Source organism: Oceanobacillus polygoni, from assembly GCF_008304605.1.
Taxonomy (GTDB): Bacteria; Bacillota; Bacilli; order Bacillales; family Amphibacillaceae; genus Oceanobacillus; species Oceanobacillus polygoni.
Genome location: NZ_PIJY01000026.1, coordinates 346,029 through 403,699, shown reverse-complemented (window position 1 = coordinate 403,699; position 57,671 = coordinate 346,029). Strand labels below are relative to the sequence as shown.

The window sequence follows — 57,671 nt, the reverse complement described above, 5'->3', positions numbered from 1 at the left end:
CCCGGTTTAATGTTGTGTATATACGAAACCCGCCGGCACGAACTTCATCTGCACTTAAATCTAATAATAAAGCAGCTTCCTGTAAAACTGTATCTTGAAAATGGGGTGCTGTTTCTACAGGCTCTGGTGTAATCGAATAATTCAGCTCTTCTTCAATAGCCTCAACATATGCTGCCTCAGAAATATACTTCTCATCCAGTAGATGTTTCAAGATTTGCTGCTGGCGCCGATTTGCATTCTCTTCATTGTTTAAAGGAGAGTAGTAAGTCGGCCCCTTTGGAATTCCAACGAGCATAGTTGCTTCAGCTAAAGATAATGCTTTCGCTTCTTTATCAAAGAAATAATGGCTTGCCGCCTCAATTCCATATGCTCCATGCCCATAATAAATCGTATTTAAATAGCCCTCGAGAATCTCCTCCTTGGAATAAAACATTTCCAGACGTATGGTATAGAATGCTTCCGTTAGCTTTCGTGTCCATGTTTTTTCAGGGGATAAATAAAGGTTGCGCGCATATTGCTGGGAAATGGTGCTCGCGCCTTCTTTTAACGAGCTATTACGGATATTTTTCATAATAGCACCAGCAATTCGTTTCAAATCAAACCCTTGATGTTCAAAAAAATGCTGGTCCTCCGTTTGTAATGTAGCATCAATAATCGCAGGAGATATCTCATCTAAGCTAATCCAGTGTTTTGTAAGGCCACCGTGTTGTTCACTAATCACTTCTTCCTCGCGATCATAAATAATGGTCGCTTGATCATTTGCCAGTTTGGGCGGACCTAAAAGGAAGGCCGCTAAATAAATTGCAGCAATTGTAAAGACACCTATAGAAATTAGTGTAAGTATGATTTTATAGAGAAATTTTTTCGGGAAAAATCGCATGCTCGTAATCTCCAATGTAAAAGCTTTGTTCTCACCATTATGGGAAAAGAGACATGGAAATAAACTTGGCACAGAAAAAATGTAGCTTTCTTGCAATGATAAGGAAGCGTAATTGCATCTTTTTATTGCTTATCACACTATTTTATCGCTATAATAGGGACATTATATGAATCAAGAGGCGATAGTATGGATGCACCCCAAAAAAGGTTAACTATTACATTGGAAACAACCATTAATGATGATGGACAACTGGAGCGTACGAAGCAGAGCCACCAGGGAGATTTTTTTCAGAAAAACAATATGGATGTATTGATTTTTGAAGAAACCTTGGAAGATGGTTCTACGATTAAAAACTTGCTTACCATCCATCCACACAAGGTTAGTATCAATCGTTCTGGGGCAGTTAAAATGAATCAAAAATTTCAGGCTGACCAGATAACGGAGAATATATATCACCATCCCCATGGTAAAATACATATGGAAACATATACCGAAGTCATTGTGTATAAAAAAGCGAGCAATGGAACAGAAGGTACATTGACGATACATTATACGGTAAAATTAAATGGGCAGGATAAACGAAAACATACATTGAAATTGGCATATCAAGAGGAGGAAAATCAATGAACGTTTTGGAACAAACAGAAAGTACATTGAAGCAGGAAATCGCTGCAGCTGTTATACAAGCAAAGCTAGCGACAGAAGAAGAGCTTCCTGCAATTATATTGGAAAAACCAAAGGATAAGGCACATGGTGATTTTGCCTCAAATATTGCGATGCAACTGGCACGAATCGCTAAAAAAGCACCGCGTCAAATTGCTGATGATATTGTAGCAACTCTAGATCAGTCAAAAGCGTCGATTGACAAGGTCGAAATTGCTGGACCTGGATTTATTAATTTCTTTATGAAAAATGATTTTCTTGGCGAAATCATTCCAACGATTTTAGAAGCTGGAGAAGATTATGGGAAAACAAATACTGGAAATGGCGAACGTGTACAGGTTGAATTCGTTTCGGTAAATCCAACAGGGGACTTGCATTTAGGACATGCCCGTAATGCGGCATTTGGGGATGTGCTTTGTAATGTACTTACTGCTTCAGGGTATAAAGTGGAGCGCGAATATTATATCAATGATGCAGGAAATCAAATTGATAATCTTGGATATTCCGTGGAAGCACGTTATTTGCAAGAGCTTGGTGAACAAGTTGATATGCCAGAAGATGGCTACCATGGACAAGCAATCATTGAGATTGCAAAGAAGCTTGTTGCTGAATATGGCAATGAATTTGCTTCTAAGGATAAAGCAGAGCGACTCGCTTTCTTTAAAGAATATGGATTGAAAGCATCCCTTGAAAATATTGAAAAAGACTTAAAAGCGTTCCGTGTTGAATTTGATAATTGGTTCTCAGAGCGTTCCCTTTATCAGGATAATAAAATTCCTGTTGCGCTTGATAAGCTTGAGGAAGGGAATTACACGTATGAAAAAGATGGTGCGATGTGGTTCCGCACAACAGATTTCGGTGATGATAAGGACCGTGTTCTTATTAAGCAAGACGGTAGCTATACGTACTTAACACCGGATATCGCTTATCACAAGGACAAGCTCGATCGCGGATTTGATTCCATTATTAACGTATGGGGAGCCGACCATCATGGATACATTCCAAGAATGCGCGCAGCAATTCAAGCACTCGGCTATCCGGTTGAGAAATTCGATGTAAAAATCATTCAAATGGTAAACCTATTTGAAGACGGCGAAAAAGTTAAAATGAGTAAGCGAACAGGAAAAGCTGTTTCATTGAGAGAGTTAATGGAAGAGGTTGGCATTGACGCAGTTCGCTATTACTTCGTTACCCGTTCTAATGATTCGCAGCTTGATTTTGATATGGATTTAGCACGTTCCCAGTCCAATGACAACCCAATTTTCTACGTTCAATACGCACATGCCCGTATTTGCACGATGCTAGAACAAGCGAAAAATAAAGGCTTTGCAGTAGATGGGGACATTGATGTAACCTTACTAACAGCAGAAAAGGAAGTAGATCTACTGAAAAAATTAGGTCAACTCCCACAAGTTGTTGCAGATGCTGCTGAAAAACATACACCACATAAAGTTACACAGTTTGTTTTTGATTTATCCTCCGCACTGCACAGCTTTTACAATGCTGAGAAAGTATTAGATGCGGATCATAAAGAAAGAACACAGGCACGAATTGCTCTTATGAAAGCTGTTCGTATTACACTTGCAAATGCAATGACACTGATTGGCGTATCGGCGCCGGAGAAAATGTAAATGATTCTCTTAAGGTGCTAACAATAAAGACACACGTTATTTCACATTCAAAATAGCGTGTGTCTTTTAATGTTTGATCCCAAGTGTTAAATAAAACCCTTACCTTTTTAACCCGTTCAAAACAGTAGTTGTGAAAGTTGTCATTTCCTGTACAACATCAAATTCTTCCCCAAAAATAATCCAATCATAGATAGTACCCCTCATACACCTAGTAATTAATGCTGATGCTTCCTCAGTTGTTAATCCTCCCTTAAACTCATTATTCTCAATTCCTTCCTGAACAAAGGAATTAATTACTTTGTATAGGTTTCTATCTGGATCAGCTAAATAATGATTTTTGTTAATTGTTAGCGACATAGCGTTCATATATACAGTTCTAATTAAATCTTTCCCCAATTCATCACGTAAATAGATCATTTGAGCTTCGTAAAACATAAGGATTTTTTCGCTTGCTTTAATATTTTTGGGGATTCCTTGTTGAAATGTGGAATAAAAATTATCAATATCCTTAAATTTCTCATTAAAAATGTCATATTTTGTATTAAAATGCACATAAAATGCACCTTTAGATACATGACAACTTTTTACTATTTCATCTACTGTTACATTATCAAAACCCTTTTTGTGAAACAGCTCCAGTCCTGTTTCTAAAAGTGCTTTCTTAGTCTCTAGGGCTTTTAATTTTCTTGCTGTCATACGTGACATAATATACTCCCCCTTTTTTAATAATAGCATAATATCTTTGAAATAAAGAATTCAACAGAAAAGTGTTGACTATTTTAAATTTTACGTTTATTATTCTAATTAATAAATTTAAGTGACCGCAGTATTTGACTTTGGTATGTGAAAAATCATTAAAATGAAAGGAGATCAATAATTATAGAATAATCAATATGCATTTTCTAAAAAGGGGTAGTTTCAATCGAAATAGAAACGCATAAAACAAACTATAAAATGATAGCGCTTTCTGCGTCGTTGGAAATTTTAAAGGAGAGATCTGAATGGAAACAAAGAAAGTAGGTTTTATTGGATTAGGGAATATGGGTTTTCCGATGGCTAACAATTTACTGAGAGCAGGTTACACTGTTTACGGAGTAGATGTAAACAAAGAAAATGAAAAACGATTTGCAGAAATTGGCGGAATAGTTGGGTTTACTACTGCCACGTTGGCAAATGAAGTAACTATCATTTTTACTAGTCTACCAACACCAAAGGTTGTAGAAGATGTTTATTTAGGAATCGAGGGACTAGTGGAGAATGGAAAATCAAATTTAACTATAATTGACTTAAGTACAATCTCTCCAGAACTAAATAAAAAAGTAGCAAAAGCTGCATTGGAAAAGGGGATTCAATACCTAGGATCTCCAGTTAGTGGAAGTGTATCTGGAGCAGAGGCAGCAACTCTGAGTGTGATGGTCGGAGGGGATAAAAAAACATATAGTTTCGCATTACCATACCTTAAAACAATCGGAAAAAATATATTCCATGTTGGGGAAGATCATGGATTAGGAACTATTGTTAAATTAATTAATAATCTAATGGCCGGAATTCATACACAGGCCGTCGCAGAAGCTCTATCTATCGCGGACGCAGCAGGTTTGGACCATGATACTGTTTATAGAATTGTAAATGTCAGTACAGGTCAAAGCGGTATTTTTACTAGAAACTACAAAAACTTTATTGCTCAGGATGAATATTATGAAGGGGCTTTTACTACAGCACTACTATTAAAAGACTTAAAACTAGCAAACTATGTTTCGAATTCATTTGAGGGCAAATTACCATTGGGTGAAGGGTTAGTAAATTACCTTGAATCAAATATTGAGGACTATGCGGATAAGGACATTTCTTCAGCCTATCTTATGTTAACAGAAGAAAAGGTGAAATTGGGTGAATAAATAAAACTTTATTTAAAACAAATTTTTTATATCCAAAATGGGAGGTTTTTAGATGGCGACATTAAAGTTAGATACAGTAACACACTATATTAATGGGGAAAAAGTAAAAGGAAATAACGATAAATATGGTTATGTATACAGTCCATCCACTGGCCAGAGAATAGCTGCTGTTCCTTATGCTTCTGCTGAAGAAGTGGATGAGACCGTACAATTAGCGAAAAAAGCGGCTGTGAAGTGGGCAAAAACTTCTGTAGGAAAAAGAGTTGAAGTCCTTTTTAAATTCCGCCAATTATTGGTAGAGAATACGGATGAATTGGCACAGTTAATTGGGAAGGAAAACGGGAAAACAATTTCTGATGCAAAAGGGGAGATAAGTAGAGGAATAGAATCTGTGGATTTAGCAATAGGGGCACCACAAATACTGAAAGGAGAACATTCTGTAAATGTTGGTGGGGATATAAACGCTTATTCAATGAAACAGCCGCTTGGCGTTGTAACATGTATATCACCATTTAATTTCCCAGTTATGGTACCGCTTGCAATGAGTGCAATGGCAGTGGCCGTGGGGAATGCAATGATATTGAAACCATCTGAAAAAGTTCCATATTCTGCTCAATTAATTTCAGAACTTTGGGAGAAGGCTGGTTTACCTGCTGGAGTTTGGAACGTATTGAACGGTGATAAGGACACGGTTAATGCCATCATTACACATAACGACATACAAGCGGTAAGCTTTGTAGGCTCTACGAAAGTAGCGGAAATTATCTATGAAGTAGGAACGAAGCATCATAAACGAGTAAATGCATTTGGTGGAGGGAAAAACCATCTGGTCATTATGCCGGATGCGGATATTGATAAAGCAGTTGACTCCTTCTTAGGTTCTGCATATGGTTCAGCTTCACAGCGTTGTATGGCTGTTTCCGTAGCAATGCCAGTCGGGCAAAAGACAGCAGATGTATTCACCGCAAAATTAAAAGAAAAAGTTGAAAATCTTAGACCTGGTTCTTATGACGATGAATCAGCTGATTTCGGGGCCGTTATAAGCGCAGAAGCGAAACAAAGCATCTTAAATTCGATTGATGAAGCAGTAAGAGATGGAGCTAATGTTGTTGTCGATGGTAGAAACCCTGATGTGAAGTTTAAGGAAGGTTTTTATCTGGGGGCTACGCTATTAGATAATGTTACTCCTGAAATGAATGTATACAAAGAAGAAGTGTTTGGACCAGCACGTACAATCGTTTCAGTAGATTCAATTGGTGAAGCAATACAGCTAATCAATAACCATCAATATGGAAATGGGGTGGCTATATTCACCAATAGTGGTCGTGACGCTCGCAAATTCACGCAAGAAATAGAAGTAGGTATGGTTGGAGTAAATGTACCTATTCCAATACCTGTGGGGTACCATAACTTTGGGGGCTGGAAAGGTTCACGATTGGGTGAAGGGCAAATGTTCGGACCGGATACCGCTCGTTTCTTTACAAAAACAAAGACGGTTTCGGAAAGGTGGTTTGACCAATCTCGTTCAGATGAAATTAATTTTGATTTTCCTAGCAGCTAATGAGGCGGGGCCATTAGATGGCCCCAATTTTTTTCTAGGTTTCAATATGGGTAGATTTCAAAAGCTTAACCCTTATACTGACGATTACATAAGGGTATTCCTGTAAACAAGAGGTGATCAAATGCTAGGAATTGTGTTAGGGCTAGTTTTACTAATCATCTTAGCCTATCGTGGATGGTCGATTATCTGGATTGCACCGATTTGTGCTGGTGTTGTAGCGATATTTGGTGGGCTTGACTTACTTGATGCATATACAAATACCTATATGCAAGGGTTTGTCGACTTCACGAAGAGTTGGTTCCCTGTATTTATGTTAGGGGCAATCTTTGGTAAATTAATGGAATACAGTGGTATGGCTCAGTCCGTAGCACAAGGCATAATTAAACTATTTGGTGAAAATCAAGCAATTATTGGTGTTATTATAGCTTCAGCGGTTTTGGCTTACGGTGGTATTAGTGTGTTCGTTGTTGTATTTGCCGTCTATCCAATTGCGGTAAGTATGTTTAGACAAGCGAACATTCCAAGAAAACTTATGCCAGCTACAATTACAGCAGGGATGATGACGTTCGCAATGACAGCACTTCCCGGAACTCCGCAAATTCAAAACCTAATTCCAATGGATTATTTTAATACAGCAGCGACTGCAGCACCAATTATGGGTCTTGCTGCTTCTTTAGTAATGGGTGGGGGCTCTATTCTCTATTTGAAGAAGAGAGAATATAATCTGAAGAAAGCTGGGCATGGATTTAAAGCGTTAGAAAAAGATTCGGAAACAAAAGAGAAATTAAGCGGAAATTTGCCAAATATCTTTATATCTTTACTACCTTTAATATCTGTAATTGTTACGCTTAACATTCTTAAATGGGATATTGTCGTTTGTTTATTAATAGCGATTTTATTAATTATCCTATTCTCATTAAACAAAATTAAAAGTTTGATTCCGTCACTAAATCAAGGAGCATCTGATTCCGTCATGGCGATGATTAATACTTCTGCAGCGGTTGGTTTTGGAACTGTAGTACGCGTAGTTCCAGGGTTCCAAAAATTAAGTGATTATATTCTAGGCATTGATGCAAATCCGCTTATTTCCATGTCTATTGCTGCAAATGTATTATCAGGAGCAACTGGTTCAGCATCAGGAGGGTTAGGAATCACAATGGAAGCTTTGGGTCAAAAATATAATGAATTAGCTGAATCAACTGGAATAGCACCAGAAGCATTTCACCGTATCGCATCTATTGCTTCAGGTGGTTTAGATGCACTTCCACATAATGGAGCAGTTATAACCATACTGATTGTAACCGGTTTAACACATAAGGAGTCGTACAGAGATATTGCAGTTGTAGCAATAGTCTTTCCGATATTATCACTAATTCCAGCTATTTTACTAGCGAGTATCGGTATTTATTAATATTATAGACAACTTAACGATGTTCGGTCAAACAACCGAGTATAAGTGGTTGTTTTAGTATTAACAGAATGAGAATCTTAAAAAGGTTCTTTTATATTTAGGCTGATGCAAGGTTTTATCACGATCATGTCGTATGGTATCTAGTTAAGTATTGGGAAAAAATGTGATACAACAATCATTTTAGTTAAGGAAAGTGTTGAAATTATTTATAAATCAAGATAGTTAAAGCCTACCATGACTTAAAAAATTTGTGATGTTTTAGTTGTAATTTTTCACCTGAATTCAAGGCTATTATTTCATAGATATTCAAAATATAGCAGGCTATCTTCTTTTATTGTATAATAAATTACGAATTTATTATCTTTTACCAAAAATCTGTTGACTGAATGCTCATTCACGTTTAAAGTAGAAGTATAGATTTATAAAAAATTATATACCCAAAAATGTAATCGCTATCATTATGCCATAACGAAAAAAAGGGGGATCGGACAGTGAATACATTTATGCTTATTAACTGGATTGCATTTCTAATCATCACGTTTTATGCACTGTATTTATTCGTAAAAGTCGTCTCAACACGGATTGCTTATATTAAGCTTGGAAAAAAATCCGAGTTTGATGGCGAAATCAAGTTACGCTTGCAGCGAGTATGGACCATTGTATTTGGACAATCCAAATTATTGAAGGATAAGAAATCCGGTATCATACATGTCATGATGTTTTACGGGTTTATCCTCGTCCAATTTGGTGCGATTGACATGTTCGTGAAAGGATTGTCACCAGGAAACCACTTACCATTTGGTGTGCTTTATCCGGGATTTGTGTTCTTCCAGGAATTGGTGACATTAATGATTCTTGTAGCGGTTGTTTGGGCGTTTTATCGTCGCTATATGGAAAAGCTCGTCCGGCTAAAGCGGGGGTTTAAAGCTGGTCTCGTTCTTATTTTTATTGGAACATTAATGCTTTCTGTATTATTCGGAAATGGGATGGCGCTTCTTTGGCATGGACATGATGTAACGTGGACAGAGCCTGTTCCAAGTGTTATTGCGCTAGCACTAGGATGGCTCTCACAAGACGTTGCAATGGTATTGTTTTATATTGCTTGGTGGGTACATACTGTAACATTGCTTTCGTTCCTTGTTTATGTACCGCAATCCAAACATGCACATCTTCTTGCAGCACCGATTAACGTATTTTTGAGTAAACAGGTTCCGGGGAAATTGGAGAAAATAGACTTTGATATTGATGAAGATAGTGAAGAGAATGAAGAAGAAATCTCTTTTGGTGTTGGAAAAGTAGAAGATTTTGAACAATATCAAATGCTTGATTTCTATGCTTGTGTAGAATGTGGACGCTGCACAGACGTATGTCCTGCTGCGGGAACTGGTAAAATGCTGTCGCCGATGGATATTATGGTCAAAGTACGGGATCATTTAACGGAAAAAGGAGCGGCAATTACTGGGAAATCCGCATGGGTTCCATCCTATGCTTTTACCAATACAGTAGGAAATCAGGCAAGTGCACAGAACGAAGCGGCAGCTACAGTTCAAAGTGCAAGTCTAATTGGCGATGTGATTACAGAAGAAGAGCTTTCTGGATGTACGACATGCCGAAATTGCGAGGATGCCTGCCCGGTAAATAATGAACATGTTGGGACAATTATTGATATGCGCCGCTATCTCGTCATGACAGAAGGAAAAATGGATTCGGATATCCAGCGAGCGGTCACGAACATTGAGCGGCAAGGAAATCCGTGGGGGCTTTCTAAAAAAGACCGTATTAAATGGCGTGATGAAGATGAATCTGCATACATTCCTACTGTGAAAGAGCTGAAAAAGGAAGGAAAAGAATTCGAATATCTTTTCTGGGTAAGCTCGATGGGAGCCTTTGATAGCCGTAGTCAAAAAATTGCAATTGCATTTGCTAAATTGATGAATCAAGCAGGGGTTAGCTTTGCGATTCTAGGAAATACCGAAGCAAACTCTGGAGATACAGCACGTCGGATTGGAAATGAGTTTTTATTTCAAGAAATTGCAGAGAAAAACATTAAAACATTTGAGAAAAACGGTGTAATGAAAATCGTAACGATTGATCCGCATGCCTATAATATATTTAAAAATGAATATCCAGATTTCGGCTATACAGCAGAAGTGTATCATCATACGCAAATGCTTTTTGATTTGGTGAAATCAGGAAAATTAAAGCCTGAACGTGCCATTAATGAAAAGCTAACCTATCACGATTCCTGCTATTTAGGCAGATACAATGGTGTGTATGATCCACCTAGAGAAATATTAACATCCATCCCAGGTCTTGAACTGGTCGAGATGGACCGCTCTCGAGAAAATGGAATGTGCTGTGGAGCAGGTGGCGGCTTAATGTGGACAGAGGAAACAACAGGAAACCGAATTAATGTAGCGCGTACAGAACAAGCACTAGCTGTACAGCCATCGATGATTTCTAGTGCCTGCCCGTATTGTTTAACCATGCTAAGTGATGGAACAAAGGCAAAAGAGGTTGACGAGGATATTAGTACAATGGACGTAGCTGAAATTCTAGCATTATCTGTAAATTTTGATGACCAAGAGAGAACAGCATCCTAAACAATGCTAGACTGATAGAGGGGAGTCCCCCTCTATCCATTGAATAAACAAGATGAGCGAGCGTTCAATCAAAGTATTTTTGCATACATAATAAAGAGAGGATGAAAATGAATGAGAAAAACAGTGATTGTTTCAGGAGCAAGAACCCCTTTCGGAAAATTTGGTGGAGGTTTGAAGCCTTTTACAGCATCGGAGCTTGGAGGCAAGGCAATTAAAGAAGCATTACATCGTGCTGGAATAGAAGGTTCAGAAGTTGATGAAGTGATTATGGGAACCGTTTTGCAAGGTGGGCAAGGACAAATACCTTCTCGGCAAGCAGCTCGTGAGGCTGGTATCCCATGGGAAGTAAAATCAGAAACAATTAATAAAGTATGTGCATCAGGGCTACGCAGTGTGACACTGGCTGACCAATTGATTCGTCTTGGAGATGAGGATGTCATTGTAGCAGGTGGAATGGAAAGCATGAGCAATGCACCATATTTTCTGCCAGATAGCCGATGGGGCAGTCGGATGGGCGATAAAAAAGTGGTCGATATGATGGTTCACGATGGACTGACATGTACATTTACAGGTGCTCATATGGGGAGTTACGGTAATTCAACCGCAGAAGAATTAGAATTAACAAGAGAAGCACAGGATGAATGGTCCTATCGCAGTCATAAACGCGCAATTGAAGCGATTGAAGTAGGGAAATTTGCTGAAGAAATCATTCCAGTGGAAGTCCCGGTACGTAAAGGTGAGCCAATCATCGTAGATACAGATGAAGCACCAAGAAAAGATACAACGGTTGAAAAGCTAGCGGGCTTGCGTCCTGCTTTTGATAAAAACGGAACAATTACAGCAGGAAATGCTCCGGGTGTAAATGATGGGGCATGTGCTTTTGTCGTGATGGGTGATGACAAGGCAAAAGAGCTAGGAAAAACACCATTGGCAACGATTCTAGGGCATGAAGAAGTTGCTGTCGAAGCAAAAAAATTCCCACAAACGCCAGGACTAGTCATTAATAAATTGCTTGAAAAAACAGGGTGTTCAAAGGATGATATTGATCTATTTGAGATTAATGAAGCCTTTGCTGCCGTGTCGCTAGCTAGTGGGAAAATCGCTGGAATTGACGCTGAAAAGATTAATGTTAATGGTGGTGCTGTTGCATTAGGTCATCCAATTGGGGCAAGTGGTGCCCGAATTATTTTAACCTTAATCCATGAATTAAAGCGTCGTGGTGGTGGCCTTGGAATTGCTGCTATTTGCAGTGGCAGTGGTCAAGGGGATGCTGTACTAATTGAAGTTCCTAAAGTCTAATACGAAGGGGAAACGAAAAGATGGCAATTAAAAAAGTAATGGTTATTGGTGCAGGACAAATGGGGGCAGGCATTGCTCAAGTCTGTGCACAGTCGGGGTTTGAAGTACTGCTAAATGACCGGGACAAAGATGCACTACAAGCAGGAATAAACGGCATCGAAAAATTACTTACACGCAATGTGGAAAAAGATAGACTAACAGAAGAAGAGAAAGCGGCAACCCTCGGCCGCTTATCTCTTTCCAATACATTGAAGGATGCAGCGTCCTGTGATTTGGTTATTGAAGCAGTTGTGGAAAATATGGACGTAAAAACAGCGGTATTTCGTGAGTTGGATATGTATACACCGAAACATACAATCCTTGCTTCGAATACATCTTCCTTACCGATTACAGAAATCGCAGCAGAGACAAAGCGTCCAGATCAGGTTATCGGCATGCATTTTATGAACCCTGTACCAGTTATGAAGCTTATAGAAATCATTCGCGGCTTACAAACAAGTGATGAAACGTATGAAGCAATTCAAGCGATGAGCCTTCAGTTATCGAAAATCCCAGTAGAAGTAAAGGATTTTCCTGGATTTGTCTCAAATCGAATTCTGATGCCAATGATTAATGAAGCGATTTATACCGTTTACGAAGGTGTGGCAACACCAAAGGATGTTGACCAAGTTATGAAGCTTGGAATGAATCATCCAATGGGGCCGCTTACGTTAGCAGACTTCATTGGTCTAGATACATGCTTATACATTATGGAAGTACTTCACGAAGGGTTTGGAGATAGTAAATATCGCCCGTGTCCATTGCTAAGACAGTATGTGAAAGCAGGATGGCTTGGCAAAAAAACGGGAAAAGGCTTCTATGAATATCGTTAACTACATTTCACCAAGAGAGGTGCGGGCGGTATGATTTTAAATGTTACAGAAGAACAAGAGATGTTACGTAAGCTTGTCCGAGATTTTGCGCAGAAGGAAGTCGCTCCTGAAATCGAGCGAATGGAGCAAGAGGATCGCTTTCCAATTGAGGTTGTAAAGAAAATGGGAGAGCTTGGACTAATGGGCATTCCTATTCCTGAAAAATATGGTGGTAGTGGAATGGACTTTACATCCTACATTAATACGATTCATGAGCTATCAAAAGTAAGTGCAACCGTCGGGGTGATTTTATCCGTGCATACATCTGTAGGGACAAATCCGATTTTATATTTTGGTAATGAAGAGCAAAAGCAACGTTTCTTACCAAAACTTGCTAGCGGAGAGTACCTTGGTGCCTTTGCACTAACAGAGCCCGGATCCGGTTCCGACGCCGGGAGTCTAAAAACGAGCGCCAAAGAAGCTGACGATAACTATATTTTAAATGGATCAAAGGTTTTCATCACAAATGGCGGTGTGGCAGATACGTATATTACATTTGCTCGGACTGGCGATAATTCGAAAGATATTAGTGCATTTATAGTAGAAAAGGATTCTCCTGGACTGATTATCGGTAAAAAGGAAAAGAAAATGGGACTTCACGGGTCGAACACGGTTCAACTGACATTTGATCAATGTGTCGTTCCAAAAGAAAATTTGTTAGGTGAAAAAGGAAGCGGTTTCAAAGTTGCGATGGCTAACTTGAATATTGGAAGAATCGGCATTGCCGCTCAAGGACTTGGGATAGCGGAGGCGGCTCTTGAATATGCAGTTGCCTATGCGAAAGAGCGAAAGCAATTCGGGAAATCCATTGCAGCAAATCAAGGGATCTCCTTCAAGCTAGCAGATATGGCGACAGCGACCGAGTCTGCAAAACTATTAACCTATCACGCAGCATCCCTGATCGAGCAAGGCATCCCATGTGGAAAAGAAACGTCAATGGCTAAACTAACAGCAACCAAGACAGCGATGAACAATGCAATTGAAGCGATACAAATATTAGGCGGATACGGATATACAGAGGACTACCCAGTTGAACGCCTATTTCGAGATGCGAAGGTAACGGAAATCTATGAAGGTACGAATGAAATTCAGCACATTGTTATTGCCAAGCATTTATTAAAGGATTAAGGGGAGATAGAGATGGATTTTCAATTAACCGAAGAACAAGAAATGCTGCGTAAAATGGTTCGTAATTTTGCGGAAAAAGATGTAGAACCAACAGCCGCAGAGCGTGATGAAGAGGAGCGCTTTGACCGGGGGATTTTTGACAAAATGGCAGCGCTTGGATTAACGGGGATCCCATGGCCGGAAGCATATGGCGGCATTGAAGCTGATTATGTCAGTTATGTCATTGCGGTCGAAGAATTATCGCGCGTTTGTGCATCAACCGGCGTAACGTTATCTGCTCACCTGTCCCTAGCGAGCTGGCCGATTTATAAATATGGGAACGAGGAGCAGAAGAAAAACTTCCTTAGACGCTTAGCAACAGGAGAAGCCCTTGGAGCCTATGCGCTATCGGAGCCTGGAGCAGGTAGTGACGTTGTTTCGATGAAAACGACTGCTAAGGAAGACGGTGATCACTACGTATTAAACGGGAGTAAAGTTTGGATAACAAACGGTGGCGTGGCAGATATTTACATTGTTTTTGCAAAAACAGATGCAGACGCCAAACATAAGGGAATTAGTGCATTCATCGTGGAGAAAGGAACAGATGGATTTTCTTTCGGTAAAAAAGAAAAGAAACTCGGCATTCGTTCTTCTCCAACAACGGAGTTAATCTTTGAAAACTGCCGTATTCCAAAAGAGAATATGCTCGGTTCAGAAGGAGAAGGCTTTACCATTGCGATGACAACACTGGATGGCGGAAGAAATGGAATTGCAGCTCAAGCACTAGGAATCGCCCAAGGAGCTCTTGACGCAGCTGCAGCCTATGCAAAAGAACGAGAACAATTTGGCAAGCCAATCGCAACGAATCAAGGGATTTCCTTTAAGCTTGCAGACATGGCAACTGAAATTGAAGCAGCACGCTTATTAACATACCAAGCAGCATGGCTAGAATCAAAAGGGCTCCCATACGGAAAAGCATCTGCTATGTCCAAACTATTCGCTGGTGATACAGCTATGCGCACCACTGTTGAAGCGGTTCAAATATTTGGTGGCTATGGCTATACAAAGGACTACCCTGTTGAACGCTACATGCGCGATGCAAAAATTACACAGATTTATGAAGGCACAAACGAAATCCAACGGCTCGTCATTGGTAGAATGCTAACGAAATAAGATAAGCGATCGTCCCCCATTAACAATCGATCACAGTCCCAGCCGGGGCGATCGACCTGTCCAAAAGCAATCACAGTAACAAATTAATGAAACAGATTGGAGGGATGCGACATGAAAGAAGAGAAGATACTTTCTTCCGTAAAAGACCAGCAGCTCATAAAAGTACGAAGAGAACAGATTATTAAAGGAGCTATTAAACTTTTTAAAGAAAAGGGTTTCCATAAAACGACGACAAGAGAAATCGCAAGTGAGTCTGGTTTTAGCATTGGAACATTGTACGAATATATCCGCACAAAAGAAGATGTGCTATTTCTTGTCTGTGATTCGATTCATGAACAGGTTCGTGAGCGGATTGCTCAGGAAATTGACTTGGAATCACCTTCAGTTCCAAACATGATGAAGGCAATTCGATCTTATTTTTATCTGATGGATGAAATGCAAGATGAAATTGTAATTCTTTACCAAGAAGTGAAATCGTTAAAAAAGGAATCGAGAAAACATGTGCTAAATAGTGAACGTGATATGGTAGGAATTATTGAAAATGTAATTAACACTTGCCTTGAAGGGAAGCTATCTGCGCAAAAGGTTAGTCTACTTGCTAATAACATCGTGGTTCAAGGACATATGTGGGGATTCAGAAGGTGGATTATGCAAAAGCAGTTTACATTAGAAGCCTACATGGATGAGCAATTAAAAATGATTGAACATGCAATCAAGTAGCAGATTTTCTACATCACAAGGAGGATAAATGATGGAACAGGTTGATGTATACGTACCGAAGCATCCGATTCGATTCGTAACAGCCTCGAGTTTATTTGATGGACATGATGCATCCATCAATATTATGCGTCGGATACTTCAGGCGAGTGGTGCTGAAGTTATTCATCTTGGACATAACCGGTCGGTAGAAGAGGTTGTACATGCAGCAATTCAAGAAGATGTTCAAGGAATTGCATTGTCATCGTATCAAGGCGGCCATGTAGAATATTTTAAATATGTAATTGACCTTCTAAAAGAGCTAGACGCAGAACATATAAAAGTGTTTGGTGGTGGAGGTGGAACGATTATCCCGCGTGAAATTAAAGAGCTTCATGATTACGGTGTCGATTGGATCTTTTCGCCAGAGGATGGACGTAAATATGGCCTCCAAGGAATGATTAATCGCATGCTGGAGCAATGTGATACCTTATCGCCGATCGATATCGAAAACGATTTTAAAAAACTCATACAAGGCAACCGAAATGCAATTGGTAAATTTATTACGTATGTGGAAAGCGGTTTTACGGATTCTGATGAAAAACAAAAAGTGCTGGATGGGCTAAAGGAAAAGGGGAATAAAAATATCCCTGTGCTCGGAATTACTGGAACAGGCGGAGCAGGAAAAAGCTCACTAACAGATGAATTGATCCGTCGTTTTATGAATGAAGTACCGGATAAAAAGGTAGCGATTATTTCCATCGATCCGACAAAGAAAAAAACGGGTGGGGCATTACTCGGTGACCGAATTCGCATGAACGCAATTTTTAATGACCGTGTCTACATGCGCTCGCTAGCAACACGGGATTCAAGGACGGAGCTGTCAAAAGCAATTCAGGATGTCATTGATGTCGTCCGTGCATCTGGCTTTGATTTTATCATGGTGGAAACGAGTGGTATTGGTCAGGGCGATGCAGCAATTACCGATATTACCGATCTATCCATGTATGTGATGACAGCTGAATTCGGTGCACCAACACAGCTTGAAAAAATAGACATGATCGATTATGCCGATTTTATTGTGATTAATAAATTTGAACAAAAAGGCTCAGAAGATGCACTGAATCAAGTAAGAAAGCAATATGAACGGAGCCGGATGCTCTTTCATCAGGATAAAAAAGCATTTCCAGTCTTTGGAACGATTGCGAGCCAGTTTCATGATGCAGGAACGAACGCTTTATTTGCTGCGCTAATTGATAGATTAAACGATAAATACCATTGGGATGAAAAAATTGATTTTGACCGACATGTTATTTCTGAAAAGCAAAATAGCATTATTTCCAATGAACGTAGATATTACTTGCTTGAAATCGCAACCTATATACGCAATTATCACCAACACACGAAGAAACAAAGCGACATTGCTAGAAAGCTGTATCAACTTGAAGGAACAAAGGAAGTTATGGATGAAAAAGCTATTATTGAAGCCATTGATCAAACGATTGATCAATACACAGAACAGCTTGATCCACAGCTGAAAAAAAAGCTTGAAAATTGGGAGACACTAAAGGACAGCTATCAAGGCGATACGATGACATTTAAAGTTCGGGATAAAGAAATTGTAATGGACATAACAACCGAATCACTATCTGGTCTTAAAATTCCCAAAGTAGCTTTTCCAAAACATATGGATTGGGGAGAGCGACTCACTTGGCTGCGAAAGGAAAATGTCCCCGGTTCATTTCCATTTACTGCTGGTGTGTTTCCATTCAAACGAACAGGCGAGGATCCGACCCGTCAGTTTGCTGGAGAGGGAACTCCGGAAAGAACGAATCGACGCTTTCATTACTTATCAAAAAATGATGAAGCAAAAAGGCTTTCCACTGCCTTTGACTCGGTCACACTATATGGAGAAGACCCTGCGGAAAGACCGGATATTTATGGGAAGGTCGGCGAAAGTGGCGTTAATATTTGTACGTTAGAAGATATGAAAAAGTTGTACACTGGCTTTGATTTAACGAACCCGCTTACATCTGTTTCGATGACCATAAATGGCCCGGCTCCAATAATTTTAGCCATGTATTTCAATACGGCAATCGATCAGCAAGTCGAAAGGTTTATTGATAATAATGAACGCAAGCCCACAGAAGAGGAATACGAGAAGCTCAAAGCAGATACGATCTCTGTCATTCGCGGGACGGTTCAAGCGGATATTTTAAAAGAAGATCAAGGTCAGAATACATGCATTTTCTCAACGGAGTTTGCATTACGCATGATGGGAGATATTCAGGAATATTTTATTGAAAATAATGTACGCAATTATTACTCCGTCTCGATTTCTGGCTACCATATTGCAGAAGCTGGTGCGAACCCGATTACACAGCTCGCCTTTACACTTGCTAATGGGTTTACGTACGTAGAATATTATTTGAGCAGAGGTATGGATATTAATAAATTTGCCCAAAATCTTTCGTTCTTTTTCTCGAATGGACTTGACCCGGAATATACCGTAATTGGTCGTGTAGCTCGTCGGATTTGGGCGATTACAATGCGGGACAAATATGGTGCCAATGAGCGCAGCCAAAAGCTGAAATACCATGTGCAAACGTCAGGACGTTCCCTGCACGCGCAAGAAATTGATTTTAATGATATTCGCACAACATTACAGGCACTACTTGCGATTCAGGATAATACAAATTCACTGCACACGAATGCATACGATGAGGCAATTACGACACCAACAGAGGAATCTGTAAGAAGAGCGATGGCCATTCAAATGATCATCAATAAAGAATTCGGTCTTACAAAAAATGAAAACTCCTTACAAGGTTCGTTTATTGTGGATGAGTTAACGGATCTAGTAGAGGAGGCCGTACTGCAGGAATTTGAAAAAATGAATGATCGTGGCGGTGTACTTGGTGCAATGGAGCGCCAATATCAGCGTGGTAAAATCCAAGAAGAGTCGCTCTATTACGAAGGGAAGAAGCATTCTGGAGAACTGCCGATTATTGGAGTGAATACCTATATCAATCCGAATCCACCATCCGATGAACAAATCGATTCCATGGAGTTAGCACGTGCATCCAAGGAGGAGAAAGAGCATCAAATTACCGAATTAAGAAAATTTCAGGATACTCATAAAGCAGAGGTAGAAGCAGCATTAACGCGTTTAAAGCAAGTAGCAGCTTCTGGTGGAAACATATTTACAGAGCTTCTAGAAACGGTAAAAGTAGCAAGTCTAGGACAAATAACAACAGCTCTCTATGAGGTTGGCGGGCAATATCGCAGGAATATGTAAAAATAAAACTTGTGAATGATTATGAATGATAAGCATCCGCCCGGAGCGATCCCGGACGGTGATCATTGTACAAACTAGAAGAAAACAGCTGAGAAGTTAGTTCACATACTAAATATATTCTGTTTTAACACCAAATCGTATAGAAACAACATGAAAAAACATAAAAAGTTGAGGAAATATATATTTTCTCAACTTTTTATGTCTTCGCTCTAGCATATTCTATATAAATTTGTTTATAATGTAATGTATGTTTAATGTGAAAGAAAAATGGTATATTAGAACAATACGATCCTGACCATAAATTAGGCTCATAGCCTTCAATATTTTTAGCAAAGGGAGTGCATTGCCGTGAGCTTAAACAAGTATAGCCACGAAGAATTACAAGAAATGTCAATGATTGAAATAGCAAGTAAAATTCTATTTGATGAAAAAAAAGCCATCAATTTCAGAGATATTTTTGATAAAATTGCTGAAATTAAAGGTTTCTCTGATAGCGAGAAGGAGAATAAAATATCTCAATTTTATACAGATATGAACGTTGATGGTCGTTTCTTAACGCTTGGTTCAAGCATGTGGGGGTTAAAAAGATGGTACCCAGTAGAACAGGCACAAGAAGATTTGACAGAAGTACCGAAAAAGAAACGAGTGAAGAAAAAGAAGGCTGCAGAAGTTGATGAAGTAGACGAAGAACTTGATATCACAGATGCAGATATTGATGAAATTGTTGATGACTTCGATGAAGAAGAGGACTTTGACGAAGATTTTGATGAGGAAATTGACGATGAAGAACTCGTTGTAGATGAAGATGAATTAGACAAAGAAAAATAGTTAAAAAGGTTCCTTGACTTTTGTTAGGACTATGAGTACAATCTTAATTGGGCTCTTTGAATCTAATAATCAAGGCGTTTCCCTAGCTACAATTGGGGAAACGCCTTTCTTATTTTTTGCAGATAATAAAGCATACCAATTTCTTTATCTGTTTTCGTACAACAAGGCATTCGAGCAAAGGCATGCATTTCAACGTATAAGGGTTTCCAAGAATACAAAGAATGTTTTCATAAGAATCTCTTTAACGAATGCCAAGTTTTTTAACAACAGTTTTAGGAATACTAAATTAAAGAAGATGAAAAGGAAAGAAGGATGAATGGTGACTAAATATATTTTTGTTACTGGTGGAGTAGTATCCTCACTAGGGAAGGGGATTACAGCTGCTTCACTTGGTCGTTTGCTTAAAAATCGTGGATTAAAGGTGACAATCCAAAAATTTGATCCATATATTAATGTGGATCCAGGTACAATGAGTCCATATCAGCATGGTGAGGTTTTTGTAACGAATGATGGTGCGGAAACAGACCTTGACCTTGGGCATTACGAGCGTTTTACAGATATTAACTTAAATAAATTCAGCAATATCACTACTGGTAAGGTATATTCTAGTGTCATTCGGAAGGAACGTCGTGGTGACTATCTTGGTGGTACGGTTCAAGTTATACCTCATATTACAAATGAAATTAAAGACCAGGTTTATCGAGCAGGTGAAGCTACAGAAGCTGACGTTGTCATTACAGAAATTGGCGGAACTGTTGGAGATATCGAGTCATTACCGTTTCTTGAGGCGATTCGCCAAATTAAAAGTGATGTTGGTCGAAACAGTGTCATGTATATACACTGTACCCTTGTTCCATACATTAAAGCAGCAGGTGAAATGAAGACAAAGCCTACACAGCATAGTGTAAAAGAATTACGTTCCTTAGGGATTCAGCCAGACGCGATTGTATTGCGTACGGAATTACCAATTAGCATTGAAATGAAAAAGAAAATTGCGCTATTTTGTGATATCAATGAAGAAGCTGTTATTGAAATGCGTGATGCGGATACACTTTATCAAGTACCGATTGCACTTCAGGAGCAGAATCTAGATCAGTTGACATGTGATCATTTTGGTCTTGATTGTGGAGCAGCGGATATGAAGGAATGGAAGAAACTTGTATCCAAAGTAAGAAATCTTTCTAAAAAAGTTGATATCGGTCTTGTAGGTAAATATGTTGAACTTCCAGATGCTTATATTTCTGTTGTGGAGTCATTGAAACATGCAGGTTTTGATTACGATGCAGATATTACCGTACATTGGATTAATTCAGAGGAGCTAGATAAAACAGCGATTCATTCTGAGCTTTCTCATGTAGATGGAATTATTGTACCAGGTGGGTTTGGCGATCGTGGTATTGATGGAAAAATTGAAGCAATTCGCTATGCGCGTGAAAACAATATTCCTTTCTTTGGTATTTGTTTAGGAATGCAATTAGCTTCTGTAGAATTTGCTCGAAACGTTGTTGGCCTAGAAGGGGCACATTCAGCAGAAATTGATCCAAATACAGCCTATCCAATTATTGATTTACTCCCAGAGCAGAAGAACGTTTCTGATCTAGGTGGCACATTACGTCTTGGATCTTATCCTTGTAAGCTTAAAGATGGAACAAAAACAAAAGCAGCTTATGATGGTGCGGATATGATTGAAGAACGTCATCGTCACCGTTATGAGTTTAATAATGACTATCGTGAGCAAATGGAAGAGCATGGTTTTATTTTCTCTGGTACAAGCCCGGATGGAAGATTAGTGGAAACGATTGAAATCGACAATCATCCATGGTTTGTTGCATGTCAATTCCATCCAGAATTTACTTCCCGTCCTACAAGAGCACAAGGCTTATTCAAAGGCTTTATCGGTGCTTCTGTAGAACAGAGCAATCAAACTAATTAAATTAAAATTGCAACTTGAGATTGTTTCACCCCAAAGGTTAACTTTTGGGGTCTTTTTTTCTTGTGTTAATAAACTTTGGTAAAATATAGTTTGATTGTTTTTTTTCTAAAAAAAGAGGATTTAGCCATCTTTTGTTGAATGAGTTTAAGAGTACTTTTTATATAATAAAGTAAATTGGGAAATTATAAGCTACCATTCTATATTCTAATGATACTAAATTTTGAATAACAGCACTCGATAAAGTCTACTAGTATGTTTACGATAGGCAACAAAGTACGTCGTTTAAAAACTGTTATTTTGATAACTGGGAAATCAATAAAAGAGCAAACAATCCCTTTATCTTGTTATCGTTCATAAGGAACTATCTGAAAAGAGGATGGGACATAACTAAAGTGTTTAACATGAGAGACGAACAATGTACAAACTTAGCGGAGGAAGTATACGTAGAATCCTGTGGGAGGCTCACCAGCCGTCTCTGGATGCGCGCATTATATTTTCGGAGCTGATCGTTCGGATTTTCCCTATGTTAAAACAGTGTTGTCCCAGCCTCTTCCAATTTCGTCACCATTTTTTATTATAATTCCGTGCCTTGGTGCCCCAACTACCATACGTGCTGTTTTAACTCATTTTGGCTAGTCGTAAAAATTTCTGTGTTAGCTTTAAAAAATCCAATTGCAATTGTTTGTACTTCAATTATTCATAAACCTCATTTAACACAATTGATAATTCATGAACAATCGTAAGATAAAGAAATACGACAGTGTATAATTTATTTCGTATTTTCTTATATGCACGTTATTAGAGATGGAGTTGAATCGAAAGGTTATGAAACAAACAGAATTTTCAGGAAAAATAAAAAGGAAAAACACCTATTGTATAGAATTATAATTATAGTAGAGATATTTGTTATTAGGGGGATTAGTGGAGATGCCAAAGGAGATATTAGTAGTTGATGATCAGCCAGGTATCCGTTTGCTTTTAACTGATATTTTAACGAGTGAAGGTCATCGGGTGACTATAGCTTCTACAGGGAAAGAAGCGTTGGATAAAATCCATCAAGCGTCATTTGATTTAATCATCCTGGATTATAAACTACCGATCATCGATGGGGGAGAGGTCTTAAATCAATTAGAAAATGAAGAAATAAAAACACCGGTAATTGTTATGAGTGGTATGGCTGAGAGTATTATTGGAGAAATGGAAACAAGGAGAATAGTGAAGAATACGATTGCAAAACCTTTTAATGTAATGGATTTATGTGCAAGGGTGAAGGAAATATTTATGTAAGCGGATTAATAATAGTTTGGACGAGCTTTCAGGTATTACTTGTTGCGCAAGAGGACGTGAGTTGGTATTCTTATAGTGTACGAAAGTAAATAACGATGTTTGAGTTAATATAACTTAAGGAGGATATTTTAATGCCATTAGTATCTATGAAGGAAATGCTTGAAAAGGGTAAAGAAAATGGTTATGCAGTAGGTCAGTTTAATATCAACAACTTGGAGTATATCCAAGCAATCCTACAAGCAGCAGAAGAAGAAAAGTCACCAGTGATACTTGGTGTTTCTGAAGGTGCTGGGAAGTACATGGGAGGATTTAATGTTGTTGTAGCAATGGTTAAATCATTAATGGAATCCTACGGTACGACTGTTCCAGTTGCAATCCATTTAGACCATGGTTCAAGCTTCCAAAAATGTGCTGAAGCGATTCATGCTGGATTTACATCTGTCATGATCGATGCTTCTCACTCTCCAATCGAAGAAAATATTGCAACGACACAAAAAGTTGTAGAGCTTGCTCATATTCACGGTGTATCTGTTGAAGCTGAGGTTGGTACAGTTGGTGGAGAAGAAGACGGCGTTATTGGTGGAATTCAATATGCGGATAAAGACGAGTGTAAACGACTCGTTTCAGAAGCTGGGATAGATTGCTTGGCACCAGCATTAGGTTCTGTTCATGGCCCATATGAAGGAGAACCAAACTTAGGTTTTGCTGAAATGGAAGAAATCCTAAACCTTGTTCAAGTTCCTTTAGTATTACATGGTGGAACAGGAATTCCATTAAAAGATGTTCAAAAAGCGATTTCACTTGGTACAGCGAAAATTAATGTAAACACAGAGAATCAAATGGCTCAAGCAGAAGCAGTGCGTAATGTGTTAAACGCTAAACCTAATTTATATGATCCGCGTAAATATCTTGGACCAGGTTCAGAAGCAATTAAAGAAACGGTAAAAGGTAAAATGCGTGATTTTGGTTCATCACAACAAGCATAAGAAAATAGGCTTATTACATGAAAATTGGACAGGCTGTTCCTTCGGGTTCAGCCTACCAGTCTATAGAAAATAATGGGGAAGGTGCAATAGATGAAGTTTTTTATCGATACAGCGAACATTGAAGAAATTCGTAATGCGAATGAACTTGGTATTTTAGCTGGTGTAACAACGAACCCAAGCCTTGTGGCAAAAGAAGACGTTTCCTTTCATGAACGCTTGCGTGAGATTACAGATGAAGTGTCCGGATCCGTAAGTGCAGAAGTCATTTCTGAAGATGCTGAAGATATGATTGAGGAAGGGAAAGAGCTTGCTGCGATTGCGCCAAATATAACGGTAAAAGTTCCAATGACTTTAGAGGGACTGAAAGCGGTTAAAGTATTTAGCGATTTAAACATAAAAACAAATGTTACGCTGATTTTTAATGCAAATCAAGCATTGCTTGCTGCACGTGCTGGTGCAACATATGTTTCTCCATTTCTTGGGCGTTTAGATGATATCGGTCATGATGGAATGACCTTAATTGCAACTATTGCTGAAATCTTCGATCGCCACAATATTAGTACCGAAATTATCGCTGCATCTATCCGCCATCCACTACATGTAACTGATGCTGCAATACATGGAGCACATATTGCGACTATCCCGTATAATGTATTGTCCAGTCTTGTAAAGCATCCGTTAACAGACCAAGGAATTGAGAAGTTCTTAGCTGATTGGAATAAACAAAATTAATTGCATGAAATTGGAAAAACTGAAAAAGATAGTAAGGATACGTTTTCAAGAGAATCAACTTATTCGTAGTGCTCGAAATTTTGAACGATCGTATGAAGTTTCGTGCGTCAGTAATACATAGAACAGGAAACCCCTGATTCCATGTAACAATAATTAATTGAAATGAAGTGTGTTCAAATATTTTTTGGACAACCTCTCAGGAACGAGGTATTCAAATGCAAAAATTGTTAATTGAAGGTGGCCATGAACTAAATGGCAAAGTTCGAATTAGTGGGGCAAAGAACAGTGCAGTTGCATTACTGCCTGCATCCATCTTAGCTGATTCCACTGTAACACTTGAGGGACTTCCGGAAATCTCCGATGTTTACACACTTGGAGACCTTTTGGAGGAAATCGGTGGCAGTGTTTCTTGGGATGGGCAGGATGTAACAATTCATCCTGAAAAGATGATTGCGATGCCATTACCAAATGGCAAAGTGAAGAAGTTGCGTGCTTCTTATTATTTTATGGGAGCGATGCTTGGGAAATTCAATAAAGCTGTTATTGGTCTTCCAGGAGGTTGCTACTTAGGTCCACGTCCTATCGATCAACATATTAAAGGCTTTGAAGCGCTGGGAGCCGAAGTTACCAATGAGCAAGGTGCAATTTACCTGCGCGCCAAGGAGTTGAGGGGTGCCAGAATCTATTTGGACGTGGTAAGTGTCGGTGCAACGATTAATATTATGTTAGCTGCTGTCAAAGCAAAAGGGAAAACAATTATTGAGAATGCAGCTAAAGAACCGGAGATTATTGATGTAGCAACCTTGTTAACCAATATGGGAGCGAAAATTAAAGGTGTGGGCACAGACGTCATTCGGATTGAAGGTGTACCATCACTTCATGGCTGTAAGCATACAATCATTCCAGATAGAATTGAAGCTGGAACGTATGCAATTGCAGCTGCGGCACAAGGAAAAGAAGTGGTTATCGATAATGTTATTTCCCAGCATATGGAATCCCTCATCGCTAAATTACGCGAAATGGGTGTTACGGTCGAGGAGAGCGATGAGCAGCTGTATATTGCTAATCGAAAGCCATTGAAAAGTGTTGATCTCAAAACACTCGTATACCCAGGGTTTCCGACAGACCTTCAACAACCATTCACGTCATTATTAACGAAAGTAACCGGTGCGGGTATCATAACGGATACTATTTATTCTGCGCGCTTAAAGCATATTGATGAATTAAGACGTATGAACGCTACTATTAAAGTTGAGGGCGGATCTGTAATCGTATCTGGACCTACCGCGCTGCAGGGAGCAAAGGTAAAAGCATCCGATTTACGTGCTGGTGCCGCGCTTATTATAGCTGGCTTGATGGCGAATGGAGTAACGGAAATTACTGGTGTCGATCATATTGATAGAGGCTATGAAAAAATAACAGAGAAATTAACAAGCCTTGGTGCTAACATTTGGAGAAAAGACATGACCCAGAAGGAAATCACTTACTTTCAGAATTCCTAGCGGGTTGTGATGAAAAGTGCTGCATGCTGGACAAGTCCAATGTTGTAACATAACTCACATAGAATACGAAACGATTTCCGCTTTTCATAAATATGCTTTTTGGGATGAGTATATTTTAAAACAACCTCTAAAAGGGAGATGGAAATCATGGAAAGAAGTTTATCAATGGAGTTAGTTCGCGTTACAGAAGCTGCAGCATTAAAGTCAGCACGTTGGATGGGAAGAGGCGTTAAAGATGAAGCCGATGATGCAGCGACAACGGCAATGCGTACTGTATTTGATACAATTCCGATGCAAGGAACAGTAGTCATTGGTGAAGGAGAAATGGACGAGGCACCGATGCTTTATATCGGTGAAAAGTTGGGAACTGGTGATGGACCTGGAGTTGATGTTGCCGTTGATCCACTCGAAGGAACGGATATTGTTGCGCAAGGATCATGGAACGCTCTTTCTGTTATTGCAATTGCTGACAAAGGAACATTGCTACATGCACCAGATATGTACATGAATAAAATTGCGGTTGGTCCGGAAGCAGTTGGCATGATTGATATCAATGCTCCAACAATTGATAATCTAAAGGCCGTTGCCAAGGCAAAAAATAAAGACATAGAAGATGTTGTTGCAACCGTACTTGATCGCCCACGACATGCGAAATTAATTCAAGAGATCCGTGAATCAGGTGCAAGAATTAAGCTCATACCAGCTGGTGATGTTGCTGCTGCTATTAATACGGCCTTCGAAGATACAGGTGTTGATATTCTGCTCGGATCGGGTGGAGCACCTGAAGGCGTATTAGCAGCAGTAGCACTTAAATGCTTAGGAGGAGAGCTGCAGGGGAAGCTTGTTCCTTCGAATGATGAGGAAATTGAGCGTTGTATTCAGATGAGTATTACCGACTTAGATAAAGTTTTTTACATGGATGATTTCTGTAGTGGGGATGATGCTATTTTTGCTGCTACAGGAGTTACGGATGGTGAACTACTAAAAGGTGTACAGTTTAAAGGTTCTAAAGCGACTACACAGACGCTTGTTATGCGAGCGAAAAGTGGCACTGTACGTTTTATTGACGGGGAGCATAGTCTGCAAAAGAAGCCGAATTTAGTAATGAAGTCATAAATTGATTTGATCAACACCAGGAAATTTGAAGTGGGAGACTGCTTTCAGAAAAAGCGAAATAGAAAAGGAAGCCAGCTGTGGCTTCCTTTTCTAACACTATATGAAGCTATGAAATAATTTTGATCATACATTAATGGTCTGTAATGCCCGACCTCTAAGCGCGAGAAAAGCAATAACGTGAAAGTGGGCCACCCCACTGCATGAAGTTTCACTCTAAGTGTAACAAAGTTGTACTTGATTCTGTCTGTTTTCTTAAAAAATGATATTGAATATTAGTGATTAAAAGAGTAATATAATATATGTTTAATACAGGCATAACTTGGCTAATCTATTTGTACGTTGATTTTATATGAGATACGATTACCAACGGAGAAACTTGATCGATAGACTTCTATTAAAGCTTCTGTTAAACTCTACATTTCTTCAAGGACGATCCTACCATAAGAAGTGGAACCACCTGGAATTATCGAATTTATATTAGTTGATTGTTGTTGTGGAATACTTGCTATTTCGCAACAATTGTTTAAACGTAGTAAAATAAATCTCTCTATGAGAAGATGTATAGGAATAGGCATGGTGATTGAATGGAAGCATTAACAATTTCTAATTTAGAAACAATGACATTAAAAGAAATTTATGCTTTGGCAAGAGAATTTAAAGTTTCTTATTATGCAAAATTAACCAAAAAGGAACTTATTTTTGCTATTTTGAAAGCACAGGCAGAAAAAGACGGGTTTCTGTTTATGGATGGTGTTTTGGAAATTATTCCTTCAGAAGGTTTCGGTTTTTTACGTCCGATTAATTATTCTCCAAGTGCAGAGGATATTTATATATCTGCATCACAAATTCGTCGTTTTGATTTGCGAAATGGTGATAAAGTATCTGGAAAGGTACGTCCTCCGAAAGAAAATGAACGATATTATGGCTTATTACATGTAGATGCAGTTAACGGTGAAGATCCAGATTCATCGAAGGAGCGGGTGCATTTTCCGGCATTGACAGCACTTTACCCGAATCGTGTTATCAAACTGGAAACGGTAACGAATAAACTATCGACGAGAATCATGGACCTTATGACTCCAGTAGGTTTTGGACAGCGTGGGTTAATTGTTGCACCACCAAAAGCTGGAAAAACGATGTTGATTAAAGAAATCGCAAATAGTATTTCGAAAAACCATCCGGAAGCAAAGCTCATTATTTTGTTAGTGGATGAGCGACCGGAAGAGGTTACAGATATTGAGCGTTCCGTAGATCCAGATGTAGATGTTGTTAGCTCAACATTCGATGAAGTGCCAGAAAGTCATATTAAAGTATCTGAGCTTGTATTAGAACGTGCGATGCGTCTTGTTGAGCATAAGCGTGATGTAATCGTCTTAATGGATAGTATCACGAGACTGGCACGGGCATATAACCTTGTTATTCCACCAAGTGGACGTACACTTTCAGGTGGTATAGACCCAGCTGCATTCCATCGTCCAAAACGTTTCTTCGGTGCGGCACGAAACATCGAAGAGGGTGGTAGTTTTACCATTTTAGCAACAGCTTTAGTTGATACAGGATCACGTATGGATGATGTTATTTATGAGGAATTTAAAGGGACAGGTAATATGGAACTGCATCTAGATCGTCAATTAGCAGAACGAAGAATCTTCCCTGCAATTGATATTTTACGTTCAGGTACGCGTAAAGAAGAGTTGCTTGTTAATAAAGGTCATCTTGATAAAATGTGGGCAATCCGCAAAACAATGCAGGATTCACATGACTTCCTCGAACGTTTCCTAAAACGATTGAAAGCTTCAAAGAGCAACGAAGATTTTCTACAATTAATGGATGAAGAAATGAAACGAAAAGGGATGATGAAATAAATTATATAAGTGCATGTTCAAAAGGATGATAAAAAGGAACGAGAAGTTCGACGTGTCATTTTTACCGTATTTTTTGAGCTGCCGCTATTGCAATCATTCCTTCATACTGTTATAATCTTTCTATGTGAGTTTAGAAAAGGCATATTGCCTATGACGGCTCTTGCAATAACTCTGTTTCCTCAGGACTCAGGGCAAAAAGGAGTGGAAGACATGAAAAAAGATATTCATCCAGAATACAGAAAAGTAGTCTTTCTTGATACAAGTTCAGATTACAAATTCTTGAGCGGTTCAACAAAAGGATCAAACGAAACGATTGAGTGGGAAGATGGTAACACATACCCATTAATCAAAGTTGAGATCAGCTCTGATTCACACCCATTCTACACTGGTAAGCAAAAAGCTGATAAAGTTGGCGGACGTGTAGACCGATTCAAGAAAAAATATAATATGAAGTAAAAAGCTGAAGTAACTTACTTTATCTTTATCTTTATAAAGGACAGGCAAAATGTCTCTATTTTGCCTGTTTTTTTACTTTCCTTTCTGTATAAGTGCAACTAAGGCATCTGCTCCAAAGGCATGCACACCAAAGTATAAGGCCTTCTAAGGAAGTAAAGAACGCTTTCGTAAGAATCCCTTTAACAAATGCTAAGTTTTCTAATATTATTTGAAATAAAGAGGTTAATTTTATCGAGTATAGTGGTAAACTATACACTGTACATAAAGATTAGCCAACGTGATGAGAGGAGTTCTCCTGCATGTATGTAATGAAGCAAAGTGGTTGGGTTGAAGTCATATGTGGTAGTATGTTCTCTGGTAAATCAGAGGAATTAATCCGCCGTGTTCGTCGGGCAACATATGCCAATTTGACCGTTCGTGTGTTCAAGCCTGCAATTGACGATCGTTACGATGATACAGCTGTCGTTTCCCATAATGGCGCTTCAACCATCGCTCGCCCGATTCATAAGTCTGTAGAGATTTTAGAACATATTGATGACCATGTCGATATTGTTGGAATAGATGAAGTGCAATTTTTTGATGCGGCTGTTGTTGAAATAGCCGAAGAGCTTGCAAATCGAGGAATTCGTGTGATTACTGCGGGGTTGGATACAGATTTCCGTGGGGAACCATTTGGTCCAGTACCTAAGCTCATGGCATTAAGTGAGTCCGTAACAAAGCTGAATGCTATTTGTCCTGTATGTGGCTCACCGGCAAGCCGTACACAACGTTTGATCGACGGCAGCCCTGCATCCTACGATGACCCAATAATTCTAGTGGGTGCATCTGAGTCGTATGAGCCAAGATGTCGCCATCACCATGAGGTTCCAAAGAAGCCTAAAGGTAATTTTAACCGAAACCTAGAAAATGCAATAAAGTAAACGAGAGCGCCCAAATGGGGTGCTTTTTGTTTGGAGTCATAAAAAATAGAGAGATGACGAATTAGTGTCAACTCTCCTTCATAAATCTTTTGTTATTCGACTACTTCAAAATTATAGTCACTATGCTCGTGTAAATCCTCATCATCTTCTACGTGTACATTGATCGTATATGTGCCGGCCTCATCAAACGTGTGTGTACCTAGATATTCACCAGCTTTACTTTCTGTTGCATCAATCCATTCTCTTTCATTTTCATTTTCGGTATTCCATATTTCATAGCGTACATTAGCATTCTCGAACGGTTCTTCATCCAGTTGTAAATGGACGACAAAATCTGCTTCCTCAGCAACCTTTACTTCATTTATATCCATTAAATGGATGACAAATCCCTCTGTGTCATGATGACCGTGATCATGGTTAGAAGCATCGTTTGATTCCGCATGTCCATCGCCAATTGTAATGGACTTCTTCGGCATTGTATGTAAATCTCTTGCTGTCGTATGAGCATAAATTTCATAAACTCCGTCTTCTTCAAATGTTACCTTTGCTGTATACGTGCCGTCTTCATGATTGGTTGACTCCACCATTGTACTGTCATCTTCATTTCCTGCTAACCAATGTTCAAATACGACTTCGTCCGCGTCGGTAACCATTTCACCGCCATATGTAACAGTAGCCTTTAATTCAACTGTTTCACCAACTTCTTCCTGCTCCGGCAATTCAAATTCAACATCCAATGACAGGAGTTCTCCGTCAGCGTCCACGCCTTCATCTGCTTGGTTATTTGACCCACAAGCCACTAATGCAAAAATACAAACAAACCAAAAGCTTCTTTTCAAATATTTTGGAATCATTTATTATTCAACCCCATTTTGATAGTTTTAAAACAATTTACAACTTCTAACAACAATCTACCAAGGTTTAAGTATATCGTCAATGGACAAGCCGTGAACAAATGAAGAAAACATCCTATCGCACCACGATTTGCTGAAAAAGCGCATATAGCACCATTCGCAAAACTAAGACACCATTTTGGGCGCATATAGCACCATCCGCAAAACTAAGACACCATTTTGGGCACATATAGCACCATTCGCAAAACTAAGACACTATTCTGGGCGCATATAGCACTATTCACAAAACTAAGACACCACCCTTGCCGCTTAAAGCACGATCCCCATCAAATATAACACTAACCCTCGCTTCAGATAGCTCCATTCCCAAAACCACCTGCCACTAATTGACCACGTACCCTCGGTTATAATATAATTAGACTGTTAATCAGAAAGAGGTGTACGTGATGTTAGATCGTTTACAAACATTAGAAGATCGTTACAATAAATTGAACGAGATGTTAAGTGACCCGGATATTATTAGTGATACGAATAAGTTACGTGAGTATTCCAAGGAACAATCAGGTTTAGAAGATGTTGTTCAAGCTTATCGTGAATATAAAGATGTGACATCCCAACTAAAAGATGCGAAGGAAATGCTTGACGATAAACTAGATGATGAGATGCATGAAATGGTAAAGATGGAAATTGATGAACTGAGTGAATCCAAAGCAGACTTAGAGGCTAATATGAAAATTCTTCTTCTGCCAAAAGATCCGAACGATGATAAAAACGTATTCATGGAAATTCGTGGTGCAGCAGGTGGAGATGAAGCTGCATTATTTGCCGGTGATTTGTACCGGATGTATTCTCGTTATGCAGAGAGCCAAGGCTGGAAAATTGAAGTCATGGAAGCGAGCTCTACTGGTGTTGGAGGATATAAAGAAGTAATCTTTATGATAAATGGTAATGATGTATACTCCAAGCTGAAATATGAAAATGGGGCACATCGTGTGCAACGTGTTCCAGAGACAGAATCCGGTGGTCGGATTCATACATCGACCGCAACCGTTGCTGTACTTCCAGAGGCGGAAGAGGTAGAGGTTGATATTCATGAAAAAGATATTCGTGTGGATACATTTGCATCCAGTGGGCCTGGTGGACAAAGTGTAAACACAACGATGTCCGCTGTTCGATTGACACATGAGCCGACAGGGATTGTTGTTTCGATTCAGGATGAGAAATCACAAATTAAAAACAAAGAAAAAGCGATGAAAGTACTTCGTGCGCGTGTTTATGATAAATTCCAACAAGAAGCACAAGCGGAATATGATGAAAACAGAAAATCAGCTGTTGGAACCGGGGATCGTTCCGAGCGTATTCGTACGTACAATTTCCCGCAAAATCGTGTAACAGACCACCGGATTGGTTTGACAATTCAAAAGCTCGATCAAATCATGCAAGGGAAATTAGACGAATTTATCGATGCGCTTGTTATGGAAGAGCAAACTAAAAAATTAGAACAAATTGGTGAATAAGATGACACAATTACAAAAACAATTCGAAGTCCTGCGTTGGGCTTCTCTTTTTTTAGAAAAGCATGGTCGTGAATCCCGTGTTGCAGAGATACTGTTGCAACATTATTTAGGCGTAGATCGACATCAATTCTACATGTTAATGCGAGAACCTGTACCAACTGAGGTTGTGGATACATTCAAAGCAGCTGTTGAAAAACACGCAATAACGGGCATCCCGGTACAGCATTTGACAGGGTATGAGATGTTTTATGGTAGGGAATATATCGTGAATGAACATGTACTAATTCCACGACCTGAGACAGAGGAGCTTGTTCAGCATATTACTCAGTCAACCGACACTTCAAGAGAAAAGCCGTTGACAATTATTGATGTAGGTACTGGCAGTGGTATTATAGCAATTACATTAGCGCTAGAAATTCCTAATTCCATCGTTTATGCAACGGACATTTCGGAGGATGCGTTAAAGGTTGCTAAAAAAAATGCCAAGCAGCTGGAAGCGAATGTACATTTTCTGCAAGGGGATTTTTTACAACCTGCAATTGAAAAAGGCATCCAGGTAGATATCCTTGTGTCCAATCCACCGTACATTGCAAAATCAGAAGCACCTGAGCTATCTGATACGGTGAAGGATTTTGACCCGGAACTAGCATTATTTGCGGAAGCTAACGGGCTTGCTGCTTATCAAGCAATTATTGATCAAGCACCAAAAGTTACAAAAACAAAAGCAACATTAGCGTTTGAAATTGGTCATGAACAAAGTGAAGCGGTTCATGCACTTATTCAAGAAACCTTTTCAGAAAGCACTATTTATACAATACAGGATATCAATGGCAAAGATCGCATAGTAGCAGCCAAAACAACAAAAAAATAAGAATTTGCTAGAATACTAGTTTAAAATCATTTTGTCCTGTCCATACTGGCAATTAATGAGTTGGAGAGGGGAATTACGAAATGAAAAAGCTAGTATTTTTTGTACTTATATGTTTTGTATTATATTTTTCACTGCCATTAAATGGTGTAAGTAGAGAACTGATGAATGAAGAGGAAGATTATCAAGTAATTCCTGATGAAGCAATTCGTTTGAGAATACTTGCAAATAGTGATAATGAGCAGGACCAAGCACTAAAACTTGAAGTTCGCGACCGTGTCAATGAAGTAGTAACAGAGTGGGTACAGCACATTACGGATATCGATGAGGCGCGTGAATTAATAGAATCGCGTATTCCGGAATTGGAACAAATCGTGAAAAGAACAATTGAAGAACAAGGCACAGAGAATGATTATAGTGTCGAATATGGAAAAAATATAACTTTTCCAGCGAAGCTTTATGGTTCCTATTTATATCCAGCAGGTGAATATGAGGCAATTTTAATTACATTAGGTGAAGGAAATGGTTCAAACTGGTGGTGCGTATTATTCCCACCGCTCTGTTTTCTCGACTTTGCAGGTGGTACGACAGTGGCTGAGGCGGCGGATGCAGACACGGTTGTGGAAGAAGAGATTGAAGAAGAAGATGAAACTGAAATCAAATTTTTCTTGTTTGAATGGTTTGGCTGGTCATAGTCTCTCTATTAAATGCATAGAATGGAAGAAAAGGTAAATCATAATTCTATCAAAAATTTATTCGTAGAGGTGAAACCATTGAAACTCATTCTAGCTAAAAACATGTCCTATGAACAACTGGAAACGTTTTTCACCAAGAACCCTAATGTGGATAAAAATAGTGTATTTGAAAAAGGCTATGTTGTTGAAATGAACAATATGGTCGAGGGCTGTTTTATTCTTGACCAAGTAGAAGAAGGTATTTATTGGTTAAAGCAATTGTATATTACACAATCAGAAGCTGGAAAGCTCCCGTTTTTATTAGAGGCCATCTTAGTACTTGCAAAGGAACGCAATGCAAAAAGTGTTTATGTCCATAGCCACCAACCTGTAGTAGATTTGTTACTAGAAGCATTGCAGTTTTATCCACAAACAACAAGCCTGTTTGAGAAAAAATATCCTGTGAAAAGTGGAAATTGGTGGGCATATAATGTTTCCTAATGATTATTCACATTATGCACAATCATCTGTGCATAAAATGTTGGGAAGATGTTAATAAGTCTATGGTTTTGTGGATAACATTCATTTGATTGTGTGTAAATTTCATGATCGAATGAATGTTATCCACATTTTGCGTAAATTGCCTCAATCCTCTAAAATAGGAGATAGAAATGAGGTAGCAAAAATGATAGAAACAAAGCGTTGGAATATACGAAATGACGAAACCTATAATAAGCAGGCAATGGATCAAGCTGCTGACCAGATAAAAAATGGACATACGGTTGCTTTTCCTACAGAAACAGTATACGGATTAGGAGCAGATGCGACTAATGAAGCTGCTGTAGCAAAAATATTCGAGGCAAAGGGACGCCCGCAAGATAATCCACTAATCGCACATGTTGCAACTGTAGAACAATTACGACGACTTGTGGATAACTTCCCGCCTTATGTTGAAAAATTAATCGATGTATATACTCCGGGTCCACTAACATTCGTTCTTCCAAGTAATGGAGCATGTGCGAAAAATGTTACAGCAGGGTTATCCACAGTCGGAGTTCGGATTCCGGATCACCCAGTGGCGCAGCAGCTTTTGCAATTAGCTGATGTACCGGTGGCAGCACCGAGTGCAAATCTTTCTGGTAAACCGAGCCCGACCAACGCAGAACACGTGTGGGACGATCTCTATGGGAAAATCGCAGGGTTATTAGACGGTGGTTCCACGGGTGTTGGTTTAGAATCGACGGTAATTGATTGTACACAGGATATCCCCGTTATTTTAAGACCCGGTGGGGTGACGAAGCAGCAGCTCGAAGCAGTTGTTGGAACTGTTATGATCGATCCTGGTCTCGCAAATGAAAAAGAAAAGCCGAAGTCGCCAGGGATGAAATATAGGCATTATTCGCCAGAGGTACCTTTATTGCTTGTGGCAGGTACGGTAGCCAGAATGCAAGCGACTATCGACGAGCGGCAAATAAAAGGAAACCGGGTTGGAGTATTAGCAAGTGAGCAAATAGCAAGGCAGCTGCACCACGTGGAAATTCGCAACCTAGGAAGCAATTTACACGAGGTTGCATCTAACTTGTATGATGGTCTACGTGCTTTTAAACAAGGGGATGTAGATGTTATCATTTGCGAAGCTTTTTCTGAAGAAGGAATCGGTCAAGCTGTGATGAACCGGTTGAAGAAAGCAGCTAGTGAAATCATTCGTTAAAGACATTCATATCTTCCCTTGGACATGCATATAGTTAACAAGCATGTCCAAGGGGGATTCGTGAATGTCTTTTTCAGGTGAAATCGTATCACTATTCGTTGTTGCCATTGCAATTGGCATGGATGCATTTTCGATTAGTCTTGGATTAGGACTGGTAAAATTACGTTTAAAGCGAATCGCTTTTGTTGGCATGACCATCGGTATATTTCATATCATCATGCCATTTTTCGGAATGGTACTTGGAAAAGCGATTTCCGAACAAATTGGTGATTTAACAACATTGGCCAGTGGTGCTTTATTGTTTTTTATTGGAGCGCAAATGTTTTTTTCTGCATTTAGTCATGAAGCACAAAAGCGAATGCAGCCAGTTGGACTAAGTCTGCTTTTGATCGCATTTACGGTTAGTTTAGATAGTTTTACTGTAGGGTTAGGCCTAGGGATATCGGGTGTTCGAGTAATTCTCACACTAATCTTATTTGGTGTTGCTAGTGCTTTTCTTGCGTGTCTAGGAATGCTGCTTGGTAGAAAAGTACAAGGCTATCTTGGTGTATATAGTGAACTACTCGCTGGCAGTATCTTATGTTGTTTTGGCATATATATGCTATTTGGATAATAGAAGATTTCAGTTGAATACTGGGGTCTTCTCTTTTAATTTGTACAAAACTTGAATACGGAAGCAAAAGTGCTTCATTTTGTCTAACACGTTCGTTGGAAATATGGTATATTTGTCGTAGAGTTACTAGATGGAGGGCGTTTCATGAATATATTATTTGTCTGTACTGGTAATACGTGCAGGAGTCCAATGGCGGAAGCGTTGTTAAAAGAAAAGATGCCCGAAGCAAGCACTCAATCGGCTGGGATTTTTGCGAGCCATAACCTTCATGCCAACGCGTTTGCAATTCAATCCTTAGCAGAACGTGGGATTCAGTGCGAGCACAGGTCACAACCAGTGACAGCGAAATTACTATCCTGGGCTGATGTTGTGCTAACGATGACCACCGGACATAAGCAATCGTTGATCATTGATTTTCCTGATTATCAGAATAATTTTTATACGCTAAAGGAATACGTATCGGAAGCCGATAAACAAGTATGGCAGGAATTACAAAAGGCGTATGCAGATTTAGAAGTAAAACGTGCTCTTTTTATCCAGCAACATGGGACTAAACTGGGCAAGCGAGAGCTAGAGCGACGGTTACAGGAATATCTAAGTCATGAGTTGGCAACGATTCGTGGACTAGAAACGAACCTAATCAATTATGATATCTCCGATCCGTTTGGAGGAAGCTTGGGAATCTACCAAGAGACGTTGAACGAACTGGAAAAACATATCGACCTGCTAATCAAAAAAATTAAGAAGTAGCCGGAGGAGAAAGGCATGAACAAAAGCTATAAGTTTAGTTTACGTTTGAAACTCGTAATCTTTACAACCATTTTGGCGATTATAACGTATACATTCAGTGCGATATTCATCTATTTACTTTATGATTATGTACAACCGTACTGGAATATTTCAATTGAATGGTATACGATTATCATTTTGTTACTTGGAGTTATTTGGTCTGGTATTCTAGCTTTTTTTGCAGCAAGAGTGATTACAAAGCCAATGGAAAGTTTAGAGAAAGTCGCATCCGAAGCAGCGAAAGGAAATTTAAATCAAGAAGTACATATTCCGAAGTCGCATGATGAAATTCGTGATCTTTCCATTGCGGTGGATACAATGCTGAACAACTTAAACGAAATGGTACATAACATTGATAAGCATTTTGAAAGTACGAATGTGACGGTTTTACAGATGAAAGAAGCCTCCCATTCGGCGGCACAGCATTCCGCTTCTATAGGTACTTCGATCTATGAAATTTCCAAAGGTGCGGAGAATTCCTCAGAAGCCATCCAGAATACCGCAGAGGCTGTTGAACTTGCTACGGAACTAGCTAAAAAGGTACAAGAAAAAGCACGGCAATCAAAAGTGAAATCTAGTGAAATGCTAGAGACATTAAACGAAAGTAAAATTGTCGTGAACCAGCTCGTAAAAGGTATTCAAAAATTAGCAGACGATCAAGAGCTTTCATTAAAAGACGTTGATCATCTAAAGCAAAACGCGATACAAGTGGAATCGATTATTACAATGGTTGGGGAAATCGCAGAACAAACGAATCTATTAGCATTAAATGCATCCATTGAAGCAGCCCGGGCCGGCGAGCATGGAAGGGGATTTGCCGTAGTTGCCGAGGAAATCCGCAAGTTAGCTGATCAAAGTGCTCAAGCAGTTCAGCGTATTTCTAGTTTGATAGAAACGATTCAAGAAGATGTGAATCTCGTTGTAAGAAAAATAAACGATAATGTTATGTATGCAAAAAAAGAAGCAGAAAATGGAGAAGGCACGAACAGAACAATTGAGCAGATGTCTGGTTCGGTGAATGATGTGGCATCGGAAATTGATATGATTACAAGTCTTGTTGATAAGCAATTAGAATCGATTCAAGATACAGTAAGACAGTCACAGGAGGTTGCTGCAATCGCTGAGGAGACATCAGCAGGCACAGAGGAAGTAAATGCAGCAATTCAAGAACAAGTATCAACGATGGAACAAGTAGATCAGTTAGCTCAAAAAATGGAAGAGCAGGCACAACGTTTAAATAAACAGATTAATCAATTCAAGGTTTTCTAATTTCTTATTGATGGTCATACGGCAATATTCTTTGTACAATTGGAATTGGATGAACATTTTTTAGGATGTAAACATAGGTCCTTCGATGCTTGACATAAACCAATGGAAGGTGAAGAATAAATGGCATATGAAAATATACAGCAAAATATGACGTCAATAGTAGCGCAATGGTTGGAAACGGACTATTTGCGAAATGGTGAATTATTTGTTGTTGGATGCTCAACAAGTGAAGTTGCCGGACAGCATATTGGAACATCTGGCAGCGAACAGATTGCAGCAGTTATTTTTAAAGAGCTACAAGCATTACAGCAACAAACTGGCATTCATCTTGTATTTCAATGCTGCGAGCATCTGAATCGAGCACTTGTTGTTGAAAGAGAAGCTGCAACTGCCTATCAGTTGGAAGAAGTTTCCGTTATCCCAATTCCTACAGCAGGGGGATCGATGGCTTCATATGCATATAAGCATATGAAAGATCCAGTTGTGGTTGAAGCAGTTCATGCTCATGCGGGATTAGATATTGGAGAAACGATGATTGGGATGCATTTAAAGCATGTAGCTGTTCCACTTCGATTTAACGAGAAATTTATTGGGAATGCGCGAGCTACTGCCGCAAGGACTCGTCCAAAACTAATCGGTGGTCATCGAGCAAATTATGAGAATACGAGATTAAATGGTAGCTGTAAATAAGTTATTAATGGGAGGATTTAACTCCCAATAATATAGTTTGAAAAGGAGGGTAAAAAGGACCGAGAAATTCGCCGTGTCATTTTTACCGGAATTTTTGAACAACCTTTATATAGTTTTAAAATATTCTTATACATAGGAGGCTTTACTTATGGAACATGTTAAACAAGCAGATGTAGAAATATATGAAGCAATTCAAGCGGAGAAAAAACGCCAGCAGGATAAGGTCGAACTGATCGCGTCTGAAAACTTCGTGTCTGAAGCTGTAATGGAAGCAATGGGCTCTGTGTTAACGAATAAATATGCGGAAGGATATCCAAATAAACGCTATTATGGTGGTTGTGAGCATGTTGACGTTGCAGAGGATTTAGCTCGTGACCGTGCAAAAGAGCTTTTTGGTGCAGAACACGTCAATGTTCAACCACATTCTGGTGCGCAGGCAAATATGGGTGTCTATTTCTCCATTTTAGAGCCGGGTGATACAGTACTGGGAATGAATTTGAACCATGGTGGACATTTGACACATGGAAGTCCTGTTAACTTCAGTGGAAAGCTTTATAATTTCGTTGACTATGGTGTCGATAAAGAAACTGAAAAAATAGATTATGATGCTGTTTTAACAAAAGCAAAAGAAGTAAAGCCAAAATTAATTGTTGCTGGTGCAAGTGCATATTCCCGTCATATTGATTTTGCGAAGTTCCGTGAAATTGCTGACGAAGTAGATGCTTATCTAATGGTTGATATGGCGCATATTGCAGGTCTCGTTGCTGCCGGGCTTCACCAAAATCCGGTTCCATATTCTGATTTTGTTACGACAACAACACATAAAACATTACGTGGCCCTCGTGGTGGAATGATTTTATGTAAAGAAGAGTATGCGAAGCAAATTGATAAGTCAATTTTCCCTGGAATTCAAGGTGGACCATTGATGCATATTATCGCTGCAAAAGCGGTATCCTTTAAGGAAGCATTATCCAACGAGTTTAAAGAATATGCGAATAACATTATTAAAAATGCGAAAGTCCTTGGGGAAGCATTGAATGAAGAAGGAATTCGTATTGTGTCAGGTGGAACGGATAATCATTTGCTATTATTAGATGTAACACCACTTAACTTGACTGGAAAAGTTGCTGAAAAGGCTCTGGACGATATTGGAATTACAACAAATAAAAATACGATTCCATTCGATACGGAAAGTCCATTTGTAACAAGTGGAGTCCGTATTGGTACCGCTGCTGTAACATCTAGAGGCTTTGGTGAAGAAGAGATGAAGGAAATTGCTGCCATTATTTCATTGACATTAAAAAATAATGAAGATGAAGCAGTATTAGAAGAGGCTGCAAAACGAGTAGCTGCTTTAACAGAAAAATTTCCATTATATACACAATATGCTTAAGTAGTAGACGAGGATACTCCGAATTCGGGGTATCCTTATTACGTTTTTGTAACAAGAATAAAACTAAACTTGAAAGCTGGCTTGTTTTTCAGTACAATTTTAAAGATATAACTAATCTGAAGGAGTGATCTACAATGGGAAATGTTTTTGTATTTGATCATCCGTTAATTCAACATAAATTAACGTACATAAGAGATAAGAACACAGGAACAAAAGAATTCCGCGAACTTGTTGATGAAGTTGCGATGCTTATGGCTTTTGAAATTACAAGGGATCTACCATTACAAGAGGTAGAAGTGGAGACACCGGTAACCACTGCAAAATCGAAAACATTAGCTGGGAAGAAAATAGGACTTGTTCCAATTTTACGTGCTGGAATCGGGATGGTTGATGGCGTACGTAAGCTTATTCCAGCAGCAAAAGTTGGACATGTTGGTCTATACCGTGATCCAGAAACATTAAAGCCTGTGGAATATTATATTAAATTACCTTCGGATATTAACGAGCGTGAGCTGATTGTTATTGATCCAATGCTTGCGACTGGTGGCTCAGCAAATGACGCTATTCATTCATTGAAGAAGCGTGGTGCGAAAAACATTCGTCTTATGTGTATTATTGCTGCACCAGAAGGCGTTGAAGTTATTAAGAAAGATCATCCAGATGTTGATATTTATTTAGCGGCTATGGATGAAAAATTAGATGAACATGGCTACATCATCCCAGGACTTGGAGATGCAGGCGATCGTTTATTCGGTACAAAATAAGTACTGCTACAATGTAATAAATAAACAACAAACGGAGAATGCAAATTAAAGTTGCATCCTCCGTTTTTGAATTAATTTTCTAGCAGCTTTACCATATTCGCCATTTCAATAGCAGATATAGCTGATTCAGCTCCTTTATTTCCAGCTTTTGTCCCAGCACGCTCGATTGCCTGTTCAATCGATTCTGTCGTTAGGACGCCAAAAATGATTGGTTTACTCGTCTGAAACGATACGTTGGCAACACCTTTTGCTACTTCATTACAAACATAATCAAAGTGTGGGGTAGATCCACGAATAACCGTTCCTAACGTGATAATAGCATCATACTTGCTGTTAGCAGCCATTTTTTGTGCGATTAACGGAATCTCAAATGCACCTGGTACCCATGCTATATCAATATTATCTTCAGCAACACCATGTCTTTTTAGAGCATCACGTGCACCATCTAATAATTTTGACGTAATAAATTCGTTAAATCGAGCTACTACAATCCCAATTTTTAAATCTGTACCAACTACGTTTCCTTCATATGTTTTTCCCATTTCTCCTGTCTCCTTTACGAATGAACAATCATTGTTTTATTTGTTTTACGATAGGCAATTAAATCTGCTATTGAGATAACTTTTAGATCAAATTTTTCAGCCATGATTTCAAGATCTGGTAGTCGTGCCATTGTACCGTTATCCATAATAATTTCACAGATGACACCTGATGGAAAGGCACCACTGAGAAGAGCTAAATCAACAGCTGCTTCTGTATGACCGGGGCGAGTTAACACACCACCATCTTTAGCAATAAGCGGAAACATATGACCTGGCTGTTTGAAATCACTAATATGTGCGCGAGGCTCTGCCAAAGCCAGAATAGTGTTTGACCTTTCTTCGGCGCTAATACCAGTAGTTGTATTTTTATGGTCAACAGATACTGTAAAAGCAGTACCATATGGATCCGTGTTCTGATCGACCATCGGTGACAGCCCGATATTTTTCGCATGTTCTGCTGGAAGGGAAACACAAACGAGTCCTTTTCCATGTGTGATCATAAAATTAATTAAGTCAGGTGTTGCTTTTTCAGATAAAGCAACAAGATCACCTTCATTTTCTCGATTTTCGTCATCGACAACAATAATTGGTTTTCCAAGCTTTAAATCAGTAATTGCCTCTTCAATGGTATGCATGATCATTTAACCTCCTATATAAATCCGTTTTTTTCAAGAAAAGTGTGATTAATTCCTGCATCTTGCTTCATGCTTTGACTATTGAGCATATTTTGAACATACTTCGCAAGCATGTCGCATTCGATATTCACGATATCCCCTTTGCCCTTTTCACCAAGAATTGTTTCTGCTGCGGTATGGGGAATAAGGGAGATGGTGAATTGATTTTGCTTTACTTCGAAAAGGGTCAAACTGATTCCATCAACTGTAATGGAACCTTTGTGCATTAAAAATGGAATAAGATCCTCAGATATTTCGATGTCGTAATAAATAGCATTTTCATTTCGATACACATGGACGATTTGACCTGTACCATCAACATGCCCAGATACAAAGTGTCCGCCAAATCTTCCATTTGCAGCCATTGCTCGTTCTAGATTTACCTTAGAACCAGGTTTTAAAGCTTGGAAGGAGGTGGACTTTATCGTTTCCGGCATAGCATCCACTTGAAAGCTATTGGAGCTATAGCTAGTCACCGTAAGGCAAATGCCATTAACAGCAATACTGTCTCCAATAGCAACATCCTCCATTACCTTGCTGGATCCTATAGTCATTTGGACAGCCTGATCGGAAACCGTCAGCAATTTCTTTACGACACCTTTTTCCTCGATTAAACCTGTAAACATATACTTCACTTCCTTTCGTAAGATCGCATCCTTTGGAAATGAAAAAAGCCCCTGAGTATCCTCAGAGGCTTTGTGATTAGAATTTTAATAGTAAGCAATGGAAAAAATATGTAATACAACAAAACAGCATCCTGTTAATTGTACAAAAAGTATACAAATAACAGCACTCGCCAAAAGTATTACAAAGAGCGTGCCTACCTAAAATTCCTTCTCCCATCCAGACTTTAACTGTCGGTTCTGGTTTTGCACCAGATCCACCGCTTGGTTATAGACCTTAATAAAACCGCGCGGGTCACGGACTTAGAAGCTATGCTTCATCACCGTCGGTTGGGAATTTCACCCGACCCCGAAGGAATATGCGTATTCAATTTTGAAAATAGTATATCATTAGTTCATAGGAAAAAGCAACATTATGAATAATTTGCATATGGATACAGCAATCAATACTTATTAAAAGCCCCTTGAACTAGAAGGTTTCCATAACGATACTAATGTATAATATCTCATTCATTCCAAAAGCTATTACTAAAAAAGGAGCAAGCATCTATGCGGATTTTTAGTATTCTTTTACTGTTATTATTTCTATTTATTCCACCAACCCCGGAACTTCATGCGGAAGAAGAGAGGGAGTCTATCATTATCGAAGTGGAAGGGGATCCGGAAGTACATAAAGAATACTTGGAAACGTATCATCCGTTTATCGAAGTTATTGCGGTCTATAAACAATTATTTAACGGAATTGCCTTACAAGGGGCTCCTGCAAACTTGCAAAAGATAGAGTCGCTCCCATTTGTCCAAAGCATCCACATGGTACAGCATTATGAGTCACTTCCATTAGAAAACCATGGTGAAACGGGCAGTGAAGTATATCCATCTCATTTAAATACGACCTCATTCACTGGAAAAGGGATAAAGGTTGGAGTTGTTGATACCGGGATTGACCATGATCATCCTGATTTACAGAAAAATTACATCGGTGGATATGACCTCGTTGACCTGGATGAAGACCCAATGGAGACACTTCCAGAACAAGGTATACCAACATCTCACGGCACCCATGTTGCAGGGATTATTGCAGCCGACGGGGAAATGAAAGGAGTTGCTCCAGATGCAGAAATTTACGCCTATCGCGCGCTCGGTCCTGGTGGTGCAGGAACATCGGTACAGGTCATAGCTGCAATGGAGAAGGCGATTGAAGATGGGGTAGATATTATCAATTTATCACTTGGAAATAATGTAAACGTTCCTGACTTTCCAACAAGTGTAGCGGTAAATCGAGCTACCGAACTAGGCGTACCAGTAGTTATAGCAAATGGTAATAGTGGTCCTGGGGATTGGACTGTAGGATCACCAGCAACTGCTGACAAAGCTTTATCAGTCGGTGCATCCACTTCACCAACAGAAACTCCTTCCCTCTATGAACCGATGGCTGAGCGAACAATCCCGCTTACTGAAATGGTAGGTTCTTCTCCGTGGAATTTGACAAAGGACTATCCAATTGCAGATGGTACAGAGGAGAATGGATCGTTAAACGGGCACATCGCAGTAATGAAGCGTGGAGACATACCGTTCTATGAAATGGCGAAACGTGCAGAAGAAAGAGGGGCGGTAGCTGTGGTAGTCTATAATAAAGAGAAAGGAACGTTTCAAGGGTCCGTTCAAAATAAAGAAGCTCCGCTAAATATACCAGTCGTATCGATAACTATGGAAGATGGTATATGGCTGAAAGAGCAGAGTGCAGGGAAAAGTATTTATTTGGAAACTGCTTACGAACATGAAGAACGTACAATAGCTCCATTTAGCTCCAGAGGGCCAGTTACCATTAATTGGAATATCAAGCCAGACGTGGTTGCGCCAGGGACGAATATTTTGAGTACGGTTCCAGGAGGTTATGAGCCACTTGATGGAACAAGTATGGCTGCACCACATGTTACTGGTGCTATTGCATTAATTAAAGAGGCGCATCCAGATTGGACGATCCAGCAAATCTTCGGTGCTCTAAAAACAACCGCACATGTAATCGGAGAAGATAATGTCTTAGCATCCACGATTCAAGGAACGGGAGAAATTCAACCGGAAAAGGCAATTGAATCGAAAACAATCATTCATAATCCACAACTCAACTTTGGACAAATAAGTGGGTATAGAGAAACAAGTGAATTTACATTAACCATTGAGAATATGACAGATGTTGCACAGACATATACCTTTGATTATCCAAAGCAAAAGAACGGTGTTAATTGGAAGCTGCCAATGTCTTTTACAATCGAAGCAAACCAGAAAAAGACAATCCCAATTGAGCTTGGTATAACAACCGCACGAATGGAGGAAGGTGTTCATCAAGGGTGGATCACATTATCCTCTCAGGATGAACAATACAACTTACCATATATTTTTGTGAACCAAAATGCTAATCAACCAAAAACAGCAGGGTTTGAGTTTGCGATGAAGACTCTCACGGAAGAAACATATGAATATCGGATATATCTAACAGAACCTGCAAGACGGGTAGAAGTTGATCTTTATGATCCTGAAAGTCTTGTATTCAAAAGACGACTATTAGAAACGGGAAATGTAAAAGAAGGAGAACATCAAGGTGAAATAAGTAAAAAAGACGCTGGTGAATCAGGCTACTATCTCGCGGTAGTAACCGTATTTCTCGAAGACGGAACTTATGAAAGCACACCAACTATTGTATATATAGAATAATTCATTGTTCATATGAGACAAAAAAACCAAAAAAAATCAAGGGAGTTCACAGAAGTGTCACATAAAACGACCCAACTTTCATTTATAATGAATGTTGGGTCGCTTAATAGTAATTTACAGACAAGAAAATGCCACATATTGTTCCGATGATAAATGGTAAATATAGTATTTTTATAGATCTTTTAAAATTACAATTTATCTCCGTGTTCCAATTGACAATAGTGGTCAAGCTGTTGTAAACTTGCTAACTGTGGGGGAAGGTATATTTTATACAATCTGTAAGTATTTTGTAAACTGATGTAAATATATTTTTTGCATCATTCGACATAGGAAAATGGCAGAGATAAATTTCCCTTCAAGCAACTTCTGTTACATAAGTATATCGGTGGTTTTGGCTGCGAAACAGGACCCATACTAAAAATAATGACTGAAAATAACCAACTGGTTGCATAATGAACCAATCTAGTTTGGAAGCGGATGCACGTATATTTTCAGCCCTTATTTTGTAAAAAAGAACATCCCCAATATTGTTTGAGTGTTTAGGAGAGTAGAGTACATGATGTCTGAATATGATTTGATGGTAACGAGGCAACGTAAGTGGATGCTCTTTCTTCTAGCAATCATCGTAATTGGTGCAGGGTTCTCACCGTATCCTCGAATTTTTAACGGTTTATTGTTAGGGAGCGCTGTAAGCTTCTACAATTTATGGTTACTGCAGCACAAAACAAAAGCACTAGGAAAAGCGGTTGTTGAAACAGGAAAGGTACGCGGAGGTTTGGGAACATTCTCAAGGCTCGCTGCAACGATGCTTTCCGTTTTGATCGCACTTCGATTTAATGAAACCTTTCATATTATTGCCCTAGTTTTTGGTCTCGTATCTTCATATATCATCATAGGAATTGATGTTACTTTTCGAATCATTTTCCAAAGAAAAAATATCAAGTAAACTAGTTGTACAGGCATAGTATGAATGGATTTTTAAGTAAGTAGTGTAAAGGGGGGAGAATTTTGGATCATACAGCTCCAATAGTTAATGACGTCTTTGGGATTTCCTGGCTCGACTTTAACTTGTCCAATGTCCTCATGATTTTCGTTGTATCGCTAATTGTGTTTGTTTTCTGTGTGTGGGGAAGCCGCAAACTGCAGATGAAGCCAACCGGGATGCAGAACTTCATGGAATGGGTAGTTGAATTTGTAAAAGGGATTATCAGCGACACGATGGATTGGAAGACAGGGAAGGTGTTTCTTCCGCTAGGCTTAACACTAATTTTTTACATCCTTGTTAGTAACCTAGTAGGTGTAGCGACTGTCGGAGTGGTCGGTCATGACTTATGGTGGAAATCACCAACCGCAGATGCAACTTTAACATTAACACTATCCGCTATGGTTATCGTCTTATCCCATTTCTATGGAATTAAAACACAAGGAACAAAAGCATATTTCAAAGGGTACGTTAGCCCTGTACCTTTAATGCTACCATTTAAAATTATCGAGGAGTTTACCAACACATTAACATTAGGTCTTCGTCTATTTGGTAACATCTATGCTGGGGAAGTATTATTAACCCTACTTGTAGGGCTAGCAATGTCAGGCTTCTTTGGATTCTTAGGAGCAGCAGTACCAATGCTGGCATGGCAAGGATTTAGTGTGTTTATAGGTGCCATCCAGTCTTATGTATTTGTTATGTTAACAATGGTGTATATGTCTCATAAAGTGAGCAGTGACCATTAAATAAAAAATAAATTAAGGTTTACTATAAAAGGAGGAAATTATTCAATGGAAGCATTAGCAGCAGCAATCGCAATTGGCCTAGCAGCATTAGGTGCAGGTCTTGGTAACGGGATGATCGTTAGTAAAACAGTAGAGGGTATCGCACGTCAACCAGAACTTAGAGGTGCTTTGCAAGGTACAATGTTTATCGGTGTAGCACTTGTTGAGGCGATTCCAATCATCGCAGCAGTTATCGCATTTATGGCTATCTTCATGTAATTGTATTTTTATTTTTAAAAACATAATGGCGAAGTTCGTTACCATAGAATCTTCGCCATTCCTTTATGTAACTTTCAGGTGATACGAAAATAAAATGAACCACCATAGGTAAATAGATGTGAAGTCACATTGAAAGGAGTGAAATCAGTGCATTCATACATTGACTTTATGACAATTGGAGCTAGTGTTGGAGGACTAAGAGTAGGAGACATGCTTGTCCAATTATTCTTCTTCATCGTGTTACTAGCATTAGTAAAAAAATTCGCCTGGGGACCCCTCATGAACAAAATGCAAGAGCGTGAGGAGTACGTAGCTGGAGAAATTGAAGCAGCTGAAAAAAGTCGTCTTGAGGCTGAAAAAGCTTCCAATGATGCTGCAGCGCAACTAAACCAAGTTAGAGAAGAAGCACAGAAACTGATTGAGGACGCAAAAGCAGCAGGAGCAAAGCAAGAGCAGAATATTGTGGAATCTGCACGTAAAGAAGCAGACCGTCTGATTCAGGCAGCTCAAGCTGATATTCAAAGCGAGAAGGAAAAAGCATTGCAAGCACTTCAAGATAAAGTTGCATCCTTATCCGTACTTATTGCAAGTAAAGTGATTGAAAAGGAAATCAGTGCACAAGATCAAGAGAAATTGATCAACGATTACATTAAAGAGGTAGGAGAAGAGCGATGAGTGAAGTTGTTGTAGCTAAACGTTATGCAGACGCTCTTTTCCAACTCGGCCTTGAAAAGAATACATTAGAACAGCTCGTGAAGGAATTCCGTGTTGTACAAGAAGTATTTAAACAGAATGAACAACTGGATACGTTCCTTATACATCCGAAAATCGATAATGTGAAAAAGAAACAGTTGATCACAGAAGTATTTCAAGGCTTACAGGCAGATGTTGTCAATACAATCAAATTGCTTGTTGAACGCCGACGTATCACAACTCTTGTCGCCATTATCGAAAGCTTCATTCAATTAGTGAATGATGCAAAAGGAATTGCAGATGCAACGGTCTATTCTGTACGTGAATTAACAGATGCTGAAAAAATTGAGTTGCAGCAAACATTCGCAAAACGAATCGGTAAAACTGCAATCAATTTGAAAAACATTATAGATCCTTCCATTATTGGTGGAATTAAAATTCGCGTTGGAAACACAATCTATGATGGAACAATTAGCGGGAAATTAGATCGTATTTCAAAACGCATTGTTTCTACTAATTAATGTGAAAAGGCAACGTACGTACAGACCAAAGTTAAGCATACATACTTGACATGGTCTTCTAAGATGGAAATGAATTTTATACATGCTTATTATGAACAAAGATGATAGGGGTGAAATGGTATGAGCATAAATGCTGAAGAAATCAGTACACTAATTAAACAGCAAATTGAAAATTTCGATACAGATATCGAAGTTAGTGACGTTGGAACAGTTATTGAAATCGGGGACGGAATTGCACGTGCACACGGACTTGATAACGCAATGGCTGGAGAGTTGCTTGAATTCTCAAACGGTGTTATGGGATTGGCCCAGAACTTAGAGGAAAGCAACGTTGGTATCGTTATTCTAGGACCTTACACAGGGATTAAAGAAGGCGATGAAGTTCGTCGAACAGGACGTATCATGCAAGTACCAGTTGGAGAAGAATTATTGGGACGTGTTGTAAACCCACTAGGACAGCCAATTGATGGAAAAGGTGCACTTGAAACATCTAAAACCCGTCCAATTGAAGCGCAGGCTCCAGGAGTAATGGACCGTAAATCAGTTGATGAGCCACTACAAACAGGAATCAAAGCGATTGATGCATTGGTGCCAATCGGTCGTGGACAACGTGAGCTTATCATTGGTGACCGTCAAACAGGAAAGACTACAGTAGCTGTTGATACCATTTTGAATCAAAGCGATCAAGATATGATTTGTATTTATGTTGCAATTGGTCAAAAAGAATCAACTGTCAGAAATACGGTAGAAACGTTCCGTAAATACGGTGCATTAGACTACACAATCGTTGTAACAGCAGGGGCATCTGATCCTGCACCATTATTATACTTAGCTCCTTATGCTGGTGTAGCAATGGGTGAAGAGTTCATGTATAACGGTAAACACGTACTTGTTGTATATGATGACTTGTCAAAACAAGCAGTAGCATATCGTGAACTTTCCTTGCTGCTTCGTCGTCCTCCAGGTCGTGAAGCATTCCCTGGAGATGTATTCTACTTGCACTCACGTTTACTAGAGCGTGCTGCTAAATTAAGTGATGCACGTGGTGGCGGTTCTTTAACTGCATTACCATTCGTTGAGACACAAGCAGGCGACATCGCTGCGTACATCCCAACCAACGTTATCTCGATTACAGACGGACAAATATTCTTACAATCTGACTTGTTCTTCTCAGGTGTTAGACCTGCGATTAACGCCGGGTTATCTGTATCCCGAGTTGGTGGATCAGCACAAATTAAAGCAATGAAGAAGGTAGCTGGAACATTACGTCTTGATTTGGCATCATTCCGTGAGCTAGAAGCGTTCTCACAATTTGGTTCAGATCTAGACAAATCAACACAGGCTAAATTAAATCGTGGACAAAGAACGGTAGAAGTTCTGAAACAAGGATTGCATAAGCCAATGGTTGTTGAGAAACAAGTTATGATTCTTTATGCACTAACAAGAGGATTCTTAGATGACATTGCTGTAGAAGATGTACTTCGTTTCGAGACAGAAATGAATGTATGGCTTGAAAGCAATCGCAATGAATTATTGACTACCATCCGTGAAACAGGTAACTTGCCAGATGATAGCGATATGAAATCTGCTATTGAAGCATTCAAGAAAACATTCTTACCAACGACAAATTAATTAAACGAAGGTGCAAACACCTGAAAAAGTGTTTCCCTTTGTCAATAGATTTCGAAAAGAGAATAATGGACCGGAAATGGCTGCTACTATAAAGTCTTTTCCGGCTCAACCTCTGTCAGGAAAGTGTGGTGAAAAAGCTTGGCATCACTTAGAGATTTGAAAGCTCGAATAGATTCAACAAAAAAAACAAAGAAAATTACCGGTGCAATGCAGATGGTATCTGCTTCAAAAATGAGTAAAGCAGAACAAAATGCTAAAGGATTTGTTCCTTATGCAGATAAAATACAAGAAGTTGTAGCTAGTATCGCTAATAGTAACACAGATGTATCCCATCCGATGTTGAATAAGCGTGAAGTGAAAAAAACCGCTTACCTAGTTATAACTTCAGACCGTGGATTGGTTGGGGCTTACAACAGTAATATACTGAGAAATTTGTTTCAAACAATTGAAAAGCGTCATAACAGTAAAGATGAATATACAGTCATTGCAGTAGGGCGTAAAGGCTATGATTTTTGTAAGAAGCGTGATTTGCCGATGTCAAATAGTATTATTGGAATGGCAGACCATCCAACATTTAACGACATCAAGGAACTTGCTTCAGAGACGGTACAAATGTATAGCGACGGAGAAATCGATGAACTAAATATTATTTATAATCATTATGTAAGTGCGATCTCACAAAAGGTAACAGCGAAGAAATTGCTACCAATCGAGAATTTGGACGCACATGCTGCCGTTAACAATGATTACGAATATGATCCTGATCAAGAGCAAATTTTAGAAGTTCTTTTACCACAGTATGCCGAAAGCTTAATATTCGGTGCTTTATTGGATGGAAAAGCAAGTGAACATGCGGCAAGTATGACTGCAATGAGAAGTGCAACAGATAATGCTGGTGAGCTTATTGATGACTTATCATTGACATATAACCGTGCACGTCAAGCGGCGATTACACAGGAAATCACAGAAATCAGTGGTGGAGTAGCAGCGCTTGAATAAGCTTCTTTAACCATGCCTGAAAGTAAGTTAGGAGGGAAAGCGATGAGTAAAGGACACGTTACACAAGTAATGGGACCGGTCGTTGACGTTAGATTTGAAGACGGCTCGCTCCCAGAAATATATAACGCTTTAGTTGTCCATAATGAAAATACAGATCTTACGTTAGAAGTAGCTCTTCATTTAGGAGATAATAGTGTTCGCACAATTGCAATGTCATCAACTGACGGTGTAAAACGTGGCGCAACAGTAGAAAACCTAGGGAGACCTATTTCTGTACCAGTAGGTGACGTCACATTAGGACGTGTATTTAACGTTTTAGGTGAAAAAATTGACCTAGATGAACCGTTGGCAGATGGGTTACGTTTAGATCCAATTCACCGCGAGGCACCTAAGTTTGAAAACCTGTCTACAGAAACAGAAATTCTGGAAACAGGTATTAAAGTAGTAGACTTATTAGCTCCATATATTAAAGGTGGAAAAATTGGTCTATTTGGTGGTGCGGGTGTTGGTAAAACTGTATTAATCCAGGAATTAATTAATAATATTGCTCAAGAGCACGGTGGTATTTCCGTATTTGCCGGTGTTGGAGAGCGTACGCGTGAAGGAAATGACCTTTACTATGAAATGAAAGACTCTGGTGTTATTGCGAAAACAGCAATGGTATTCGGGCAAATGAACGAGCCACCTGGTGCACGTATGCGTGTAGCACTAACCGGACTTACAATGGCTGAGTATTTCCGTGATGAGCAAGGACAGGATGTATTGTTGTTCATCGACAACATCTTCCGCTTTACACAAGCAGGATCTGAGGTTTCGGCATTACTAGGCCGTATGCCATCTGCCGTTGGTTACCAACCAACACTTGCTACGGAAATGGGACAATTGCAAGAACGAATTACATCAACAGATAAAGGTTCCGTAACATCGATCCAGGCTATCTATGTACCTGCCGATGACTATACGGATCCAGCTCCAGCAACAACGTTTGCACACTTGGATGCAACAACAAACTTAGACCGTAAACTATCTGAACAAGGTATTTATCCTGCGGTGGATCCATTAGCATCTACGTCACGTGCACTCGATTCAGAAATTGTTGGGGAAGAGCATTACAGAGTAGCGACAGAAGTACAGCAAACACTTCAACGCTATCGTGAATTACAGGATATTATTGCAATCTTAGGTATGGATGAGCTTGGCGATGAAGATAAGTTAGTCGTTTCAAGAGCACGTCGTATTCAGTTCTTCCTTTCGCAAAACTTCCACGTTGCAGAGCAATTTACAGGGCAAAAAGGGTCGTATGTGCCTGTTAAAGAAACGGTAGCTGGATTTAGCGAAATCTTAGAAGGTAAGTATGACCATTTACCAGAGGATGCATTCCGTCTTGTAGGACGCATTGAAGAAGTAATTGAAAAAGCAAAAGGCATGGAATAATAGATAATAGGTAGAAGAATATACTTCGGATTGATATCTCTGAAGAAGCTCTGATGTAAAATCAAAGCTTTCTTCTATCAAGTCTTAGGAGGGGTTACATTGAAAACACTGGAAGTGAGTGTTGTTACTCCTAGTGGTCCGGTTTTAGAAGGTAGTTTTGATATGGTTGTCTGTAAGGCTGAAACTGGTGAAATCGGTATTTTACCTGGACATATTCCTCTTGTAGCTCCATTACAAATTAGCGCTGTTCGTCTCAAGACAGGATCGGAGACGAAACAATTGGCAGTTAATGGTGGATTTATGGAGGTCAAACCAGATAAGGTGACGATTCTTGCTCAATCTGCTGAAAAGGCTTCAGAAATTGATATACAACGCGCAAAATCAGCAAAAGAGCGTGCAGAACGCCGTCTGCAGGCTAAACAAGATAATATTGATAAAATACGGGCTGAATTAGCACTCAAACGCGCAACAAATCGCCTGAATATAGGTAGCTAACTGTACGAAAATCTCTTATAACTAGATGTTGTAAGAGATTTTTTATTAGAAGAATACTACTTATTACCATTATTTACAGAAAATTACTTCTGTTATGTCGATATTTCCCGGGAAATGAGGAATTAAAATGAAGGAATATCGTAAATGACTTCACAAATCGACACATTCACTGTACGAATAATTCATTGACATTTTGTTCTAATCATGGCAATGTAACAATTAGCAATTAAACAAAGGTGGTCAATATGTTTTCAATTGGACAAATGGCTTTATTTAGCATCATTTCGCATTTACTCTTTATTTATATTACGTGGAGAATCATTCTTGCAATGAATTTTGAACCAATCATAAAAAAAGGCAGAACAACGGAAGGACGAATCTTTCTGCTGTTTCTGGCAATTGTCATTGGAACAGGGGTAAGTGGATTTTTCCTTGATATTTTAAGATGGTCTAGCGATCTTATCTATCTTTTTTAGTGTAATTTAGATCTCTTACAAGGTTTACATGTATTATTTTTCATGATAATCTATTGCAAATGTTGATTGTTGGATTTATCCGAAGCTAGAAAGCTAGTAATCTATTGTTTTGTCGTAATTTGTAAGGTATGTAATTTGGTCTCTCTGTCTAAACTAATGCTATTCGTTTAATACAGGGGGATTTTATTATGAGAAAAATATCCATTCTATTAGTGTTATTTTTGTTTATCACTGCGAAACCAGTAGCGGGGGGTATGGAGTCCGAGGAAATGATTGAGTTAGTTAACTTTACAATGAACAATGGAATCCCCATTGAAAGCTGGCAGGTTACAATAAAAGAGAATGTAACGATAAAGCAAGCTGAGGGGCAATTAGATAAAATGAAAAATGGTAGTTTAGTCACTAGGAGCGAAGATGAAAATGCTATAAAATATTTGCTTAGGGAAGACTATAAACAGGAAGCGATGGAGGTAACATATACGATTGTTATCCCCAAGGATACTGCATTAAAAGCAGAGTTAATTGCAGTAATAGAAGGCACGAAATGGGACGAGCAAATTGAAAAAAACTACCTTTCAATTAAGCGTACGATAATGGATAAATATTTAACAGAACCGTCAAAAATATTTGCTTGTCTGACGAGTGATTTTAGTGGTATAATAAAAGGCGATGTTCTTGTTAGTGAAATTATAAACTATTTTAATTTACAACATATTGAGACACAATTCGACACGATTGAAAATTTGACACATAAAAAAATCATATACGGGTATACAGATTTATGGAAACAACATTTTATGATTGAAGGTACCCCGATGAATTTGCAATTAGCTGTAGCAACGAATGAAAAAGACGAACTGCAATTTACGATAGGAACACCTATCCTAATACATGAATATTAATATAGTGAAATTGGATCTGAAGGAGATTTAAAAACATGGAGAAAATCATCGTAAGAGGTGGACAGAAACTGAATGGCACTGTTCGCGTTGAAGGTGCTAAAAATGCAGTACTTCCTGTGATAGCAGCAAGCCTTATCGCTAGTGAAGGAAAAAGCGTAATTAAAGAAGTCCCCGTTTTAGCTGACGTATATACAATTAACGAAGTTTTAAGAAATATGAATGCGGATGTTGATTTTGATGCTGAGAACAACACAGTATATGTGGATGCTTCGAAGCGTTTGGAGACAGAAGCACCATTTGAATATGTACGGAAAATGCGTGCCTCTGTACTTGTTTTGGGACCGCTATTGGCCCGTTATGGACACGCAAAGGTTGCGATGCCAGGTGGATGTGCGATTGGTTCAAGACCAATTGATTTACATTTAAAGGGTTTTGAAGCAATGGGGGCCGACATTCATGTTGGCAATGGCTTTGTAGAGGCAAAGGTAGATGGTCGTCTTCAGGGTGCAAAGATTTATTTAGATATGCCAAGTGTTGGAGCAACTGAGAACATTATGATGGCAGCAGCACTTGCAGAAGGCAAAACAATCCTTGAAAACTGTGCAAAAGAACCAGAGATTGTAGATTTAGCAAATTACTTGAATAAAATGGGTGCACGAATTGTTGGTGCCGGTACAGAAACAATTCGTATTCATGGTGTGGAAAAGCTGTGTGGAGTGGAGCATTCCATTATTCCTGATCGTATTGAAGCAGGAACATTCATGGTTGCAGCTGCAATTACTGGTGGAAATGTCTTAATCGAAAATGCAGTAAGTGAACATTTACGTTCCGTTATTTCGAAATTGGAAGAAATGAATGTAAAGGTTATTGAAGAAGAAGAAGGTATTCGTGTTATTGGATCCGATGATTTAAAAGCTACGGATATTAAAACTTTGCCACATCCAGGGTTTCCAACAGATATGCAGTCTCAAATGATGGCATTAATGCTTCGTGCGAAAGGCACAAGTGTAATTACGGAGACCGTTTTTGAAAACCGTTTTATGCATGTAGAAGAATTTAGACGAATGAATGCGAACATGAAGATTGAAGGGCGTAGTGTAATCATTGAGGGGTTATCTGACCTTCAAGGTGCAGAAGTAGCAGCAACGGATCTTCGTGCAGCAGCAGCTTTAATCTTGGCTGGATTAGTTGGCGATGGCCATACACGTGTGACAGAGCTTAAGCATTTGGATAGAGGCTATGTAGACATCGTTGGAAAACTGGCAGCACTTGGTGCAGATATTAATCGTATTGATGAAAGTAAAGAATCTGTACAACCTGTGCTTGATATATCAAATGCAAGAATAGCAGCTGAGTTTTAATCATAATTTTATAGTGGATATAAAAACAGGTGAAGTCTTGTCGGCACACCTGTTTTTTGATGCGTTTTTTTAGGTAATATGGTGCAGATGAGAACTTTCCTGTTTTATTTTGAAAAATTTGATTTTTAGTTGTGATTTACAAGCGTTAGACTCTAGAAAATTCAAACTTCTCTTTTTACTAATGATGTGTTAAAATTGAGAAAAAATAAACAATGAATGTTGTAATAGGGAGAAAACGATATGAAATTATACCTATCGGTAGATATGGAAGGGATTACAGGTATACCCGATTATACCTATGTTGATTCAAGCGAACATAATTATGAACGTTCACGAAGAATTATGACGAACGAAGTAAATACCGTGGTTGAGACAGGCTTTAAATTTGGCTGCCAAGAAGTTCTTGTCAATGATAGTCATTCAAAAATGAATAACATCCTCATTGATGAGCTTCATCCAGAAGCATCGCTGATTACGGGTGATGCAAAGCCGTTTTCAATGGTTCAAGGGTTAGATGATACATATGGTGGAGCAATGTTTATCGGTTATCATGCACGTGCTAGTCAGTTTGGTGTGTTATCTCATTCCATGATTCATGCTGTACGTCAAATTTATATAAATGATCATGAAATTGGAGAAATGGGATTGAATGCCTATGTTGCTGGTTACTATGGAGTCCCGATTTTGCTTGTGTCTGGTGATGATCAGGCAGCAAAGGAA

At 39.1% G+C, this 57,671-nt stretch carries 52 protein-coding genes, 1 pseudogene and 1 riboswitch (2 of these 54 cut by a window edge); of the genes and pseudogenes, 47 read left to right on the top strand and 6 right to left on the bottom strand.

Annotated elements, in window-relative coordinates; genetic code table 11:
* Positions 1 to 880, bottom strand: the beginning of a protein-coding gene (locus tag F1560_RS13675; protein WP_149475187.1) for a transglycosylase domain-containing protein. It extends 1,133 nt beyond the left edge of the window; 880 of the gene's 2,013 nt are visible here — the first part of the coding sequence; it begins with the start codon at positions 878 to 880; the stop codon falls past the left edge of the window.
* A gap of 186 nt (positions 881 to 1,066) precedes the next feature.
* On the opposite strand from F1560_RS13675, the gene F1560_RS13670 reads away from it, so the two are divergent.
* Both F1560_RS13670 and argS read left to right on the top strand, forming a co-directional pair.
* The gene (locus F1560_RS13670; protein ID WP_149475186.1) at positions 1,067 to 1,507 is read left to right on the top strand and encodes a YwiB family protein; all 441 of its coding nucleotides are present in this window, start codon (positions 1,067 to 1,069) and stop codon (positions 1,505 to 1,507) included.
* Positions 1,504 to 3,174: an arginine--tRNA ligase gene (gene argS, locus F1560_RS13665; RefSeq protein WP_149475185.1), complete on the top strand. Its 1,671-nt coding sequence runs from the start codon at positions 1,504 to 1,506 to the stop codon at positions 3,172 to 3,174. Before F1560_RS13670 ends, argS begins: the two co-directional genes overlap by 4 nt.
* A gap of 99 nt (positions 3,175 to 3,273) precedes the next feature.
* On the opposite strand, the gene F1560_RS13660 is transcribed toward argS, so the two are convergent.
* A complete protein-coding gene (locus F1560_RS13660; protein WP_149475184.1) occupies positions 3,274 to 3,879 on the bottom strand; it encodes a TetR/AcrR family transcriptional regulator in 606 nt (201 codons plus the stop codon).
* A 296-nt stretch (positions 3,880 to 4,175) separates the two neighbouring features.
* On the opposite strand from F1560_RS13660, the gene F1560_RS13655 reads away from it, so the two are divergent.
* From F1560_RS13655 to F1560_RS13560, 20 genes are all read left to right on the top strand, one after another.
* Positions 4,176 to 5,072, top strand: a complete 897-nt coding sequence (locus tag F1560_RS13655) for an NAD(P)-dependent oxidoreductase (protein ID WP_149475183.1) — start codon at positions 4,176 to 4,178, stop codon at positions 5,070 to 5,072.
* Positions 5,073 to 5,124: 52 nt separating this feature from the next.
* Positions 5,125 to 6,633, top strand: a complete 1,509-nt coding sequence (locus F1560_RS13650) for a CoA-acylating methylmalonate-semialdehyde dehydrogenase (RefSeq protein ID WP_149475182.1) — start codon at positions 5,125 to 5,127, stop codon at positions 6,631 to 6,633.
* 121 nt (positions 6,634 to 6,754) lie between these two features.
* The gene (locus tag F1560_RS13645; RefSeq protein WP_149475181.1) at positions 6,755 to 8,044 is read left to right on the top strand and encodes a GntP family permease; all 1,290 of its coding nucleotides are present in this window, start codon (positions 6,755 to 6,757) and stop codon (positions 8,042 to 8,044) included.
* 491 nt (positions 8,045 to 8,535) lie between these two features.
* A complete protein-coding gene (locus tag F1560_RS13640) occupies positions 8,536 to 10,647 on the top strand; it encodes a (Fe-S)-binding protein (RefSeq protein WP_149475180.1) in 2,112 nt (703 codons plus the stop codon).
* Between the two features lie 111 nt (positions 10,648 to 10,758).
* Complete coding sequence (locus F1560_RS13635; protein WP_149475179.1) at positions 10,759 to 11,946, top strand: acetyl-CoA C-acetyltransferase; 1,188 nt, start codon at positions 10,759 to 10,761, stop codon at positions 11,944 to 11,946.
* 20 nt (positions 11,947 to 11,966) lie between these two features.
* Positions 11,967 to 12,818, top strand: coding sequence for a 3-hydroxybutyryl-CoA dehydrogenase (locus F1560_RS13630; RefSeq protein WP_149475178.1), 852 nt, complete (start codon positions 11,967 to 11,969; stop codon positions 12,816 to 12,818).
* A 30-nt stretch (positions 12,819 to 12,848) separates the two neighbouring features.
* A complete protein-coding gene (locus F1560_RS13625; protein WP_149475177.1) occupies positions 12,849 to 13,985 on the top strand; it encodes an acyl-CoA dehydrogenase in 1,137 nt (378 codons plus the stop codon).
* Between the two features lie 12 nt (positions 13,986 to 13,997).
* Positions 13,998 to 15,137, top strand: coding sequence for an acyl-CoA dehydrogenase (locus F1560_RS13620; protein ID WP_149475176.1), 1,140 nt, complete (start codon positions 13,998 to 14,000; stop codon positions 15,135 to 15,137).
* A gap of 111 nt (positions 15,138 to 15,248) precedes the next feature.
* Positions 15,249 to 15,857: a TetR/AcrR family transcriptional regulator gene (locus F1560_RS13615; RefSeq protein ID WP_149475175.1), complete on the top strand. Its 609-nt coding sequence runs from the start codon at positions 15,249 to 15,251 to the stop codon at positions 15,855 to 15,857.
* A gap of 31 nt (positions 15,858 to 15,888) precedes the next feature.
* Complete coding sequence (gene icmF / locus F1560_RS13610; protein WP_149475174.1) at positions 15,889 to 19,131, top strand: fused isobutyryl-CoA mutase/GTPase IcmF; 3,243 nt, start codon at positions 15,889 to 15,891, stop codon at positions 19,129 to 19,131.
* A 348-nt stretch (positions 19,132 to 19,479) separates the two neighbouring features.
* Complete coding sequence (rpoE, locus tag F1560_RS13605) at positions 19,480 to 19,959, top strand: DNA-directed RNA polymerase subunit delta (RefSeq protein ID WP_149475173.1); 480 nt, start codon at positions 19,480 to 19,482, stop codon at positions 19,957 to 19,959.
* Positions 19,960 to 20,278: 319 nt separating this feature from the next.
* Entirely contained in the window at positions 20,279 to 21,892 is a 1,614-nt protein-coding gene (locus F1560_RS13600; protein ID WP_149475172.1) for a CTP synthase, read from the top strand.
* A 927-nt stretch (positions 21,893 to 22,819) separates the two neighbouring features.
* Positions 22,820 to 23,179 (top strand): response regulator, encoded by a 360-nt coding sequence (locus tag F1560_RS13595; RefSeq protein ID WP_149475171.1) that lies wholly within the window; start codon positions 22,820 to 22,822, stop codon positions 23,177 to 23,179.
* 131 nt (positions 23,180 to 23,310) lie between these two features.
* A complete protein-coding gene (gene fba, locus F1560_RS13590; protein ID WP_149475170.1) occupies positions 23,311 to 24,165 on the top strand; it encodes a class II fructose-1,6-bisphosphate aldolase in 855 nt (284 codons plus the stop codon).
* 90 nt (positions 24,166 to 24,255) lie between these two features.
* Entirely contained in the window at positions 24,256 to 24,897 is a 642-nt protein-coding gene (gene fsa / locus F1560_RS13585) for a fructose-6-phosphate aldolase (RefSeq protein ID WP_149475169.1), read from the top strand.
* 215 nt (positions 24,898 to 25,112) lie between these two features.
* The gene (locus F1560_RS13580) at positions 25,113 to 26,399 is read left to right on the top strand and encodes a UDP-N-acetylglucosamine 1-carboxyvinyltransferase (RefSeq protein WP_149475168.1); all 1,287 of its coding nucleotides are present in this window, start codon (positions 25,113 to 25,115) and stop codon (positions 26,397 to 26,399) included.
* A 147-nt stretch (positions 26,400 to 26,546) separates the two neighbouring features.
* Positions 26,547 to 27,515 carry a class II fructose-bisphosphatase gene (glpX, locus tag F1560_RS13575; protein WP_149475167.1) on the top strand — a complete coding sequence of 323 codons (969 nt, stop codon included), beginning with the start codon at positions 26,547 to 26,549 and terminating at the stop codon, positions 27,513 to 27,515.
* Between the two features lie 584 nt (positions 27,516 to 28,099).
* Entirely contained in the window at positions 28,100 to 29,380 is a 1,281-nt protein-coding gene (gene rho / locus F1560_RS13570) for a transcription termination factor Rho (protein ID WP_149475166.1), read from the top strand.
* Positions 29,381 to 29,590: 210 nt separating this feature from the next.
* On the top strand, positions 29,591 to 29,836 hold the full coding sequence (locus tag F1560_RS13565) for a type B 50S ribosomal protein L31 (RefSeq protein WP_149475165.1): 246 nt from the start codon (positions 29,591 to 29,593) through the stop codon (positions 29,834 to 29,836).
* A 299-nt stretch (positions 29,837 to 30,135) separates the two neighbouring features.
* Complete coding sequence (locus tag F1560_RS13560; protein WP_149475164.1) at positions 30,136 to 30,756, top strand: thymidine kinase; 621 nt, start codon at positions 30,136 to 30,138, stop codon at positions 30,754 to 30,756.
* A 92-nt stretch (positions 30,757 to 30,848) separates the two neighbouring features.
* On the opposite strand, the gene F1560_RS13555 is transcribed toward F1560_RS13560, so the two are convergent.
* Positions 30,849 to 31,610 carry a FixH family protein gene (locus F1560_RS13555; protein ID WP_149475163.1) on the bottom strand — a complete coding sequence of 254 codons (762 nt, stop codon included), beginning with the start codon at positions 31,608 to 31,610 and terminating at the stop codon, positions 30,849 to 30,851.
* Between the two features lie 446 nt (positions 31,611 to 32,056).
* Here F1560_RS13555 and prfA point away from each other — a divergent pair, with 446 nt between their 5' ends.
* The 11 genes from prfA (at position 32,057) to upp (ending at position 41,898) form a co-directional block, all read left to right on the top strand.
* A complete protein-coding gene (prfA, locus tag F1560_RS13550) occupies positions 32,057 to 33,127 on the top strand; it encodes a peptide chain release factor 1 (RefSeq protein ID WP_149475162.1) in 1,071 nt (356 codons plus the stop codon).
* Between the two features lies 1 nt (position 33,128).
* A complete protein-coding gene (gene prmC, locus F1560_RS13545) occupies positions 33,129 to 33,998 on the top strand; it encodes a peptide chain release factor N(5)-glutamine methyltransferase (protein ID WP_149475161.1) in 870 nt (289 codons plus the stop codon).
* A gap of 80 nt (positions 33,999 to 34,078) precedes the next feature.
* A complete protein-coding gene (gene spoIIR, locus F1560_RS13540) occupies positions 34,079 to 34,690 on the top strand; it encodes a stage II sporulation protein R (RefSeq protein ID WP_149475160.1) in 612 nt (203 codons plus the stop codon).
* 78 nt (positions 34,691 to 34,768) lie between these two features.
* Positions 34,769 to 35,170: a GNAT family N-acetyltransferase gene (locus F1560_RS13535; protein ID WP_149475159.1), complete on the top strand. Its 402-nt coding sequence runs from the start codon at positions 34,769 to 34,771 to the stop codon at positions 35,168 to 35,170.
* Positions 35,171 to 35,354: 184 nt separating this feature from the next.
* Positions 35,355 to 36,380 carry an L-threonylcarbamoyladenylate synthase gene (locus tag F1560_RS13530; protein ID WP_149475158.1) on the top strand — a complete coding sequence of 342 codons (1,026 nt, stop codon included), beginning with the start codon at positions 35,355 to 35,357 and terminating at the stop codon, positions 36,378 to 36,380.
* 64 nt (positions 36,381 to 36,444) lie between these two features.
* Entirely contained in the window at positions 36,445 to 36,993 is a 549-nt protein-coding gene (locus F1560_RS13525) for a manganese efflux pump MntP (protein ID WP_149475157.1), read from the top strand.
* Between the two features lie 144 nt (positions 36,994 to 37,137).
* Positions 37,138 to 37,743, top strand: a complete 606-nt coding sequence (locus F1560_RS13520) for a low molecular weight protein arginine phosphatase (protein ID WP_149475156.1) — start codon at positions 37,138 to 37,140, stop codon at positions 37,741 to 37,743.
* A 15-nt stretch (positions 37,744 to 37,758) separates the two neighbouring features.
* The gene (locus F1560_RS13515; protein WP_149475155.1) at positions 37,759 to 39,051 is read left to right on the top strand and encodes a methyl-accepting chemotaxis protein; all 1,293 of its coding nucleotides are present in this window, start codon (positions 37,759 to 37,761) and stop codon (positions 39,049 to 39,051) included.
* A gap of 120 nt (positions 39,052 to 39,171) precedes the next feature.
* Positions 39,172 to 39,741, top strand: coding sequence for a TIGR01440 family protein (locus F1560_RS13510; RefSeq protein ID WP_149475154.1), 570 nt, complete (start codon positions 39,172 to 39,174; stop codon positions 39,739 to 39,741).
* Between the two features lie 148 nt (positions 39,742 to 39,889).
* On the top strand, positions 39,890 to 41,134 hold the full coding sequence (locus tag F1560_RS13505) for a serine hydroxymethyltransferase (protein WP_149475153.1): 1,245 nt from the start codon (positions 39,890 to 39,892) through the stop codon (positions 41,132 to 41,134).
* A gap of 134 nt (positions 41,135 to 41,268) precedes the next feature.
* Entirely contained in the window at positions 41,269 to 41,898 is a 630-nt protein-coding gene (gene upp, locus F1560_RS13500) for a uracil phosphoribosyltransferase (protein WP_149475152.1), read from the top strand.
* Positions 41,899 to 41,969: 71 nt separating this feature from the next.
* Here upp and ribH read toward each other — a convergent pair whose 3' ends face one another.
* The 3 genes and pseudogenes from ribH to ribE all read right to left on the bottom strand — a co-directional run bounded on the left by ribH (position 41,970) and on the right by ribE (position 43,740).
* Positions 41,970 to 42,440 carry a 6,7-dimethyl-8-ribityllumazine synthase gene (ribH, locus tag F1560_RS13495; protein WP_149475151.1) on the bottom strand — a complete coding sequence of 157 codons (471 nt, stop codon included), beginning with the start codon at positions 42,438 to 42,440 and terminating at the stop codon, positions 41,970 to 41,972.
* Between the two features lie 26 nt (positions 42,441 to 42,466).
* Positions 42,467 to 43,078 (bottom strand): annotated as a pseudogene (gene ribB, locus F1560_RS13490) (3,4-dihydroxy-2-butanone-4-phosphate synthase); the annotation flags it as partial.
* 11 nt (positions 43,079 to 43,089) lie between these two features.
* A complete protein-coding gene (gene ribE / locus F1560_RS13485) occupies positions 43,090 to 43,740 on the bottom strand; it encodes a riboflavin synthase (protein WP_149475149.1) in 651 nt (216 codons plus the stop codon).
* A 201-nt stretch (positions 43,741 to 43,941) separates the two neighbouring features.
* A riboswitch (FMN riboswitch) is annotated at positions 43,942 to 44,098 on the bottom strand.
* 188 nt (positions 44,099 to 44,286) lie between these two features.
* Here ribE and F1560_RS13480 point away from each other — a divergent pair.
* The 14 genes from F1560_RS13480 to F1560_RS13415 all read left to right on the top strand — a co-directional run.
* Positions 44,287 to 46,449 carry a S8 family serine peptidase gene (locus tag F1560_RS13480; protein WP_149475148.1) on the top strand — a complete coding sequence of 721 codons (2,163 nt, stop codon included), beginning with the start codon at positions 44,287 to 44,289 and terminating at the stop codon, positions 46,447 to 46,449.
* A gap of 556 nt (positions 46,450 to 47,005) precedes the next feature.
* Positions 47,006 to 47,395, top strand: coding sequence for an ATP synthase subunit I (locus F1560_RS13475; protein ID WP_149475147.1), 390 nt, complete (start codon positions 47,006 to 47,008; stop codon positions 47,393 to 47,395).
* Between the two features lie 62 nt (positions 47,396 to 47,457).
* Positions 47,458 to 48,180, top strand: a complete 723-nt coding sequence (gene atpB / locus F1560_RS13470; protein WP_149475146.1) for a F0F1 ATP synthase subunit A — start codon at positions 47,458 to 47,460, stop codon at positions 48,178 to 48,180.
* 45 nt (positions 48,181 to 48,225) lie between these two features.
* Positions 48,226 to 48,438: a F0F1 ATP synthase subunit C gene (gene atpE, locus F1560_RS13465; RefSeq protein ID WP_010648360.1), complete on the top strand. Its 213-nt coding sequence runs from the start codon at positions 48,226 to 48,228 to the stop codon at positions 48,436 to 48,438.
* A 147-nt stretch (positions 48,439 to 48,585) separates the two neighbouring features.
* The gene (gene atpF, locus F1560_RS13460; protein WP_149475145.1) at positions 48,586 to 49,113 is read left to right on the top strand and encodes a F0F1 ATP synthase subunit B; all 528 of its coding nucleotides are present in this window, start codon (positions 48,586 to 48,588) and stop codon (positions 49,111 to 49,113) included.
* Positions 49,110 to 49,652, top strand: coding sequence for a F0F1 ATP synthase subunit delta (locus tag F1560_RS13455; protein ID WP_149475144.1), 543 nt, complete (start codon positions 49,110 to 49,112; stop codon positions 49,650 to 49,652). Before atpF ends, F1560_RS13455 begins: the two co-directional genes overlap by 4 nt.
* A 120-nt stretch (positions 49,653 to 49,772) precedes the next feature.
* On the top strand, positions 49,773 to 51,284 hold the full coding sequence (atpA, locus tag F1560_RS13450) for a F0F1 ATP synthase subunit alpha (RefSeq protein WP_149475143.1): 1,512 nt from the start codon (positions 49,773 to 49,775) through the stop codon (positions 51,282 to 51,284).
* A gap of 138 nt (positions 51,285 to 51,422) precedes the next feature.
* Entirely contained in the window at positions 51,423 to 52,283 is an 861-nt protein-coding gene (gene atpG, locus F1560_RS13445; RefSeq protein ID WP_149475142.1) for an ATP synthase F1 subunit gamma, read from the top strand.
* Between the two features lie 42 nt (positions 52,284 to 52,325).
* Positions 52,326 to 53,717, top strand: a complete 1,392-nt coding sequence (atpD, locus tag F1560_RS13440) for a F0F1 ATP synthase subunit beta (protein WP_149475141.1) — start codon at positions 52,326 to 52,328, stop codon at positions 53,715 to 53,717.
* A gap of 99 nt (positions 53,718 to 53,816) precedes the next feature.
* Positions 53,817 to 54,212 (top strand): F0F1 ATP synthase subunit epsilon, encoded by a 396-nt coding sequence (locus tag F1560_RS13435; protein ID WP_149475140.1) that lies wholly within the window; start codon positions 53,817 to 53,819, stop codon positions 54,210 to 54,212.
* 245 nt (positions 54,213 to 54,457) lie between these two features.
* Positions 54,458 to 54,688 carry a DUF1146 family protein gene (locus tag F1560_RS13430; protein ID WP_149475139.1) on the top strand — a complete coding sequence of 77 codons (231 nt, stop codon included), beginning with the start codon at positions 54,458 to 54,460 and terminating at the stop codon, positions 54,686 to 54,688.
* Positions 54,689 to 54,876: 188 nt separating this feature from the next.
* Positions 54,877 to 55,590 carry a YwmB family TATA-box binding protein gene (locus tag F1560_RS13425; protein ID WP_149475138.1) on the top strand — a complete coding sequence of 238 codons (714 nt, stop codon included), beginning with the start codon at positions 54,877 to 54,879 and terminating at the stop codon, positions 55,588 to 55,590.
* A 35-nt stretch (positions 55,591 to 55,625) separates the two neighbouring features.
* Complete coding sequence (murA, locus tag F1560_RS13420; protein ID WP_149475137.1) at positions 55,626 to 56,951, top strand: UDP-N-acetylglucosamine 1-carboxyvinyltransferase; 1,326 nt, start codon at positions 55,626 to 55,628, stop codon at positions 56,949 to 56,951.
* A gap of 240 nt (positions 56,952 to 57,191) precedes the next feature.
* Positions 57,192 to 57,671: the 5' portion of a M55 family metallopeptidase gene (locus F1560_RS13415; RefSeq protein WP_149475136.1), read on the top strand. The gene runs 345 nt beyond the window's last position; 480 of the gene's 825 nt are visible here — the first part of the coding sequence; the start codon lies at positions 57,192 to 57,194; the stop codon falls past the right edge of the window.

Bases quoted from the DNA above. Each gene is read 5' to 3' on its own strand.
- murA (WP_149475137.1), top strand. From the start codon at position 55,626: ATGGAGAAAATCATCGTAAGAGGTGGACAGAAACTGAATGGCACTGTT.
- F1560_RS13430 (WP_149475139.1), top strand. From the start codon at position 54,458: ATGTTTTCAATTGGACAAATGGCTTTATTTAGCATCATTTCGCATTTA.
- F1560_RS13660 (WP_149475184.1), bottom strand. From the start codon at position 3,879: ATGTCACGTATGACAGCAAGAAAATTAAAAGCCCTAGAGACTAAGAAA.
- F1560_RS13630 (WP_149475178.1), top strand. From the start codon at position 11,967: ATGGCAATTAAAAAAGTAATGGTTATTGGTGCAGGACAAATGGGGGCA.
- ribE (WP_149475149.1), bottom strand. From the start codon at position 43,740: ATGTTTACAGGTTTAATCGAGGAAAAAGGTGTCGTAAAGAAATTGCTG.
- F1560_RS13620 (WP_149475176.1), top strand. From the start codon at position 13,998: ATGGATTTTCAATTAACCGAAGAACAAGAAATGCTGCGTAAAATGGTT.
- F1560_RS13560 (WP_149475164.1), top strand. From the start codon at position 30,136: ATGTATGTAATGAAGCAAAGTGGTTGGGTTGAAGTCATATGTGGTAGT.
- F1560_RS13505 (WP_149475153.1), top strand. From the start codon at position 39,890: ATGGAACATGTTAAACAAGCAGATGTAGAAATATATGAAGCAATTCAA.
- atpA (WP_149475143.1), top strand. From the start codon at position 49,773: ATGAGCATAAATGCTGAAGAAATCAGTACACTAATTAAACAGCAAATT.
- prmC (WP_149475161.1), top strand. From the start codon at position 33,129: ATGACACAATTACAAAAACAATTCGAAGTCCTGCGTTGGGCTTCTCTT.
- atpE (WP_010648360.1), top strand. From the start codon at position 48,226: ATGGAAGCATTAGCAGCAGCAATCGCAATTGGCCTAGCAGCATTAGGT.
- F1560_RS13650 (WP_149475182.1), top strand. From the start codon at position 5,125: ATGGCGACATTAAAGTTAGATACAGTAACACACTATATTAATGGGGAA.
- F1560_RS13565 (WP_149475165.1), top strand. From the start codon at position 29,591: ATGAAAAAAGATATTCATCCAGAATACAGAAAAGTAGTCTTTCTTGAT.
- F1560_RS13595 (WP_149475171.1), top strand. From the start codon at position 22,820: ATGCCAAAGGAGATATTAGTAGTTGATGATCAGCCAGGTATCCGTTTG.
- F1560_RS13515 (WP_149475155.1), top strand. From the start codon at position 37,759: ATGAACAAAAGCTATAAGTTTAGTTTACGTTTGAAACTCGTAATCTTT.
- upp (WP_149475152.1), top strand. From the start codon at position 41,269: ATGGGAAATGTTTTTGTATTTGATCATCCGTTAATTCAACATAAATTA.
- F1560_RS13615 (WP_149475175.1), top strand. From the start codon at position 15,249: ATGAAAGAAGAGAAGATACTTTCTTCCGTAAAAGACCAGCAGCTCATA.
- F1560_RS13425 (WP_149475138.1), top strand. From the start codon at position 54,877: ATGAGAAAAATATCCATTCTATTAGTGTTATTTTTGTTTATCACTGCG.
- F1560_RS13520 (WP_149475156.1), top strand. From the start codon at position 37,138: ATGAATATATTATTTGTCTGTACTGGTAATACGTGCAGGAGTCCAATG.
- F1560_RS13580 (WP_149475168.1), top strand. From the start codon at position 25,113: ATGCAAAAATTGTTAATTGAAGGTGGCCATGAACTAAATGGCAAAGTT.
- fba (WP_149475170.1), top strand. From the start codon at position 23,311: ATGCCATTAGTATCTATGAAGGAAATGCTTGAAAAGGGTAAAGAAAAT.
- F1560_RS13670 (WP_149475186.1), top strand. From the start codon at position 1,067: ATGGATGCACCCCAAAAAAGGTTAACTATTACATTGGAAACAACCATT.
- F1560_RS13525 (WP_149475157.1), top strand. From the start codon at position 36,445: ATGTCTTTTTCAGGTGAAATCGTATCACTATTCGTTGTTGCCATTGCA.
- rho (WP_149475166.1), top strand. From the start codon at position 28,100: ATGGAAGCATTAACAATTTCTAATTTAGAAACAATGACATTAAAAGAA.
- F1560_RS13625 (WP_149475177.1), top strand. From the start codon at position 12,849: ATGATTTTAAATGTTACAGAAGAACAAGAGATGTTACGTAAGCTTGTC.
- F1560_RS13555 (WP_149475163.1), bottom strand. From the start codon at position 31,610: ATGATTCCAAAATATTTGAAAAGAAGCTTTTGGTTTGTTTGTATTTTT.
- icmF (WP_149475174.1), top strand. From the start codon at position 15,889: ATGGAACAGGTTGATGTATACGTACCGAAGCATCCGATTCGATTCGTA.
- argS (WP_149475185.1), top strand. From the start codon at position 1,504: ATGAACGTTTTGGAACAAACAGAAAGTACATTGAAGCAGGAAATCGCT.
- F1560_RS13645 (WP_149475181.1), top strand. From the start codon at position 6,755: ATGCTAGGAATTGTGTTAGGGCTAGTTTTACTAATCATCTTAGCCTAT.
- F1560_RS13635 (WP_149475179.1), top strand. From the start codon at position 10,759: ATGAGAAAAACAGTGATTGTTTCAGGAGCAAGAACCCCTTTCGGAAAA.
- ribH (WP_149475151.1), bottom strand. From the start codon at position 42,440: ATGGGAAAAACATATGAAGGAAACGTAGTTGGTACAGATTTAAAAATT.
- F1560_RS13475 (WP_149475147.1), top strand. From the start codon at position 47,006: ATGATGTCTGAATATGATTTGATGGTAACGAGGCAACGTAAGTGGATG.
- F1560_RS13480 (WP_149475148.1), top strand. From the start codon at position 44,287: ATGCGGATTTTTAGTATTCTTTTACTGTTATTATTTCTATTTATTCCA.
- glpX (WP_149475167.1), top strand. From the start codon at position 26,547: ATGGAAAGAAGTTTATCAATGGAGTTAGTTCGCGTTACAGAAGCTGCA.
- atpD (WP_149475141.1), top strand. From the start codon at position 52,326: ATGAGTAAAGGACACGTTACACAAGTAATGGGACCGGTCGTTGACGTT.
- F1560_RS13530 (WP_149475158.1), top strand. From the start codon at position 35,355: ATGATAGAAACAAAGCGTTGGAATATACGAAATGACGAAACCTATAAT.
- spoIIR (WP_149475160.1), top strand. From the start codon at position 34,079: ATGAAAAAGCTAGTATTTTTTGTACTTATATGTTTTGTATTATATTTT.
- F1560_RS13655 (WP_149475183.1), top strand. From the start codon at position 4,176: ATGGAAACAAAGAAAGTAGGTTTTATTGGATTAGGGAATATGGGTTTT.
- fsa (WP_149475169.1), top strand. From the start codon at position 24,256: ATGAAGTTTTTTATCGATACAGCGAACATTGAAGAAATTCGTAATGCG.
- prfA (WP_149475162.1), top strand. From the start codon at position 32,057: ATGTTAGATCGTTTACAAACATTAGAAGATCGTTACAATAAATTGAAC.
- F1560_RS13510 (WP_149475154.1), top strand. From the start codon at position 39,172: ATGGCATATGAAAATATACAGCAAAATATGACGTCAATAGTAGCGCAA.
- F1560_RS13455 (WP_149475144.1), top strand. From the start codon at position 49,110: ATGAGTGAAGTTGTTGTAGCTAAACGTTATGCAGACGCTCTTTTCCAA.